This window comes from Devosia limi DSM 17137 (genome assembly GCF_900128975.1).
GTDB lineage: Bacteria > Pseudomonadota > Alphaproteobacteria > Rhizobiales > Devosiaceae > Devosia > Devosia limi.
This window is the reverse complement of sequence record NZ_FQVC01000004.1, coordinates 125,094-182,764: the sequence shown is the minus strand read 5'-3', so window position 1 is coordinate 182,764 and position 57,671 is coordinate 125,094. Positions and strand designations below refer to the sequence as shown.

The window sequence follows — 57,671 nt, the reverse complement described above, 5'->3', positions numbered from 1 at the left end:
GCGTCGGTGATCTCCGGCGCGTCCTTCTGGTGATAGGCGATATCGTGGCGGGCGATTTCCGCTGCCAGCCGCGCCAGTTCGGCCTGGGCCTCGTCCTCGGTCAGGTCATCGATAGGCTTGCTGGAAAGATCGGTCACGGCTTCACTCGAACTTGCGGTACGATTTTCACACGGAGGCATTCCGGGCGGAGGACTGCAGTAGGAGATTCCCATTGTCGCGGGAATGACCTGCTCCCCCCTACCCGACTTCGCTCAGCAACTTACTCGCGGCGGCGCGGGCTTCGTCGGTCACGCTGGCGCCGGCCAGCATGCGGGCAACTTCTTCCTGACGGGCGTCGTGATCGAGAGGTTTCACATGCGTGCGCACGAAGGCGCCCTCATTGACCGCCTGCTTCTCGATCAGCAGGTGCCGCTGCGCTCGCGCCGCAACCTGTGGCGCGTGCGTAACAGCCAACACCTGCACCTTGCCAGCCAGACGTGCCAGGCGACGGCCAATCGCATCGGCCACGGCGCCGCCAACCCCAGTGTCGATCTCGTCAAAGATCAGCACGGGCGCGGAGCCCCGATCGGCCAGCACAACCTTGAGCGCCAAAAGGAACCGGCTGAGTTCGCCGCCTGAAGCGACCTTGAGCAGCGGCCCGGCCGCGGTGCCCGGATTTGTCTGGACGTGAAAAGCAATCTGGTCGAAGCCTGCGGCGGCAATGCGCGACGGATCGACCTGGTGGTCGACGATGAACTTGGCAGCGCCAAGTTTGAGGTCGGGCAATTCGGCGCCAACGGCCTTGCTCAGCGCCGTGGCCGCCTTGGCGCGGGCGGCGCTCAGCGCCTCCGCCTGCTTTCGGTAATCAGCCAGAGCCTTTGCAGCTGTAGCCTCCAGTGCCTCCAGCCGGCTCTCGCCGCTCTGCAGGGTTTCGAGATCGGCACTGTACCGCGCCAGGATTTCTGGCAAGCCGTCGCAGCTGGTCTGGTGCTTGCGTGCCACAGCGCGTAGGGCAAACAGCCGCTCTTCAACCGATTCAAGTTCGGAAGGATCATAGGCCATTTCACGCTTGAGATCCTCGAGCGCTTCCGAAGTCCGGTCCAGCGTCAGCAACGAGGCATCCAGCGCTTCGACCAGCGGCAGGAACAGCGTCGCACCGCCATCAATCTTGCGCTGGAGGCGGCGCATCAGGCTGGACAGGGTCATGGCCGGCGCGGCAGGACCATTGAGCGCGTCATCGGTTTCCTTGACGTCGACCGCAGATCGCTCGACCTGCTGCAAGTGCTGGCGGCGCTCCGCCAGCTCGTCTTCCTCGCCAACAGCGACCTTGAGCTGTGACAATTCCTCGACCGTATGCCGGGCATATTCTTCCTGGGCGAGCGCCTCGGCCACCATGGCCTTCTGCGCTGCAACAGCCTCCTGGGCGGCGCTGACCTGCTGCCAGGCATCACGCACCACACCAGCCCTGGCCTCGAGTTCGCCAAAGGCATCGAGCGCCGCCCGGTGCGTCGCCACATCGACCAGCGCCCGGTCATCATGCTGGCCGTGGATTTCCACCACTTGCCCGCCGACGCGCTGCAGCAGCGCCGCCGAAACCGGCTGGTCGTTAATGAAGGCGCGTGTGCGACCATCGGCAAACTGCACACGGCGCAGGATTACGTCCTCATCGTCGGGGATGGCATTGTCACGCAACGCAGCCCGCGCCGGATGATCCGCGGCCAACTGCAGAACAGCGACCACCTGGCCGCTCTCGCAGCCATTGCGCACCAGGGACGCATCGCCCCGCCCGCCAAGGGCGAGCGTCAATGCATCCAGCAGGATGGATTTGCCCGCCCCCGTCTCGCCGGTTAGCACGGTCATGCCGCCATCGAGCGCCAGGTCGAGCTGGTCAATCAGAACGATATTACGAACCGAAAGCGCGTTCAGCATTCCCGGACTATTCCCAAGCTCGTGCACTGGCAGCGTGCAGCCGATGACAGTCTATTACCGCCACGTCATTCTACTATCACCGCGTCATTTCCGCGAAAGCGGGAATCCCCTTTTCGCACAAGAAGGCAATATCGGCTTCCGCCGGAATGACGCCGCAGGCAAGGCCAGTTCTAACGCAGTCCACAAACGAACCGGGGCGCATTGTAGCGCCCCGGAACAAACTAGCAACAAAAATACTTCAGCGTTTACCTGCGGAGCGGCGCCATCCAGCTGCCGCTGTTGACATTGGGCGCCAGGCCCTGCTTGCCCAGCAGTTCGAACGCCGACTTGTACCAGGTGCTGGTCGGGTAGTTGTGACCCAGCACGGCAGCAGCCGTCATGGCTTCGTTCGTCAGGCCAAGGAGCAGATAGCCTTCGGTCAGACGATACAGCGCCTCTTCGATATGTGTCGACGTCTGGAACTGTTCCACGACCGTCCGGAAACGGTTGATGGCAGCGGTGTACTGGCCATTGCCGAGATAGTAGCGGCCTACCGACATTTCCTTGCCAGCCAACTGGTCGACGGCCACCACGAGCTTTTCCTTGGCGTCGGCCGCGTATTCGGACTTCGGATAATTGTTGATCAGCAGCGTATAAACGTCGATCGCATCGCGCGACAATTGCTGGTCGCGCGTGATGTCCTTGATCTGGCCAAAATACGAATTGCCCTTGAGATAGAGCACATAGGGCACGTCCTTGCCGCTCGGATAGAGCGCCATGAAACGGTCCGCAGCCAAAATCGCCTCGGAGAACTTGCCGATGCGATAATAGGCATAGACCTGCATCAGCTTGGACTTTTCGGCGAGCGGCGAACGCGGATGCTGGCGCTCGAGCTTTTCGAGCTGCCCGATCGCAGTCTGATAACGCTGTGTGTCCATATTATCGAGCGCCTGCTGATACAGCGTCTCGGCTGGAATGATCGGCTCTTCCTTGATCTTGCTGGGTCCGAACAGGTTAAAACCCGAGCAACCGGCGAGAACGAGAACCACGAGGCCTACCGTGAGGAACCGGGTAGCCCGGTTGGTGAAACCACCAATAGCGTCAACTGTCACGAACTGCCCCGTCCTTTTAGATTCCGCCTATGAGATGCGGCGTAGATTTCAAATGGATCAAAACTGTGGCGCTACATGCTGCAGCGCCCCCGGTCTATCGTACTGAACGCAGATAGCCATTGACTGCCAGCCCTTCAGGCTGATCGTCAAAGGCCTCAACCTCCAGCGGCAAATCCTCTGCCGACACTATCTCATAGTTGGCATCGCTGGAAAAGAGACCGGCCAGAACATGCGCATTCAACGCATGACCGCCCTTGTAGGAGCGGAAGCGCCCCCAGATGGGCAGGCCACCGAGCGATAGATCGCCAATCGCGTCGAGCAGCTTGTGACGGACGAATTCGTCCTCATAGCGCAGCCCGCCTGGATTGAGGATGCGATCCTCATGTACGGTGATCGAATTATCGAGGCTTGAGCCCAGGGCGTAGCCGGCCTGGCGCAGGATCTTGGCATCGCGCACAAAGCCGAAGGTACGAGCATTGGACACGTCGTCGTAGTAACGGCGCGGGGTCCAGTCGAAAATCATCCGCTGACGGCCAATGACCTTGCTGTCAAAGTCGATCTCAAGGTCCAGCGCGCGCCCGTTATAGGGCTCAAGCGCCGCAAAACTGTCATTGTTACGCACGGTGACGGCGCGCATGATTTTGAGAAATTTGCGCTGCGCCGGCTGAATATCCAGACCAACCGACAGAATCGCATCGGCAAACGGACGGGCACTACCATCCAGAATCGGGCATTCAGCGCCATCCAGGGTAATCAGAACATTGTCGACCCCCATGCCCGACAGAGCCGAGGTCACATGCTCGATGGTCGCGACACTGACGCTGTCGCCGAGATCGAGTGTGGTGCACAGGGTCGTGCGGCTCACGCGCGAGAAATGCACCGGAACCGGCTCGGTCTTGCGGCCTTCGCCCAATTCCCGGCAGATCAGGAAACCGCTATCGGCGGCAGCAGGACTAAGGGTGAGGGTAACGGGTTGACCGCTATGGACGCCATATCCAGAGAAAGTCAGGACGCCCGCTAGGGTCCGCTGGCGCGTGGAAAGCTTATTCATGCGTAAAAAAACTCCGACCCCGAAGCGTATAGACGTCCGGGCACGTGTTTACAAAAAAAATACTCGGCGCGAAAGTCGCACCGAGTATTGCTTTATTCGCACTGCGAACCGCGATCAGCCGTGCTTGCGCAGGAAGGCTGGAATTTCCAGGTGCTCTTTCTGCGGCGCCGGCGCCGGCTGGCGACCATGCGCATCCAGATTTCCACGCGCACCTTCAACGGCCGGCGGAACGTGAGAACCCCTTGCCGGGCCTGCTTCAATCGCGCTGCGGGCTGCAGCGTCATCGGCAGCTGCGGAGCGAACCTCTGCCTTGTCGGCCGGCTGAGGCTGACCCAGATTCAGCCCAACATTGGAGGCCAGGCGTTTGAACAGGGCCCGGGCATTGCGCGGCTCATCAGTCGGACGATCCTGCGCTTCCTGTGACCTGCGCGCAACAACCGGAAGCTCCTCGGTGCGCGGCATGCGGCGCTGACCATCCGGGCGAGCGGCGTGCGACGGCACATAAACGCTTGGAACCGGCTGCTCATCGAGCGCCACTGAGTCTTCGGTTTCCTGGATCGAGTCGGCTTCAGGAATATAGGGCTCGACAAACACGCCATCGTCTTCATGGGCATAAGCCTGGGAAGGTGCGGACGGCGCGTCGAACGCGAAGGCTTCGGCAACGGCAGCTTCAACCTGATGCTCGATTTCGAGCGCGACGGCTTCTGGCTGCTGTGGCACGGCATTGCGGGTCGGTTCGACCGGAACGTGACGCTTGACCGACAGCGGCGTGCGCGAGGCATGCGGCTTTGCCGGCTCCAGCGCCTGCACCATGGTCGCGTCGGTCCCCGTGGCAACGACGGAGACGCGAATAGTGCCGGTCAGACTCGGATCGTAGGTTGCGCCAAGAATGATGTTGGCATCAGCGTCGACTTCTTCACGGATGCGGCTAGCCGCTTCGTCGACTTCATAGAGGGTCAGGTCCGGACCGCCGGTGATGGAGATCAGCAGGCCGCGAGCGCCCTGCATGGACACATCATCGAGCAGCGGGTTGGCGATCGCAGCTTCGGCAGCGTGGCGGGCACGATCTTCGCCCGATGCTTCGCCGGTACCCATCATCGCCTTGCCCATACCGCGCATCACGGCGCGCACGTCGGCGAAGTCGAGATTGATCAGGCCTTCCTTGACCATCAGATCGGTAATGCAGGCCACGCCGGAGAACAGCACCTGATCAGCCATCGCGAAAGCGTCGGCAAAGGTGGTCTTCTCGTTGGCAACCCGGAACAGGTTCTGGTTCGGAATGACGATCAGCGTGTCGACATGGCGATGCAATTCATCGATGCCATCATCGGCGAGGCGCGTACGACGATTGCCTTCAAAGCTGAACGGCTTGGTGACCACACCAACAGTCAGGATTCCCTGCTCGCGTGCCGCCCGAGCCACGACGGGCGCAGCGCCGGTACCCGTACCACCGCCCATGCCGCAGGTGATGAAGACCATGTGCGAACCGCTGAGGTGATCATTGATCTCGTCCCAACTCTCTTCGGCAGCCGCGCGACCCACTTCAGGGTGCGATCCGGCGCCAAGGCCTTCGGTGACACCGACGCCAAGCTGGATGATGCGCTGCGCCTTGCTGAGCGCCAGCGCCTGCGCATCGGTATTGGCAACGACGAAATCCACGCCATCAAGCCCGGACTCGATCATATTGTTGACGGCGTTGCCGCCACCACCGCCAACACCGAACACGGTGATGCGAGGCTTGAGTTCCTGGATATCCGGGATGGTGAGGTTGATGGTCATGATGGGCCTCATAGTGGCGTGGTTGGTAAAGATTTACCCCTCTATTCGTTAACCGGCCCCTAACAATTGGACCCAATTCGTTAACGTGAACGCATTTTGCGACAGTTCTGCCCCTTGAGTTTTACCGACGCTTAACCAAACCGTTACGCTTTCAGGGCGCAGGGGAAGCCGCTATGGTGGCGCCAGCCGCCGGAGTCTCCCCAAAATGTTCGAAGCCTTTTTCGTCGCCTGGATCGGTGTGGTCATCGCGCAGGTCTCCCCCGGCCCCAATATGATGGCCGTAGCCTCGGTGGCGCTGGGCCAGGGCCGGCGTGAGGCGCTGCTGGTCGCCCTCGGCGTCGGCAGCGGCACCCTGGTCTGGGCCGCTGCAGTGGCCTTTGGGCTGGGCGCTGTGTTCCAAGCCTTCCCCGTTTTGCTGACCGTGCTCAAATTTGTCGGTGGTTTTTATCTGCTGTTTATGGCCGTCAAGGCCTTCCGCTCGATCCTGGCCGGTGGCAACGCCTCGGTCGCCCCGACCCGCGTGCCGCTTTCGGGGCTTGGCGCCTGGCGGCGTGGCTTCTTTGTGGTGATGACCAATCCCAAGGCTGCCTTGATGTGGTCGGCGCTCGCGACCTTCCTGTTTGGCGCGGGATTGAACAATGCCCAGGTGTTGGCCTTCGGGCCGCTAGTCGCCGTTTCGGCCATCATTATCTATGGCGGCTATGGACTGGTGTTCTCGACCGGCGTAGCGACACGGGCCTATGGGCGCTTCTGGCGCGCGAGCGAAGCCCTGTTCGGCGCGGCCTTTGGCGCGCTCGGACTGACACTGCTGGTATCGGCAGTGCGGAGTTAAGAGCGAGCTAGGTGGAAGGCCTTATCTAGCCCTTCTCCGTCCCATTCAACTCACTCCACTCCCCCCTTACGTCCCACCCACCGCGCTGCCCACGGATCAAGTCCGTGGGCAGCGCGGTGTTTGTGGAGGGATGCGGTGTGCGTGGAGGCAGGGCCGGAGATTGGGATCAACGAAGACCCCAAACGCTCCCCCCCCCCTAAAAGCTCGTCTTCAGCCAATGGCCGACGCGGGCAATGTAGCCGTCGGTGCCGGTGAGTTTGCGGGCGCCGCGGGGCTCGGCATATTCCTGGACGCAAACCTGCGGGTACACCAACATGCCGGCGACGGTGGCGAAGGCAGCGCCCTTGGCCATTTCCGGCAGGCCGGCAATCCCCATCGGACGACCATTGCGAACGTTACGGGCAAGGATTCGACGCGCCACCTCCGGCAGGCCAGTCATCTCGCTGGCGCCGCCCGTCAGCACGAAACGGCGGCCACAGACATCCATCATGCCGGTCGCCTGCATGCGGTCGCGGATGGCAGTAAGGATTTCCTCGATACGCGGCCGCATGATGCGGGTGAGCACGGCACGAGCCACCTGCCCCGGCGCTTCGTCATGGCTCGCCCCAACCGGCTGGATCGCGATCATGTCGCGCTCGTCGGCCTGGCCGGGCAGCACTGAGCCATAGAAGGTCTTGAGGCGCTCGGCGTCGGCGACGCTGACCGACAGCTGGCGGGCGATATCGAGAGTCAGGTGATGACCGCCAATGGCGATCGCATCGGTGTAACAAAGGTGGCCGTCGTTAAAGACCGAGACGGTGGTGGTTGCGCCACCGAAATCGACGCACGCAACGCCGAGCTGGGATTCATCATCGACGAGCGTGGCGAGCCCCGACGCATAGGGCGTGGCCATCAAGGCCTCGATCTGCAGGTGGCAGCGATGCAGCACCAATTCGAGATTGCGCATGGCCAGGGTTTCGGAGCTGATCACGGCGACATCGACGCCGAGCTTGTCGCCGACCATGCCCTTGGGATCGCGAATACCCTTCTGCCCATCGAGCGAATAACCGATCGGCAGCGCATGGATGATGGAGCGCTCAGGACGCACCGAGCGTTCATTGACGGCGCGCAATACGCGGAAAATGTCTGCCTTCTCGACTTCCTGCCCGTCCAACGACACGGCAGCGGAGAAGGTCTCGGAGCCCAGACGGCCGGCGGTGACGTTGACGATCACCGATTCCAGTGTCAGCCCCGCGGCCCGCTCCGCCATGCCGACAACGGAGCGGATGGCCTGTTCGGCCTTCTCGATATCGGTCACGACGCCGCTCTTGACGCCGCCGGAGGGGCCATAGCCGAAGCCGATCACGTCGGCCTGGTGAGTGCGGCCGCGCAAGGCCTTGCCCTCGGGACGCGGGGTCAACCGGGCAATAACGCAGCAAATCTTGGTCGAACCGATATCCAGCACCGCAACCAGCGTGGTCTTGCCGGGCTGAACGGGGCGGAGCCGGGAGGTCATGGCATCGGTCATCATTGCGGGGACATCGGCTGGGCTAGAGTTTGGGAGGGGAGGTTACGCGGTGGCATGGGGTATGGCTTGCCCGACTTGGCCCGTTCGATAATTGCCTTGCGGCGCGCGGCTTCGGCCTCGGCAAGTTCTTCTGCGGTCTTGGTCGGACGGACAGCCACCAGCCCATCGACCCGCAGGTCAATCAGGTTGATATCGCGGTCCAGCAGCTGATACTCGCTCTGGTAGGTGGTCAGGTGCCTGAGCGCTTGCGCCGTGCCCAGCTCGGGCAATTGGACACGCAAACCGGTATCGTAAATCAGGTCCCAGCGCCGGTCGGCGATGCGCGACAACGCAATCAGCCCATCGGTCAGCGTCGGGTATTGTTCGATTGCGCGGATCATCACCAGCGCATCATCGGCAGCGCCATCGCCCACCACCAGAGGCAGGTCGCCATAGGCGCCAAAATCCTCGCCAATCTGCTCGCCCTGCGCGTCAACCACAAAGGTCACGCCATCGACGCGCCATCTGGCCACCGGTACCTTTTCGGTGACCGTAACCAGCACGTCGCCTGGGTACCCCTTGCGCACGCTGACGCTCGCTATAGCGGGCAGTTCGGAAATCCGCTGCCGGGCGGCTTCCACATCGAAGCTGACAGTCGACGTGCGCGGCTCGATACCCAGCGCGTCAAAAATGGCCTGTTCGCTTGTCAGCGTCTGGCCGGTAATCGAAATCTCGCCAATAGCAAAGCCGGCATCGGCGAACTCGCCTTGTGCAAGGCCTGACAAGGTCGTGGCACCAGCGCCGATATAGTCGCGCACCTGATAGACCAGGGCCAGAAGCACCACCACGGTGATCGCCACAACCGCGCGCACCATGGCGCGCCGATGCAGCACCCAGGTGCGGCTAAAATTATTGATCAACCGATGACGCCGCTTGGCGCGGACAGGAACAGGCAATGCACGCGGATCGATCATCCGGGCGCCAGCGAGAAATGCCTCGCTTTTTACCTGTTGCAACTCGCGTCCTCCACCATCCAGGCGACTAGCTCTTCGAAGGAATGCCCTGCATGCTTGGCCTGCTCGGGCACCAGTGACGTCTCGGTCATCCCCGGCTGGGTATTGATTTCGAGACAGACCAGCTCGCCATCCTCACCCGCCGCGTCGTTGTAGCGGAAGTCGGTCCGCGTCACGCCTCGGCAGCCAAAGGCCGCATGAGCGGCTAGGCTTAGCTTTTGCACTTTGTCGTAAATTTTCGGTTTCAGCTGCGCGGGAATAATGTGGACCGAGCCACCCTGGGCGTACTTGGCTTCATAATTGTAAAAGCTCAGGTCGGTGACGATCTCGGTCACCCCCAGAGCCACGTCTCCCATCACCGCGCAGGTCAGCTCGCGCCCGGGAATGTAGCGCTCGACCATCACCTCTTCACCCGAATTCCAGTCTTCGCGCAGGATTTCCTGCGGTGGCCGGTTGGCGCCCTTGGGCACGATATAGACACCAAAGCTCGATCCGTCGGAGATCGGCTTGACCACATAGGGCGTGGGCAGCACGTGATCGCGCGCCGCTTCGCCCCGAGGCACGATTACGTGATCGGTCACCGGCACGCCGGCGGCCTTGAGCACGATCTTGGCCTGATGTTTATCCATCGCCATGGCCGAGGCGAGCACGCCCGAATGGGTATAGGGCAGCTCGATCAGCTCGAGAAAACCCTGGATCATTCCGCTTTCGCCGAACGGGCCATGCAGCGCGTTGAAGGCCACATCCGGCTTCAGGTCGGCCAGGACCTTGGCAATGTCGCGGCCGACATCGACTTCAGTGACCCGATATCCTGCCCGGCGCAGTGCCGCGGCACATTCCGTGCCAGACTTCAGCGATACCGGGCGCTCATTCGACCATCCGCCCATCAGGACGGCGACGTGTTTACTCATGGTATGGTCCTTGCTGTCTGGCTGGCCGCAATCTCTCCAGGCCACCGGCGCTGCCCTCGGACTGGGTCCGGGGATCATTGGCCGCTTCTGCCGTATGGAGAGAGGCCCCCGAATCCAGTCCGAGGGCAGCGCTGTGAATGGAGTGGGCAGCGCGCAGGATCACTGCGTCACACCGCTCCGGTGAAGACATCGCCATCGAGGAATTCGCGCACCTCGCGGCCGGGCTCGAAATGGCCCATGCGGCGGATTTCCCATTTCAGTTCGATGCCGGAATGGGCGCGAACCTTGTTGCGCACCGTCTCGCCCAGCGTTTCGATATCATGGGCGCTGGCATTGTCGATATTGAGCAGGAAGTTGGCGTGCAATTCACTCATCTGCGCGCCGCCCACGGTGAGACCACGGCCACCGGCCGCGTCGATCAGCTTCCAGCTGGAATGACCTTCGGGGTTCTTGAAGGTGGAGCCGCCAGTCTTGGCCTTGGTCGGCTGGCTGCTTTCGCGCTTCTCGGTGATCTCGCGCATCCGGTTGAGAATATCGTCGCGATCCCCAGCAAAGCCCTGATAGACCGCCGAGGTGAACACGGCGCCGCGTGGCCCATTCGACTTGCGATAGAGATACCCCATATCCGCATTGGTCAGCGTGATGATCTCGCCCTGTCGGGTAACTGCGCGCAGTTCGACCATGCGGTCGCGCGTCTCAGTGCCATAGCAGCCGGCATTCATGTAGAGCGCGCCGCCGATACCACCGGGAATGCCGCGATAGAAGGTGAGCCCATCAATGCCCGCTTCGGCGGCTGCCGTGGCGACCTTGACGTCGGGCAGCGCCACGCCAACGCGCAGCTTGTGATCGTCGAGGATTTCGACCTGGCCGAAAGCCTTGCCACTGAGGCGAATGACGACGCCATCAAGCCCGCCGTCACGGATCAACAGGTTCGAGCCCAGCCCGATGACGGTGACACGAATGTCCTCCGGCAGGTGTTTGAGGAAGAAAGCGAGATCGGCCTCGTCCGCCGGGGTGAAGAACAGCTGCGCCGGCCCGCCAACGCGGAACCAGGTGATTTCACTCAGCAGCTGATTGGGGATCAGGCGGCCGCGAACCTCGGAGATCCAGGGGCCAAAGGTCGGGATCAGGTCGGGGTAGCTCATACTGGCTCCTCCCCCAGCAACCCGCCCAACTCGACCGGCAGGCTCGCCGCCCATTGGGTGATGTTGCCGGCGCCCAGGCACACGACATAATCGCCATCGGCGGCGCGGCTGGCGATCAACTCGGCCAGCTCTTCTGCGCTATTGAGAATGCGGGCATCGCGGTGACCGCGCGCGCGGATGCGGTTGACCAGCTCTTCATTGGTCACGCCGGCAATGGGCTGCTCGCCGGCGGCATAAACCGGCGCGACAATCACTGTATCGGCATCGTTGAAGCAGGCCGCAAATTCGTCGAACAGGTCCTGGAGGCGGCTGAAGCGGTGTGGCTGCACCACGGCGATCACATCGCGCTTGGTGGACTCGCGGGCAGCCCGCAGAACGGCGGCAATCTCGACCGGGTGGTGACCGTAGTCATCGATGACGGTGATGCCACCGACCACACCAGTCTTGGTGAAGCGGCGTTTGACCCCAGTAAAGCCCTTGAGACCCTTGCGGATCGCCTCTGCCGGCACATGCAACTGGTCTGCAACGGCAATCGCAGCAGTGGCGTTGAGCGCATTGTGAATACCAGGCATGGGCAGCTGCAGGCCATCGATGCGCAACTGGGTCTGACGGATGCGGTCGCGTATCTCGACGGCGAAATGGCTGACGCCATCAATGGTTTCGAGATCAACCAGCCGCACATCCGCCTGCGGGTTCTGGCCATAGGTGATAACCCGGCGATCCTTGATCTCGCCGACCAGCGACTGCACTTCGGGATGATCGAGGCACATAACGGCAAAGCCATAGAACGGCACATTCTCGACGAACTGGTGGAAGGCCTTCCGCACGCCTTCGAAGTCACCATAGTGATCGAGATGCTCGGGATCGATATTGGTGACTACGGCCACGTCAGCCGGGAGTTTGACGAAGGTGCCGTCGCTCTCATCGGCCTCCACCACCATCCATTCGCCGCCACCAAGGCGCGCATTGGTGCCATAGGCATTGATGATGCCGCCATTGATGACGGTGGGATCGAGATTGCCAGCATCGAGCAGCGTCGCCACCAGCGTCGTCGTGGTGGTCTTGCCATGGGTGCCACCGATGGCAATGGCGGTCTTGAAACGCATGATTTCGGCCAGCATTTCGGCGCGGCGCACCACGGGTAGCGCCCGGGCACGGGCCGCCATCAGCTCGGGATTGTCTTTCTTGATCGCCGAAGAAATAACCACGACTTCGGCGGCGCCGAGATTGTCGCCACTTTGGCCGATGGCGATCTTGATGCCCATGTCGCGCAGGCGCTGCACATTGGGATTGGCAGCGGCGTCGGAACCCTGCACCACGTAACCCTGATTGTGCAGGATTTCGGCAATGCCGCTCATGCCGATGCCGCCAATGCCGACGAAGTGGACGGGTCCGATATTGCGCGGCATTTTCATGGGGTGTGTTCCATCTCGGTGGTGCCCTTCCCGGCAAGCATCTCGGCGAGGTCCGCCAGCTTTTCGACTGCGCGCAGCTGCCCCAGTGAGCGGGCTGCGGCTGCGGCTTTGGGCAATGTTGCCGGGTTGGTAATGAGGTCAGTAAGGCGAGTGCCCAGCGATTGCGGCGACAGCGTGGCCTGCTCGGCGATCCAGCCGCCGCCGGCGGCTTCCAGGAAGAGCGCATTGTTCTTCTGGTCGGCATCGATGGAGCCGGGCAATGGCACCATTATGGCAGGTCGGCCAAGCACGCAGAGCTCGGCAATGGTGGAAGCGCCGGAGCGCCCGATCACCAGATGGCAGCGCGCCATCCGCTCGGGCAGATCATCAAAGAACGTCGCCAGTTCCACATTGACCTTGGCCTGGCGATAGACTTCGGCCACCTGATCCAGGTCCTCGGCACGGCACTGCTGGACGATATGGAGGCGATGGCGCAGCGCCTCTGGCACCAGCGCCACGGCGGCAGGCACGATCTCGGAGATCGCCCGCGCACCCTGGCTACCGCCAAATACCACCAGTCGGATCGGTCCCTGGCCATCGAGCGGCGGATAGGGCGTACCGGCGACGGCCCGCACCCGATCACGCACCGGATTGCCGGTCACAACTTTTTCCAGGTTGAGCGCATCGGCAAACTTGGTATCGGGGAAGCTCATCGCCAGGATATCTGCGAAGCGCCCCAGCGCCTTGTTGGCGCGGCCAAGCACGGCGTTCTGCTCATGCAGAATGCCCGGAATGCCGCGCAAGCTCGCTGCGACAAAGGGCGGGAAGGTCGGATAGCCGCCAAAGCCGATCACGGCATCGGGCTTGATCTTGCCCAGCATGCCGAACGCCACCCAGATACCGCCCACGATCTTGAATCCGGCGCTGACGAACTTGACCGGATTGCGGATCGAGGGCGTTGCGGCGGGCACGACATGGATGGCCTGGGCCGGGAAATCGGCGCCATAGCTTTCCACACGGTGGTCGGTCATCAATTCGATGGCGTGACCGCGGCGAGCAAGTTCCTGTGCCAAGGCCATGGCGGGGAAAAGGTGCCCACCCGTACCGCCTGCCATAAGGACGAATTTTTTCATTCGGCTGGCGCCAGTGCACTGCGATAGGCGGGCAGACCCGTGGTCAGCCGCTCTTCGGGTTTCGACCGGGTAAGCGCCAGCATCAAGCCCATGCCGAAGGCAACCGCGATCATCGAAGTACCACCATAGGAGACAAAGGGCAGCGTCATGCCCTTGGGCGGAATGAGGTTGAGATTGACGGCAAGGTTGATACCCGACTGCATGGCAAACTGAATGGCCAGTGTCGATGCGGCAAGGCGCGCAAAGAGGCTGGTCTGGCGCTGGGCACCAATCATGGCCCGCAGCACGATAAAAGCGATCAGGCCCACCAGCACCAGGCAGAACAGGATGCCGAACTCACCCGCCGCCGCTGAAAATACATAGTCGGCATGGGCGTCTGGAATGAGCTTCTTGGCGACGGACTCACCAGGACCGCGGCCGAACCATCCGCCTTCGAGCAGCGACTGCAGCGCGCGGTCGATCTGGTATGTGTTGCCGCCCCCTTCGGGGTTGAGAAAGGTATCGATACGCCGGGAAAAGTGCGGGAAGAACACATAGGCGCCGAACAAAAGCACCCCCGCCACGCCGGCCAGCCCAAAAATGATAAACCAGGAAATGCCGGAGAGAAACAGCAGCACCGCCCAGGTCGCCAGCACCAGTGCAGTCTGCCCGATATCGGGCTGCAGCAGCAGGCCGGCCACGATGGCGCCCATGACCAGAGTGGCCAATATCTTGCCGGGAACGTTCTTGTGAATCATCGATTCCGAGAACAGCCACGCAGCGATGACAGCAAAGCCGGGCTTGACGAATTCTGAGGGCTGGAGCGACTGCCCGGCAAAGGAAATCCAGCGCCGCGCGCCCTTGACCTCGGTGCCGAAGCGCAATGTCGCCCAGAGCAGCACCAGGCTGACCACCAAAGCGATCAGCGCACTGATACGGGCCTGGCGATGGTTCATGAACGAGGTGGCCACCAACACACCCAGGGCGGGGATCGTGAATAGGGCGTGGCGGATAATGAAGTGCCAGGGCGACAGTTCCAGCCGCTCAGCGACCGGCGGGCTGGCGGCAAAGCTCAGCACCATGCCACAGGTCATGAGCAGGATCAGTGCCCCGAGCAGTTCGCGATCTATCGACCACCACCACTCGGCCAGCGGAGTCTTTTCTGCCCGGGAAAACATCATGGCTGAGCCGGTTTGCCCGGCCTCCTGAGAGAAACAAAGTCTTCCCTCATTGTACGCCGGCGTTGGTTACTGATTTCCAACCGGAATTGCGTTTTGCGACTCGGCTCAAGCTTTCCTTGACCGACGTTCATCCCATACCGCTATGCCGAGCACCACAAGACCGAGGCTGGAAAGCCCTGCCCCGACCCAGGCGACGGAGGTAAAGCCGAATCCCGCGAGAATGGCCATACCGCCCAGCCAGGGACCGAGGGCGTTGGCAACATTGAACGCCCCATGATTAAGCGCCGCCGCCAGGGTCTGCGCGTCCTGCGCAACATCCATCAATCGGGTCTGCAGGACGGTGCCGAGGCTTGAGGTCACACCGACGAGGAAAACGCCGGCCGCGAGCGTATAGACATTGCCGGCAAGGAACGGGAAAGCGCCGAGAATGATGACGCTGGCGATGAGCAGGCCCGCCGCCGTCGGCATCAATGCCCGGTCAGCGGCCCAGGCAGAGCCCAGGGTGCCCAGCGTCATACCGACGCCAAAGATGGCCATGACGATTGGGATGACCGTGGGCGGGGCCATGGTGACCTCCAGCAGGATCGTGGACGTATAGGCGTAGACGGCGAAAATACCGCCAAAACCAACCGCGCCCACCGCCAGGGTCAGCCAGACCTGACGACGCCTGAGCGCCCCCAATTCGCGCAACGGGCTGGCCCCGGGCCGGGCCGGATCGCGCGGAGCCAGGGCGAACACCATGACGCAGGTCACCAGCGCCAGAAACCCGGTAATGGCAAAGCCAAAGCGCCATCCCAGCGCCTGCCCCAATGCAGTTGCTACCGGGACTCCGATAATGTTGGCCACGGTCAGACCCAGCATCACCTTGGCTACCGCCTGGGTGCGCTGGTGTTGTGGCACAAGGGACGCGGCGACCAATGCAGCGACACCGAAATAGGCGCCATGCGGCAAGCCGCTGATGAAGCGGAACAGCAGCAACCAGCCATAGCTGGGCGCCATGGCGCTGAGAATATTGGCCAACGCAAACGCCGCCATCAGCCAGATCAGGGTCAGACGGCGGGAAAAACGCGCGGCAAACACCGCGATCAGCGGCGCCCCAACCACCACACCCAACGCATAGGCGCTGACGGCATGGCTGGCAGTAGGCTCATCGACCTGTAGCCCGGCGGCTATATAGGGTAAAAGGCTCATGGCGGCGAATTCGGTGGTGCCGATGGCAAAGCCGCCCATGGCCAGCGCCAGCAGGACCGGAACCACTTTGATATGAGCAAGCGGGCCAGCGTCGAGGCCGATATCCTGCGAAATGGCTGTTGTCATGGCGCTGCCCCTGGATTTGCAACGCCGTTCCATCGTCGCCTGGTCAGGCTAAGTCTCTAGCAGTGTCACGCCGCGCCGCAACCAGAAAGCCGCGTCGACGCATGCGTACAGCACCCGGCAGCCATGCAGTCATGAGAGCACGATGGCGAACCACCGTGCCCTCATAACCGTTCGACATTGCTTACTGGAGGATAGCAATATCGCTCAACATGCCATCGACACCCTCGATCGCCCCGACCGACGTCGCAGCACCGGTTTCAAGGTTCACCGTGTAAAGCGTGTTGTCGATGCTGAGATAGGCGGTGTTGCTCAGGTCCTTGGTGGTAGCAATATCGAAGGCATAGCTGCCCCCGCCATCGACGCCGAGCTTACCGATAGCGGCGAGCGTGCCGTCATTGGGCTTGGTCTGCTGGATCAGCGCCACGATGGTCGCATCGATGTCGAACATCTTGGTCGCCTCGGGCTTGCCGAAGGAATTGATATAGGCGGCCGCGACGATGGCCGGCTTTTCACCAGCATGCATATCGCCGTCCTCATAGGCCAGCGAACCATCGACGGTGACCATGCCATCATCGACATTGACGCGGTGATTGGTGCCATCGGCGCCCATCAGGCGCAAGCGATCGGCCATCGGGTTGAAGTCAACGATCGCGCCGTCAAAGCTCGGCAGCTTCTCCGAAAGCGTGCTCTTGACCATTGCAGCGCCCGTGGCCGTGTCGATGGTGACGATCTCACCGGCATTGGACACACCATAGAGCAGCTTGTCGGCGGGGCGCACGTCAATGCCGGCCAGGCCATCGACGCCGGTCACGTCCATGGTGCCGCTGACGGCCAGGGTTTCGGTATCGAACATCACCAGCGTCTTGCCGCCGACAAGGCCAATGGCGGGAGCGGCCAGCGTGGCGCCGGCAGTGGCAGTCAGGGCAACAAGGGCAAGGGCGGTGCGCAGGGCAAGGGGGGAAAGGGCAGTCATCGGACGTCTCCTCTGTGTGGTGGCGCCTGAACTGCGCCGGTTACAGAGGGACTACCCGCCAGCTCACGGCTCTGGATGCAGCGGCCAGAAATTTTTCTTTGCCTGCATCCATATGGGACGCCGGCGGGTAATCGACATGAAGGACGAACTCCCCCATGTTGCATGTCATGCATGATCAGATCGACGCCGATGGATTGCTGCTGCGGATCGCCAAGGGCGAGCGCGCGGCTTTGTCGACCCTGTTCGAGAGTGAGGCCGGCCGGCTGGTGGGGATTGCCCAGCGCATCCTGCGCCGCCGCGATCTGGCCGAAGAGGCCGTGCAGGATACATTTGTCGCCGCCTGGCGCCGGGCCGGCCAGTTCGATCCCAGCCGGGGCAATGCCCGAGGCTGGCTGACCACCATCACCCGCAACCGGGCGCTCAACATGCTGCGCGATGGCGCGCGGCTGGAATTTCACGATAGCGAAGTACTCGCCGATATGGGTGACCGCAGTGTCGATGCCACGGCGGCCTTCAATGCGCTCTCTGACCGCGACGCGCTGCGCAATTGCCTGGGACAATTGGACGAGCCCAAGCGACGGGCGATCCTTCTGTGCTACGTCACTGGCCTAAATCACGGGGAAGCCGCCGCCACCATGAACGCCCCGCTTGGCACCGTCAAAGCCTGGATCCGCCGCGGCGTCGTCGCGCTGCAGGAGTGCCTGTCATGACCAGTGAACAGATGGAACTGGCAGGCCAATACGTGCTGGGACTGCTGGATGGCAGCGAACTGGCAGCGTTCGAGCGGGCGATGGCCGATGATGCCGAACTAGCAAAAGCAGTCGACCGGCTACAGGCGCATTTGCAGGCGCTGGATGACACAGCGACGCCACAAGCCGTCAGCCCCGGGCTCTGGGCTGGCATCGAGCAACGCCTCGATGCGCCACCCGCCTACGTCAATATTCGCCAGCAGCGCAAGCCTGGGCTCAGCAGGGTCGGGCGTGGCAACTGGATGGCAATGGCCGCCAGCGTGGTCGTGGCGCTTGGCGTCGGCTACCTTGCCGGGAGCTTTGGCACGGGTCAGCGCCAACCGGTGATGATAGCGGTACTGCTCAACCAGAGCGACGCCATGCCGGGCGCCATTGTCGAGGCTTTCGCCGACGATAGCGTGCGGCTGTTGCCGCTCGAACAGTTCAGCGTGCCCGAGGGCCAGGTGCTGCAGGTGTGGACTCTGCCCGATCCGGCGACTGGGCCGGTTTCGCTCGGCACATTCACCGATCCCCGCGCTATCCGGCTGGCTGGGCCTGACCTGCCCGCGCCGCAATCGGGCCAGCTCTACGAAATCACGCTCGAACCCGCCCCGGGCTCGCCCACCGGCAAGCCGACAGGGCCGATCCTGGTCAAGGGGTTTGCGAAGGCGCCGCTTTCCTAGCGCAGCTTGAGCGAACTCAGGCCGATCAGCGCCAACACGAAGGAGATGATCCAGAACCGGATCACCACCTGGCTCTCGGTCCAGCCCAGATGCTCGAAATGGTGGTGGATCGGCGCCATGCGGAACACCCGCTTGCCGGTCAGCTTGAACGAAGCCACCTGCACGATCACGGAGACCGCTTCGAGCACAAACAGACCGCCAACAATCGCCAGCACGATCTCATGCTTGGTAGCTACGGCGATGGCACCCAATGCGCCGCCCAGCGCGAGCGAACCCGTATCGCCCATGAAAATCTGGGCCGGCGGGGCATTGAACCACAAGAACCCGAGCCCTGCCCCAATCAACGCACCGCAAACCACTGACAGCTCGGCCGTACCGGGCACGTAGTTGATCAGCAGGTAATCCGAGAATGTGACGGAGCCGACGAGATAGGCGATGAGCCCGAAGACTGCCGCCGCGACCATCACAGGGACGATGGCCAGGCCATCCAGCCCGTCAGTAAGGTTCACCGAATTGCCAGCCGCCACGATGACGAAGCCACCGAACAGCAGGAAGAAATAGCCGAGATCAATCGCCAGCCCCTTCACGAAAGGGAAGAACAACGAGGTCGCGGTGGCGTCTTCGCCCAGCTGAGAAATCGCATAGCAGGCAATGACGCCGATCAGCGCTTCGAGCGCCAGGCGCTGGCGACCGCCAAAGCCCTTGTGGCTCATGCGCTTGACCTTGAGGTAATCGTCATAAAACCCGATGGCGCCAAACCCGATGGTGACGAACAGCACCACCCAGACATAGCCATTGGACAGGTTCGACCACAGCAGCGTCGAGGTCACGGCCCCGGTCAGGATCATCAGGCCGCCCATGGTGGGCGTGCCTTTCTTGGTCAGCAGATGTCCGGCCGGACCGTCCTCACGGATAGGCTGACCCCGGCCCTGCTTCAGCCGCAGCAGCGCGATCATCCCGGGCCCAAACATGAACACGAAGAACAGCGCCGTAATCGTCGCACCAGCCGTGCGGAAGGTCACATAGCGGAAAACGTTGAAGGCTGTGAGGCTGTCCCCAAGCTGGCCGAGAAAATACAACATGAATGGAGGTGTCCTCGAATGGGTGCTAGCCGGGATTCACGCGAACCGGTTGCGGATTTTGTCGACGATGCCCGCCAGCCCCACGCCTTTGGACCCTTTGACCATAACTGCGTCGCCATAGGCAAGGTCGTTGACGAGGATGTCCGCCATCTCCACAGCGGTCTGTGTGTGAGCGACCACACGTCCCCCACCGAGCGCCTCGGCCAGTGCAGCCATGTGCGTGCCCACCAGATAGACGCGGTCCGCGCCGCTTGCATTGACAGCTGCAGCAAGGCTGGCATGGAGCTTGCCGCTTTCGGTGCCAAGCTCGAGCATATCGCCCAGCACCAGCACCTTGCGTCCGTTCGACGCCTTCTGGCTGCCGAACACGTCCAGCGCCGCAGTCATCGATGCGGTATTGGCATTGTAGCTTTCATCGACCAGCAACAATGGCTTGTCACTGGGACCGAGCAAGAGCTTCTGCCCCCGCCCCGGTTGGGCTCCGAAACCGGCCAGCGCTGTCAGCGCCACATCTGGTTCTACGCCGGCAATCTTGGCAACCGCCATGGCCGCGACAGCATTGGCCACCATGTGGCGGCCGGGCACATTGAGCAAAAGGCTATGAATTGCGCCGTCATGGTGGATTTCCGCAACGCTGCCGTCGCCTGTGGTTTCCAGTCTGCCCACATGCCAGTCGGCACCGGGCGCAAAGCCATAGGTGACAATCCGGACACCGAAGGCATTGGCTGCTGCGGTTAACAAATGTGCCTGTTCGTGGTCGATATTCAGGACGGCCGTGCCGCCAGGTTCAACCCCGGCAAAAATCTCCGCTTTGGCCGCCGCAATGCCATCGATCGAGTCAAACGCCCCAAGATGCGCCGGGGCGATGGTGGTGATCACGGCTATATGCGGACGGACCAGCTGGGTCAGTGGCGTAATTTCGCCCGCAGCGCTCATGCCCATCTCGAAGACGCCGAAATCAGCATTTTCCGGCATGCCGGCCAGCATCAGTGGCACGCCCCAGTGATTATTGAAGCTCTTGATCGAAGCATGGGTGCGCCCGGCGGCCGATAGAACGACGCGAATGGCTTCCTTGGTGGTGGTCTTGCCGACGCTGCCAGTCACCCCGACAACGACACCGCGGCTGCGTTGCCGCGCCGCCCGCGCCAGATCGCGCAGGCCCTCAAGAGCGTCGGGAACCAGAATACGGCCATCGCCGGCCCCGCCTTTACAGACCAGCGCGGCCACGGCACCGTTCTTGAACGCGGCTTCGACAAAGTCATGACCATCGAAGCGGTCGCCCTTGATGGCAACGAACAAGGCGTCTTCGCCCAATTCGCGCGAGTCGATGGAGATCGAGCCGATGCTTTTCGCGGCTAGCGTTTCAGCCCGCCCGCCGGTGGCCGCCAAAAGCGCCTCAACCGTGAAAAGTTCTGGCATTATAGTCCCTTGAGTGCCTCGGCCACGGTTTCATGGTCGGAGAAATGGTGTTTTGTGGTCCCGATGATCTGGTAATCCTCGTGGCCCTTGCCCGCTATCAGCAAAATGTCCCCGGGGCGCAACGCCTTGACGGCCTCAAAGATCGCGGCCTTGCGGTCGCCGATTTCGCGAGCGCCCTTGGCCGCAGCCAGGATTGCCCGACGAATGGTCGCCGCATCCTCGGTGCGCGGATTGTCGTCGGTCACGATAACGTCGTCGGCCATGCGATGGGCAACCTCGCCCATTATCGGGCGCTTGCCCTTGTCGCGGTCTCCACCCGCGCCGAATACCAGCCGCAGTTTCCCTTTGACATAAGGCCGAAGCGAGGCGAGCGCCGATTCCAACGCCACCGGCTTGTGGGAATAATCGACAAAGATCGCCGCGCCTTTGTGCTCGGCTACCAGTTCCAGCCGCCCCTTCGCGCCAACCAGTTCCGACAGCGCCGGGAAGGCCTGGGCCTTGTCGACGCCACTGGACATGGCGAGCGCCGCCGCTACCAGTGCATTGCTGACCTGAAATTGCCCGGTCAGCGGCAGATGGAAGCTGAGCTTTTCACCGACATGGCGGACTTCGACCCGCTGTCCATAGCCTTCTGGCTTGATCGAAAGGGTTTCGATATAGGCGCCTTCACGGCCCACGGTCAAAAGCGTCGAACCATTGCCGAGTGCGGCGAACATGAAGGGCTCGTGCTCGGGGTCATCGACATTGACCACGGCCGGGCCGCCATCGACCAAGAGGTCGGTGAACAGGCGCAGCTTGGCGTTGCGGTATTCATCCATGTTGGGGTGATAGTCGAGATGGTCGCGGCTGAGATTGGTGAAGGCCACGGCCTCGAAATGCATGCCATCGAGCCGGCGTTGGTCGAGCCCATGGCTTGAAGCTTCCAGAGCTACGTGATCAATGCCCTGCGCCTTCAGCGCCCGCATGTTCTGGTGCAGCGTCCGAGAGTCGGGGGTGGTCAGGCTGCCATCGATATGACGCGTCGGGGTATCGACACCCAGTGTGCCAATGCTTGCACCGGGAATGCCAGCATAAGTCCAGATCTGGCGCACGAAAGAGGCGACCGAGGTTTTGCCATTGGTCCCGGTGACGGCCACTGTGATTTCCGGCTGCGGCTCGAAAATGCGCGAGGCGGCGCGGGCATAGGCCGCGCGCACGTCACTGACGATGATCACCGGCACACCAGGGTCGCCAACTGGCGCCTTGTCGCTGATAACAGCCAGCGCACCGCGCGCAACCGCCTCGGCCACGAAATCATTGCCGTGCACCTTGGCGCCGGGCAGCGCGAAGAAGATGTCGCCTGGCTCGATGGCGCGGCTGTCGGAATTTAGCCCAAAGACGGCGCCAAGACCCTTTTTGGGGCGGGCGCCGGAGCCTTCGAGCAGTTGGGTTACACTCAGTGACACGTCAGACTATCCTTCTGGATCAATCTATTAGCGAAGAATTTGGGGAACGATATTGCGGTCGAGTATCTCGCTGAAATCCGGGGCAATACCCAGCATCGGCGCGACACGCTGGACGATGCGGCCAGTAACATGGCCGGCATTCCAGCCCGCCGTGGTGCCCGTTTGCGGGTTCTCTGCCTTGGGCTCGTCTACCATGATAACCATCGCATAGCGCGGATTGTCCAGCGGGAAGGCCGAGGCAAAGAAGTTGGTCACCTTGCTGGACGAGTAGCGGCCATCGACCACCTTCTCGGCCGTGCCGGTCTTGCCGCCGACGCGATAGCCCAGCGCCGCCTTGTTCATCTGCGAGCCGGAGCCCTCAAGCGCATTGAGGCGCATCAGATAGCGGATGTTGGCGCTGGTCGATGGCTGCACTACACGGCGATACAGCGTCTCGGCCTCCGCGCGATCGCGTTTGTAGAGCGTTGGCGCTATGTAATTGCCGCCATTGGTCAATGCCCCATAGGCAGCCACCATATGCAGCGGGGAAACCGACAGTCCGTGACCAAAAGAGGCGGTTGCCGCGCCGATTTCCGAGAATTCTTTCGGAACGGTCGGCAGGCGCATCTCCGGCAGCTCGAAAGGAACGCGCTGATCGAAGCCCATCGTGGTCAGGAAGGCGCGGTAATTGTCCTTGCCCATCGCCTGCATGACGCGGATGGTGCCGATATTGGAAGAGTATTTATAGACTTCCGACAGGCTCAGAATGCGGTGCTTACCGTGGAAGTCGTCGATGGTGAAGCGACCGAATCTGACGCCGAAGCGGGCGTCGAATTGATCGTTGATCCGTACCGCGCCGCTATCCAGCGCGCCGGCAATGGAAATAGTCTTGAAGATCGAGCCGGGCTCGAAAATGCCGGCGGTGATGCGATTGAAGCTATCCTTGACCAGCGCGGTGCGCGGATCATTGGGATTGAAATCGGGCAATGAGGCCAGCGCCACCACTTCGCCGGTATAGATATCGACCATGACGCCGGCAGCGGCCACGGCCTGGTAGCGCTCGATGGCATCGACCAGCTGCTCATGCATGACATGCTGCACGCGCATGTCGATCGAAAGCTCCACCGGTGCCAGCGCGTTGCCGCGAGCCAGCCCGAGATCCTGCAGCAGCGCCACGTCTTCACCATCCATGTGGCGCTCGATGCCGGCAATGCCCTGATTGTCGATATTGACCGATCCCAGGATGTGACTGGCTTCGGTCATGCCGGGATAGAAGCGCTTGGATTCGGTGATGAAGTCGATGCCGGGAATGCCAAGGCGCATGATGCGCTCTTCGATGGCCGGGCTCAGTTCGCGCTGCAGCCAGACAAACCCCTTGTCGCCGGTCAGCCGGTCGCGCAGCCAGTTCTCACTGAGATTGGGCAGCACGGTGCGTAGCTTCTGCACGGCCTCTTCGATGTCGATGATGCGGCGCGGCTCCGCAAACAGGGAGGGCACGCGGATATCGACGGCCATTTCCATGCCGTTGCGATCCAGGATCGGCGGCCGCGTCGCGGTAATGATATCGCGCGCCTGCCCTTCGATAGTGGTGTCGGTCTCGACCATGCCCAGTTGCACCAGGCGGCCGCCAACCATGCTAAAGCCCAACACCAGCGCCAGGATCATCCAGCGGATGCGGTTTTGCGTCAGGTTTCCGCGCACCTTGCGCGCGCCATCCAGCGCGATGGTTGGGGCAAATTCGCCGATCACCGCCATTACTCGATCCCTTCCAGTTCGAGAATGGCGTCAATGGGGTCGATGCCCGCGTCGAGCGACAGGAACAGCGCATCCAGCCCGGCATTGTCGGGCTTGGCTGGACGCATCCTTAGCGCGGCGAACGAGCCGAACTGTTCCTGCTTCACCGGTCCGATTGCCAGCATCATTTCATGGCGACGTACTATTGGATCGATATGGCCGGGCTGGTTCAGCACCGCCCAATCGGCCTTGAGCAGAGACAGCTCCCCCTCCTGCGCACTGATCTGCGAGATCAGGGCCGTGCGTTCGCTGGCGGTATTCTCGATCGAGAATTTCAGCGCATAGACGCCAGACAGCATCAGTACGCTGGTGAAAATCAGGATGATGTTGAGGTTGCGGATCATTCGGCACCCCGGATCTTGGGCACGCCGAGACCATCGAGGCTCAGCGGCCGCGCCGGTGCGGCGGTGCGACGCCCTGCCCGAAGGATTGACGAGCGCGAGCGCGGATTACGCGCCAGCTCTTCGCTGCCGGGCTTGCGGGCCTTGGAGACTTCGTCCCAACGCCGCTTTTCGGTCTGCACCTGCGGCAGGTGGCGAGACTGGGTCGGACCGCCCTTTTCCGGATCGAAGAAGCGCTTGACGATGCGGTCTTCCAGCGAATGGAAGGTGATGACGGCCAGCTTGCCACCCTCGGGCAACAGGCGCTCGGCCGCAAACAGCCCTTCGACCAGCTGGTCGAACTCGCCATTCACCGCGATGCGCAGGGCCTGAAAGCTCCTTGTCGCCGGATGCGCGTCACCCGGCTTGCGGCCAATGGCCTTCTCGATGATCCTGGCCAGTTCCAGCGTCGTGGTAACAGGAGCGATGTCGCGCGCGGCGACGATGAACTGGGCAATGCGCCGCGACTTGCGCTCTTCGCCAAAGGCATAGAGCAGATTGGCCAGCGGCTCGGCATCGAGCGTGTTGACGAGGTCGGCAGCGCTTTCGCCTGCCCCGCTCATCCGCATATCCAACGGACCATCACGCATGAACGAGAAGCCGCGCTCGGCTTCGTCCAGCTGCATCGAGCTGACGCCGATATCAAGCACGACACCGTCAATCGCACCGTGCTCCGCGGCCAGGCTATCCAGCTGCGAGAACGTACCGGCGACAAAGGTGAAACTGTTCGGGAAATCAGCGCTCAGCGCTTCGGCATAGGGCAGAACGCTGGGGTCGCGATCAATGGCGACCACATTGGCACCCGCCTCGAGCAAAGCCCGCGAATAGCCGCCAGCGCCAAACGTGCCATCCACGATCCGCGCACCGGCGAGCGGAGACAGGGCCGCGATGACCTCGTTCAACAGAACGGGAACATGGGGCCCGGTATTCTGGCTGACTTCGGGCACAGGACGCTTGCCCATATCTCGCACTACTCCACTCCCGGCAGAGGGCCGGACGCATACAATCTCGGCACTTTGACCAAGACCGTTTAAGATTCTGTTTCCCAAACCCCGTTACCGACAAGTAATCTTTGCCATGACGCAAAACCCTGCCGCCAACTGGTTCATTCGCGACGCTATTCCGGCTGATAAGGCCGCGATCGGGCGGATGAATGACGCCATCCAGCAATATGAACTGGACCTTCTCGGCTACCCGATGCGGGAGCCGGCCGACATCTCAGCCAGCTACTTGGCTGGCATGGTAGAGCGGGTGGCCACACGGGACGGTGAGATGCTGGTCTGTGTCGCGGGGGGCCAACCGGTCGGTTTCGCCTGCGGCTATCGTGCGACGGATGACGACAATCTGGTGGACGCCGCGTTCAACCAGTTCGCGCTGCTGGCCGACCTGTTTGTCGATCCGGCCTATCGCGCACAAGGCATTGCCCAGGCGCTGCTGGACACCTTGGCCAATCGCATGCGCGACAAGGGCTGCACCTGGCTGAGAATATCCGCCAAGTCAAAGAACCGCGCTGCTATCTCTGCTTACCTGCGCTTCGGCTTTGACCCATACGAGATCACGTTCACCAAAGCTCTTTAGTGGGCACCGGCCTGTATCAGGCGACGACAAGTATTAACTTGTTCATCTCGCCGGGATGCTCCTATGCTCGATGTCACCGGGAGCAAGCTTAAAGCACCCGGTCCAGTGAACAGAGGAGGTGTACCGTGCCTGTTTCAAGAAGAGGCGGCCCTAGTCTTCTCGGCCGCACGGCCCAGACTGTCGCTCGCACTGCCGTAATCGCCGGAACTGCAACTGCCGTCTCGGGGGCCGTCGCCGGCCGCCAGGCTGGCGCAACGCAGCCGGCAGCTGAGCCCGCTCCCGTTGCTGCCGCTGCCCCAGCCGGCATCACTGAAGAGGCCATGACCCAGCTTCAGAAGCTGGCCGAACTGAAATCTGCAGGCATTCTGACCGAGGAAGAATTCGCTGCCCAGAAGGCCCGCATTCTCGGCTGATCTCGCCGGGATCAACACATCAGCCTTTCGCGAGATCCACTCCCGCGAAAGGGCCACCATTCCGAGGGTCAAAATGCCAGTTGACCTATAAGCCGGGTTCTGTAGGGCACGCACCCGAGAGTGCGTACGTGGTGGCCATTCATCTGCGGCGCCTGTTGCCAGGACGCCTGGTGCAACCAACCCGGATGATCTGGCCTCGAAACAGGCTGGGGCCGAAGCCCCGCGTCATCCCTATTTGGTCTTGCTCCCGGTGGGGTTTACCGTGCGGCTTCCATTGCTGGTCGCCCGGTGCGCTCTTACCGCACCCTTTCACCCTTGCCTGTCCGAAGACCGGCGGTTTGCTTTCTGTGGCACTTTCCCTAGGGTCGCCCCCGCCGGGCGTTACCCGGCACCGTGTTTCGATGGAGCCCGGACTTTCCTCCATCGGACAGTTACCCATCCGACAGCGGCCACCCGGTCAACTGGCAGGGTGATGTAGAGAGAGGATGCCAGCGCCGTCAAGCACGCAGACGATGCGGCAGCGGTTGCGCACCGGTTACGCGTGCAGTGTTTCCATTTGCACCCTCGATGGGTCTTATCCCCACCGGGCTGCAAATGTGCGCGAGGATGGGCCATGCTACGCCGAACAACAAGCCGTGGAGCCCTGCCCGCCTAACTCAGCAGCGGCTGCGGGCGCGGCTTGGTAATCGCCTGATAGGCCAGGTTGATTGCCGACATGCGGGCGGTGGCAACATCGATCAATTCGCTTGGCACGCCCTTGGCGATCAGCCGGTCGGGATGATGCTCGGCCACCAGCAGGCGGTAGACCCGGCGCACTTCCTCGGGCGGCGCATTGGGGGCGAGGCCCAGCACCACATAAGGATCGACGCCCTTTTCCAGCATCACATGCTGGGACGCCATCTGCTCGAAGCGTGCGTCATCGAAACCGAAAATGTCGCTGACCGATTTGAGGTAATCCAACTCGGCCTCATGCACCATGCCATCGGCAGTAGCGATGAAGAACAGGCTGTCGAGCACATGCTCCAGCGTATCGGGCGTATCGGCAAAAAACCGGGCGATCTTGCGGGCATAGGCGTCGTAGCCGGCAACATCCTGCTTGGCGAGATTGAACAGCCGTTCGACCTGCGGCTCCTGCCCGGCGGCAATCTCGACTGTAGCATTGAACGCCCGGACTTCGGAGGCTGTCACGGCGCCATCGGCGACCGCCATCTTGGCAGCCAGCGCAATCAGCGCCAGGGTGAAAGCAGCATCGCGACCGCCCGGCAACCAATTATCCGGGTCGAGCAAATTCGCCAGCGATCCGACTGCGCCGGTCCGCCTGGAAAATGAACCCAGAAACTCGGTCAGCTTTTGCCAGATGTCTCGGTTCTCCTCGGACTTGCGCACGCAGCACAGCATCAGGGCAGCCTTTCAGAAACGATTATCGGCGCGATGGGCGCCGCGCCTGATTTTTCCATAACCTATCGCGCGGCGGGCCCGTGGTCCACCGCCACCGCTGCATGGACGGTCTACGCCCTAGTTGACGAACGGCAGGAAGAACCCGTCATCGGCGGGGCCTACGAGCCGATCGCGCTGCGGGCGGCTGTTGTTGGGACCATCGCTGAGGAAGAAGCCATTGCGATCATAATTGCTGTCGTAATTGCGATCGGCACGCTGGGACGGCGGCGTGCGGCCGTTCTGGCGTTCGGCCAGGAAGTCCGACAGCGGGCCGGTTTCCCAGTCTTCCAGGTCATCCATGCCGATCGGCGGATAGGCCTGGGCATTCTGCGATGGCGCGACCACCGGGGCAACGCCGAGCGGATTGGTCGCATCGATCGAATTGGTCGGCCTGGCCGCAACCACCTGATTGACGGGGCGCATGGCAAGCGGCATTGGCACCGGCGCAATTTTCTGTGAGCCGAGCGAGGCGACCTCGATCGGATCGATCTCCGGCGCGTCGGGCGCCGGCTTCGCCGCCGCCTCGCTTGCCGGCAACACGGCAGCCGCGCTCGCAACCGGCGCAGCAGTGACCGGCACAACAGGCTCAGGTGCAGCGGCAATCTGGGTCGGCACCGTTTCTGCCGGCGCCGCCGGCGCAGCGGCATCGCCACCGGTAATGTAGGAGGGTAGCTTGCGGCCCGAAGCAAGAAAGCCGTCGACCGGATCGGCCGCTGCCGGCCTGGCTGCGGCTGGAGCGGCAGCGGGCTTGGCAGGGGGCACGAGGGCCACCTGCGTCGGCGCTGCAGGACGCTGGCTCAGCGGCGCGGGCATGGGCGCGCTGCGTTCACTCGGCACCGAGGCAACCGCAATGCCCTCTGTTTCGCCCATGAACTGGGCGGACAGGAGGTCTGCAGCAGGAATGCCGACGACAAGGAACAAGCCAGCCCAGGCGAGGCCATTGGTGATGCGGCGGTTGATCTGCATGCTCTCAGTCCCGAATTGATCCGCCCTTGCGGACGAAAGAGACGACTTTGATGGCCATTTTATGAAAGTGGCCCCTTGTCCCCTACCTGCCCCAGGCAACCTGAATGGGACCTGAACGATACTTATCGGGTCGCCCGGCGGCGCTGGCGGCTCTCATGGCACCACATTGTGGAGAACGCAGCCCAGCGACCGCGCGGAACTGTTATCCCGGCCGGCGGCCGAGAAACCGTGCCAGCGCCAGCGCCAGGTTGGACCGATTGAGCGTATAGATGTGGAATTCGGTGACACCCTCGTCCAGCAGTTCGGTGATCTGCTCGGCCGAAATGGCGGCGGCGACCAGCGCGTGGGTTTCAGGATCGTCTTCAAGACCGGCAAAACGCTCTGCCATCCAGTCCGGGATCGAGGCGCCGCAACGCGCGGCAAAGCCGGATATCTGTTTGAAACTATGGATCGGTTGGATCCCCGGCACGATCGGCGCGGTAATCCCGGCACTGCGGGCCCGGTCGAGATAGCGCAGGTAATCGGCGTTGTTGAAGAACATCTGGGTGATGGCGCGGGTGGCACCCGCATCCAGTTTGCGCTTCAGATTGTCGATATCCTCCTGCCAATTGGCACTCTGCGGGTGCTTTTCGGGGTAAGCTGCAACCGAGATATCGAAGTCGCCGATACGCCGAATGCCCGCCACGAGGTCCGCAGCGTTCTGATAGCCTTCGGGGTGCGGCGTGAATGGCCGGCCGATCCCCTCCGGCGGATCGCCGCGCAGCGCCACGATGCGGCCGATGCCCGCGGCCTGGAAACCGCGGATAACCGCATCGACTTCATCCTTGCTGGCGCCGACACAGGTCAGGTGCGCAGCCGCATCGACGCCCGTGTCGGTCTTGATCTTGGAGACCATGCGCAGGGTGCGCTCGCGTGTCGTGCCGCCAGCGCCATAGGTCACCGAAACGAAGCGCGGGTTGAGTGGCGCCAGCTTGTGGATCGAATCCCAGAACCGCTCCTCCATCGCGTCAGTCTTGGGCGGAAAGAATTCGAAGGAGAGTTGCAGTTCTGGCCGCGTGGCGGCGGTCTGGCGGCTGGCGCGCAGATTATCGTCGATCATAGTCATATTCCGTTCAAGACTTGTCGCTGAGGCGCCAGAGGCAGACCGTCAGCCCGTTTTCAGTATCGCTGGGAAACTCGCGCACGGCCTCCACGGCGAGGTCAGCGGCCGCGGCCCAGCCGCTCATCTGACTTTGCGACAGACCCAGACGCCTATGGGCGTGCTCGCTGCGCAGGAATTCCAGTTCGTGGGGCGCGAAATCGACGATGATCATTTTGCCGCCCGACTTCAGCAGGCGTCGCGCCTGCGCCAGCATACGGCCCGGATCATCGAAGTAATGCATCACCTGATGGACCACCACCACGTCGGCCGGGCCCACCGTGGCGTCGATATCGCCGATATCGCCCAAACGCACCTGGGCATGCCCAATGCCAGCCGAAGCCAACCGCGCGCGTGCCACCGCCAGCATTTCGCGACTGGAATCGAGCCCAATGCCGTGCTTGTAGCTGGGCGCCAGCACATCAAGCATGCGCCCGGTGCCGGTACCGAGATCAATCAGCAACTCGACAGTTTTGCCATCCAGCGCCTCGATGACTGCCGCTTCCACGGCCGATTCGGGTACGTGCAGGGTCTTGAGCAGATCCCAGCTGCTGGCGACCTTGGCAAAATACTCGGTGGCCTGCGCCTGCTGCGCCGACCGCACTGCCTGTTGGCGCTCGGCATCGCGCCGCCGTTCGGCGTCGGTCTCGTCCACCCGCGCGATCAGCCATTGCGCCAGTTCCGCGCCGTCGCCTTGCTGCGCCAATCCGTAATAAGCCCAGGCACCTTCGGCATTGCGCTGGACCAGTCCGGCATCGGCCAGGAGCTTAAGATGGCGGGACACGCGCGGCTGGCTCTGCTTGAGGATTTCGGTGAGGTCCTTGACCGAATGGTCGCCTTCCGCGAGCAACGCCAAGAGCCGCAGCCGGGTGCCCTCCCCCGCCGCCTTCAACACGCCCACCAATGTCGCCAGCTCAGCCATTAGCTCTCACTAGATATAAAGATGTCTTTATATCCGTTTTTGGGGCGGGGTCCAGAGGGTTTTGCGACGGCTAAGTTGCGGCCTGTGGATCAATGCCCAGTTCGGCACAAACCAAAGCCAGCGCACTATCGGCCTCGGGCAGCGGCATGCCGATACGACCGCGCTTGGTAATCTGGCTGCGCCAGATATGCACCGCGAGGGATCGCTCGGTCAGATAGGGCGCGATCCGGCTCCCGGCCTGCATCAGCGTAGGGATCTTCTCGTAGGGGACGGGGTAAAACACTTCAGGCGGCTGGATCGGCGCCACGCCGTGGCGTTTGGAGTAATGGGTCAGCGCAAATGGGCCGGTGGCGCCATACTGCATATATTCGGGTGGCACGGTCTGGCCGGCGAGGCGCTTGGCCGCCACTTCCAGCCTGCGGAAAATCGGCAGATGCGGCTCCAGCAGGGGCCGCTTGGCCTCGGTAAAGATCGCCAGCATGTCTTCGAGCAGCGGCGAATCCGCCGGCAGCCTGAGAATGGCGCCATTAACCGAACCGGGCCGCTCATAGCCCAGCACGTAATCCGGCAGATTGGCCAATGGCCGCACGCAATACATGTCGAGATCGGCCCAGATGCCAGCTTCGGCGCGCTGCAGGCTGGCGCGGAAATAGTCGGAGAACACGCCCGGCGTCCCCCGCCCCTTGTAGAATACCAGCTTGTCGTGCGGCAGGATGGTATTGGCGTCGATGACCGCTACCCCGTCCGGCACGCCTTCGATGGGCTCATAGCTATAAAGCTCGACGCGATGCCCCTGGCGCAGAAAGGAAATGGCCGAGAGCCGTTCAAGCCAGCTGATCGGGCCATGCCAGAAGGTAACGATGGTGGGAAGGGACATGACGGACGCTGCTCACTAAGGACGCGCACGTCATCCCATAGCAGCGCCTTTCGAGCAAGCCAGCCCCTGCCGAACCTTCCTCGCGTTTGGCTCAGACCATCGCAGCCGAACGTTCCTCGCTGGGCGTGCGCTTGCGGAAGGCATGTGCGCGCCACAGTTCGAAAATGCCGGTGGCATCTTCGCGGGTGATGACCTCGTAGCGGGCCAGAATTTGCGTCTTCTCCGCTTCGGTCGGCAGATCGCGCCACGGCAATGTGGCAACAATGGCTTCGAACAGGTCCGGTGCCAGACCCGCAGCCTTGAGCGCCACGGTCACGGCCACGTAATCCTGCGCCGCCAGCCATTTGACGAACACTTCCGGACCCACCTTGAGAATCACCGTCAGCGCCGCAGCGGCGTGGTGGCCGTAGCCAAAGCGCGCAAAGCGGGCCAGAGCGCGGTCATTGAGCTGCTTGCGGTCGCTAAGCGCCTTGACCTGATTATAAGCCAGCTTCCATTCGTTAGCCGAAAAGCCGGCACGATTTCGGATGCGGTTATAGACAACGGCGTTGACCTTGCCGGCGGCTACTGGATCAAAGCGGCGATCCACCTCGCCCAGCGTTTCCAGCACCCGGCCGGCCACCGTATCAATCTCGCCGCGCAGTGATTTCCAGTCGATTTCCGAGCGGCCGCGCAGATCGGCAGCGATCTCGGCATCGCGCGTGGCACGCACCACCAGCTTTTCCAGCGTCGCCTTGTCGAACTCGGCATTGTTGTTGCGCACCAGGGTCACGACCGAAGTGGTCTCGCCATGGTCGACAATGGCCTCCCCGACCCGCTCGGTCACACTGGACCGACCGGCGATAGCGACGCGATGCTGCTCGCTCTGGCGACCGATAATATCGATCAGATCGTCATCGGACAGGACATTGGAGAATGCGAGGAGCGGCTTGGCCACCTCTATGTCGTCATTGGCCAGTTTGACCACCACCGTACCCGGTGCGCGCTCCAGCGGCGCGAGCAGCTTGGCCACATGAGCCCGCGCCTCGACTTCCACCAGCTCGGCCAATTGGCACAGCACTTCGTCATATTGCGCGACCTGCTCGTCGTCGCAGCGATCAGACACATAAGAGAACAATTGCGCCATGTTCCGGAACAGCTGTTCGCGCTCGGAATGGTCGTCTTCACCATTGAGAACGCGAAAACTCGAAAATGCCCGCTGGCCCTCGTCAAGTTCGCTCATTGTCATATCCCCGGCTCCTGCCGTCACACTAGAGCCTGACAATGCACGGCCACCTGCTTGCACCGGTTGAAGGCCAAGGGCGGCATTTAATTCAAATTGTATCCAATTGCTCCGGGCAACAAAAAGCCCCGCCGCGCAAGCGACGGGGCTGGGTTGCCAGATCAGGGATGGATTACCGCAGATCGAAACGATCGGCGTTCATCACCTTGACCCATGCAGCAACGAAGTCGCGCGCAAAGCGCTCCGCATTGTCTTCCTGGGCATAGACCTCGGCCACCGCCCGCAGCTGCGAGTGCGAACCGAAGATCAGGTCGGCGCGGGTTGCGGTCCAGCGGACCTCGTCGGTGGCCCGGTCGCGCCCTTCATAGATGCCCTGTCCGGCCGGCTTCCACTGCGTCGCCATATCCAGCAGGTTGACGAAGAAGTCGTTGGTCAGCGTTTCCGGGCGATGGGTGAACACGCCATGTGCCGGCTGCCCGGCCTTGAGCACGCGCAGGCCACCGACCAATACCGTCATTTCCGGAGCGGTCAGGCCAAGCAGTTGTGCCTTGTCCACGAGAGCGGCTTCGGCCGACAGGCGCTGCGGGCCACCCGCATAATTCCGGAAGCCATCGGCAACCGGCTCCAGCGGAGCGAACGATTCGACATCGGTCTGCTCCTGCGACGCATCCATGCGGCCGGGTGTGAACGGCACATTCACGGCGAGGCCCGCATCCTTGATGGCCTTTTCAACTGCGACGCTGCCGGCCAGGACGATGAGATCGGCCAGCGACACCTGCTTGTCGCCAACCTGGCCGGCATTGAACTCGGCCTGGATCGCTTCCAGCGCCGCAAGCACACGCGCCAGTTGCTCTGGCTGATTGGCAGCCCAATCCTTCTGCGGCGCCAGCCGGATGCGCGCGCCATTGGCACCGCCCCGCATGTCCGATCCACGATAGGTCGAGGCCGAGGCCCAGGCCGTCGATACCAGCTCGGAGACCGACAGGCCCGTCGCCAGGATCTTGCCCTTGAGCGCGGCAATGTCGGCCTCGTCGACAACCGCGTGATTGACCTCGGGAATAGGGTCCTGCCAGATCAGGTCCTCGGCCGGCACTTCGGGCCCGAGATAGCGGACCTTGGGGCCCATGTCGCGGTGGGTCAACTTGAACCAGGCGCGAGCAAATGCCTCCGCGAACTGGTCGGGATTCTCGAAGAACCGGCGAGCAATCTTCTCGTAGGCCGGGTCAGCGCGCAGGGCGATGTCGGAGGTCAGCATGGCCGGGGCATGACGCTTTTCCGGATTGTGCGCGCTCGGGACGGTGTTGGCGCCCATGCCGTGCTTGGGAATCCACTGATGCGCGCCGGCCGGGCTCTTGGTCAGCTCCCACTCATAGCCAAACAGGTTCCAGAGGAAGTTGTTGCTCCATTTGGTCGGCGTGGTGGTCCAGGTGACCTCCAGGCCGCTGCCAATGGTGTCGTCGCCCTTGCCGGTGCCGAACGAGTTCGCCCAGCCCAGACCCTGCTGCTCGATACCGGCTGCCTCCGGCTCGGGACCAACCAGTGAGGCATCGCCGGCGCCATGGGTCTTTCCGAAGGTGTGGCCGCCGGCGATCAGCGCGACGGTCTCTTCGTCGTCCATGGCCATGCGGGCAAAGGTGTCGCGGATATCGCGGGCCGAAGCCAGCGGATCGGGATTGCCGGCCGGACCTTCCGGATTCACATAGATCAGGCCCATCTGCACGGCAGCCAGCGGATTTTCCAGCTCGCGATCGCCACTATAGCGCTCGTCGGCCAGCCACTCGCCTTCCTTGCCCCAATAGATGTCGAGCTCGGGTTCCCACGTATCGGCACGGCCGCCGCCAAAACCGAACGGCTTGAAACCCATGGTCTCCAGGGCGACGTTGCCGGTGAGGATGAACAGGTCAGCCCAGGAAATGCGGTTGCCATATTTGCGCTTCACCGGCCAGAGCAGGCGGCGCGCCTTGTCGAGGTTGACGTTATCGGGCCAGCTGTTGAGCGGCGCGAAGCGCTGCTGACCGGCCCCGCCACCGCCACGACCATCGGCAATCCGATAGGTACCGGCGCTGTGCCAGGCCATGCGGATGAAGAGCGGACCGTAATGACCAAAGTCGGCCGGCCACCAATCCTGCGAATCCGTCATCAGCGCTGCCAGGTCGGCCTTTAGCGCCGCCAGGTCCAGCTTCTTGAACTCTTCGGCATAGTCGAAGGCCGAACCCAGTGGGTTCGATAGCGCGCTGTGCTGGTGGAGCACCGACAGGTCCAGCTGGTTCGGCCACCAGTCGCGGTTGGATGGACCGCCGGACTGGCCATGGTTCACCGGGCACTTGCCAGCCGGTGCTGCGTCTTGCTGATCGGGGAAAATGTTCTCGTCCATGGCAGGCTCCTATAGCTGTTTGGGTACGTTATAGGCAGGTGACAACCATTAGGCCAATCGATAATTATTCCCCTTTCGATAGGAAAAAGTTATCGTGCCAATATCGCTCAAGCAGATGCGCTATGCCGTCGCCGTCGCTCGTACCGGCCATTTCGGCCGGGCCGCAGAGGCCTGCGCCGTTTCCCAGCCCGCCCTCTCCCAGCAAATCCTGACGCTGGAGAACCTCTGCGGCACGCCGCTGTTCGACCGGCTCAAATCCGGCGTCCGCCTCACCCCATTCGGTGTCGAGTTCATCACCCTCGCTCGGGAGGCGATCAAGAGCGCCGACGCCGTCAACGTCTTCGCGCTGGATCGCGACGGCAAGCCAGATCGGCCGCTACGCTTCGGGCTCATCCCGACCGTGGCACCATATCTGCTACCCGAGATTTTCCCGGCGCTGGCCAAGGCGATGCCTGAGCTGAAATTTACCATCAGCGAAAACCGTACCGACGCGCTGATCGCCGGCCTGATCGACGGCAGCCTCGATATCGCCCTGATCGGCACGGAGGCGCCGTCCAATGGGCCGCGTCTGGTCAGCGCAGAATTGTTCGATGATCCTTTTGTCCTCGCAACCTGCCGGAGCGAAGCCGTTGCCGCTCCGGTGAGCCTTGCCACGGTGGCCCCCGAGCGCATCCTGTTGCTCGATGAGGGCCACTGCTTCCGCGACCAGACCATCGCCGCCTGCCGGCTGGATGCCGACCCGGCCGGCCGCACCTTTGCCGCGACCTCCCTCTCGACCATTGTGGAATTCGTCGCCAATGGTCAGGGCGTGACCCTCCTGCCGCAGATCGCCCTGCGCAAGGAGGCCAATGACCCCCGCATCGCCATCCATTCTCTTGCCACCCCAGGTGCAGGACGGCGCCTGTCATTGGTCTGGCGCGAGGCGACCCCATTCGGCAAAACCTTCGCGGCAATCGCCGAGTTGATCCGACCAAGCAAAATTCCGACCCGCTAGAGCCGGTTCAGCGCCTCGATTGTATTGAAATGCGCCAGCCCCCTGTCCCCATAATAGCGCTGCAGGCGGTCATAGGCCTGGCTGCCAGGAACCAGCCCGAACAGGCGCAGGGCGTTGCGCGCGAAGACCTGGCCAATACGGCCCGCGTCGAGCCCGACGTCCCTCAGATAGCCCTCGATGAGCGTGGGATAGCGCTCGTTTTCGGGCTCCTGGGACAACATGTGCCAGTCGCTGCCAAACACGATGCGATCAGCAAAGCTGTCATCGTGCTGTAATATGGCCCTCAGCCCGGCGATCGCGATACCTCGGTTGGCGCCGTCCGCATGCAGGGGCATGATCCGCGTCAGATAGGACAGATCGACAAACACCTGCTGCTGATCGATACGTGCGATAGCGGCAATGGCCGCCTCCCAGGTATCGGCCGGTGCGGTTTCGGATGTGAATGCACCAAAATGCGCCATGCTGACCCGGAGCGTGGGAAAACCAGCGAGCACGGGCAGCCAACCGACGGGATGCGCCCGCCTGCCAAAATCGGCGCCTGCAGCATTGCCGTGACTGGTATGGGTCAGGATCGGCACATCAAGTTCGACGCACAGTTCATAGAGCCGCATCAACGATTCATCGAGCAGCGCCGGAAAATCGTCACCAAACTGATGGCCGGCGCGCTCGGGATATTCAAGGCCGGCACGCGCATTGCCCATCGGCAGGAAGCCCATGGGTGGGTAGAGCTTCACCCCGATAGCGCCGCGATCTGTCACAGCCTCGCGAACGAGAGAAAGCGGATCGGGCGCGCTCCACTGGTTTCGCTCGACCGCAAGCTGCCGCCACGGATTGAACGGCACGATCATCTGCATCACCTGACCGGCCGGTGTCGACGCCTGCAGGCTATCCATAAGCCGGACTTGATCGGCAATGGGCGACCGCGGCTGCTCGTTCAGCCAGCCTGAAAAATCGACCAACGCCGCGGCAACCAGCGCAGGTGTCTGCCCATCCGTGTACTGTCCGAAGAGCATCTCCAGATTGTCCGCGCGCTCACCTGACATCCTGCGGCCGAACTCAAGCGCACGGCCTACGGGGCCGTCACTGGCCCATAGGCCACTGGCCCATTCATACCAGGGGGCGTCCTCTTGCGCTGGCATATCCTCCTGTGCCGCCATCGCATTGTCGATTTCACGGTTGATGGCTGCCTTGATCGCATCTGTGGCAGCGGCCCTGTCGATCTCGATATCGCCCAGGGCCTGACCGACAGTCTCGCCCAGCCCGCCAGAGAACGGCGGAAAATACCTGGCCTGAAACTCACCCGCATCGCGATAGAGCAGCTCCAAAGTCGCGGCCAGCGCCTCCCTGAATCGACTGTCCGTGCGTTCGCGCTGAAACCGCTCTGCCAATGGCTGCCCATCCAGATTCAGCTCGGACTCTGCAACCGGCGGCTGCATACGTTCGAAAATCGACGTGAGCACCGCCAGCATTCCATTGGCGAGGTCTTGCTGCCTCTCGGGATGAACGGCGAAATGCCGTGTCTCCTCGAAAAACCTCCCCCTCACGCGCCAAAGGAAGCTCGCCCAGGGAATATCCGTTATGTTGAATATATGCGTATGTGCGTCGATACCGATTACCCGGACATGCTGGCCCAGCACAGGTACAGGCAGCAGCGAAACGGCAGCTGTCGCCGACATCAGTCCCAAGGCGTCGCGTCTCTTCATCGGAAGACCCCACCATGGCAGCCATTTCGGTCATCTTGATCGCGGCCGCGTTGGCGGGCAAGTGGTATTCGGCCCTTCCGTTATTGCGCGAAGTCGTTATGCCGCTGCCAACTGCCCACGACGGCGGAAGCTGTCATAGGTAAACACCATCAGCGACAGCCAGATGAGGCTGAAACTGAAGAGCCGCTCTCCATTGAGCTCTTCGCCGAGCGCAAAAATCGCCACCAGGAATTGCAGCGAAGGCGAGATGTACTGGAACATGCCGATAGTAGTCAGCCGCAGCCGCTGCACGCCATAGGCAAACAGCAGCAACGGCACCGCCGTCGCCGGCCCGGTCAGGACCAGCAGCGCCATGGTGCCGGGATCGGCGTGCACGCCCCAACCAGTGGTGGCAAGGCTGAACCCGATATAGCCCAGCGCCAGTGGCGAGATCATCAGCGTTTCCGCAAACAGACCGGTCGCTGGCCCCAACATCGCCGTCTTGCGGAAAAAGCCATAGAATCCAAAACTCAGCGCCAGGCCCAGCGCAATGAACGGCACATTCCCCAGGCCAATCGCCTGCATGGCAATGGCCACCGCCGCGATGCCGATCGACACCGTCTGCAGAAAATTCTGGCGCTCGCGCAACAGCACCATGCCCATGACGATATTGACCAGCGGATTGATGAAATAGCCGAAACTGGCTTCCAGCAATTGTCCGGTTTCGATGGCCCAGATGTAGAGCAGCCAATTGCCCGCCAGCAAACCTGCCGACACCGCCATCACCCGCACCTTTCGTCCATCCGACAGCAAGGCCCGCACCTCACCGAACTTGCGCATGAACACCATCATGATGGCCAGGAACACCAGCGACCAGATGGTGCGTTCCGCCACCACCAGCACCGAGCCGACATGGTTGAGCAGATGGAACAACAGAGGCAGCAACCCCCAGAGCGCGTAGGACGTCACCGCCGCAATCACGCCACTGCGTATAGTGCTGGCATCGGTGACGGACGGGGCCACAATGGTTGGGGGCGCTATAGCCTCAGGCGCGGACTCTGGCAGGGACATCGGATGCTCCGCGCCCCAACGGGCGCCTGCCCCTTGATATCAGCGTGCTCCCGAGCCGACCAATCAGAGTTTGTGATCATGCCCTCTTGCATTCGTGATGAGTTCGGCCAACCTTTCACCTTAACAGGCGTTTGGCTTTAAGGCCGCGCTCAGGCGCCGGCCCAGTTCGTTCGACCACGACCAACAGGAGCATCGTCATGAAGAAGACCGTCACTTGGGTATTGATCGCCGACGGCACCCAGGCCCGCGTGCTGGAAAACACCGGTCCCGGCAAAGGCCTCAAGCAGGTGGATGGGCTAGATTTCGCCATCGATGCGCTGCAGGCTCGCGAAATCGTCAGTGATCGCCCGGGCCGCGGTCATTCCTCTGTTGGTCCCGGCCGCAGCGCCATGGAGCCCAAGACGGATCCGGTCGAGTACCGGGAGGCAGCGTTTGCCAAATCGGTCGCCGCCATGCTCGATGTCCAGCAGCAGAAGGGCGCCTTTGATCGCCTGATCATCGCCGCCGCGCCCGACGCACTCGGCGACATCCGCCGCTCGATGTCCGCCGGGGTCAAGAAGACCGTGCTGGCCGAACTGGACAAGGACCTGACCAACCTGCCGACGGCGCAATTGAGCCGCCACCTCGACGGCATCATCGCCGTCTGACGGACAGGAATGGGGCGAGCCTCAAGCTCGCCCCATTACCATCACTTCAAGCGACGAAATCGACTCATTTTCAATGACTTGCAGCGCATTGCGGATTCAGATGCGCAAGCTTTTGAATCAGCGCGGCAGTCGCTTGATTCAGTACACGAACGTCATCAGAACCGCAGTGACTGCCTAGGGCAAGCCCTTGACTGGTCAGTCTAAATCCTCGTTATCCTCATCATCGCTGTCGCCACCAACCACTGCATCGAGGAATTCGAGCAGCAGCGGGTTTACAAGGTCCGGACGCTCGATGCTGGGGATGTGCGCCACCCCTTCCAGCACCACGGCGAAGGCATTGGGCATCTCTTCGGAGAGGTGCTCATGGCGCTGGATCAGATAGTTGAAATCCTGATCGCCGACGATCAGCAGGGTCGGTGAACCAACCTCGCCCACCCGCTGCCATGCGTCGGGACGGGCCTCTTCCAGTGTCAGTTCCGGCTGGTTGAGGGCAATGGAATTCATGTCCAGAAACAGTTCGCGTGCTGCACCGGCAACGCGGCCGCTGGGACCGCGCGGACCATCCAGCCAGGCATGCGCCTGCACCTTGTTGAGCATGTCGCGATCACCACGATCCTCGGCATCCTCCTCGGCCATCACCACCGCCTGCTCGCTATCGAGCAGCTCATAGGGACCGCCTGTCACCGAGGTGCCGACCAGCACCAGGCCGATCACCCGGCCCGGATTCTTCAGCGCGAAATCAATCGCCAGCCCACCGCCCATCGAGCAGCCAACCAGTACCGCTGCATGGATGTCGCGCGCGTCCAGCAGCGCTTCCAGGTCGTCGAGATGGTTGAAGACCTCATCGGGGCTGGTGGTCTGCCCATAGCCGCGCCGGTCATAGGCGATGGCCTGCCAACCCTCTTCGGCGACGGCCTCGATCTGGCTGGCCCACATGCGCTTGTCGGCAACGCCGGCATGCAGGAACACCACCGGCAGGCCTTCGCCCGCTTCGATACCGGCCAGTTTCGCCCGGCCGATGCCGAGCGAGAATGTCTTGTTCAACACGTAACGTCTCCGTATCGGCCGCGTCGCGGTCCCGAACGCCTATGTCCTGAAATGGCAAGGGCGGGCCACTGGCCCGCCCCGTTCGTTTAGCGCGTCAACGGCTTGTAGGTTGCCCGCTTCGGATTGACCGCATCGGCGCCCAGGCGCCGGATCTTGTCGGCCTCATAGTCGGCGAAGTTGCCTTCGAACCATTCCACATGGCTATCGCCTTCAAAGGCCAGCATATGGGTCGCCAGGCGATCGAGGAACATACGATCGTGGCTGATGATCACTGCGCAGCCGGCGAACTCCTCGAGCGCCTCTTCCAGCGCGGCGAGGGTTTCGGTGTCGAGGTCGTTGGTCGGTTCGTCAAGGAGCAGCACGTTGCTGCCGCTCTTGAGCATCTTGGCGAGATGGACGCGGTTACGCTGGCCACCCGAGAGGTTGCCGACCTTCTGCTGCTGGTCGCCACCCTTGAAGTTGAACGAGGACGTATAGGCGCGCGAGTTCACTTCGCGCTTGCCCAGCATCAGCACTTCGTCGCCTTCCGAGATTTCTTCCCAGACGGTCTTGTTCGGGTTCAGGCTATCGCGGCTTTGGTCGACATAGCCAAGCTTGACGCTCTCGGCCACGGTGACAGTACCGGCGTCGGGCTGTTCCTGCCCGGTCAGCATCTTGAACAGCGTGGTCTTGCCGGCGCCGTTCGGCCCGATAATGCCCACAATGCCACCTGGCGGCAGCTTGAAGCTGAGATTGTCGATCAGCAGGCGATCGCCAAAGGACTTGGACAGCCCTTCCACGTCGATAACGTTGTTGCCCAGCCGTTCGCCAGCCGGAATGATGATCTGCGCGGTGCCCGACATGGTGCGGGCCTCGTTGATCTTGACCAGTTCGTCATAGGCCTTGAGACGGGCCTTGGACTTGGTCTGGCGCGCCTGCGGGCTCTGGCCCATCCATTCCTTTTCGCGCTCGAGAACCTTGGCGCGCGCTGCGTCTTCGCTCTTTTCCTGGGCAAAGCGCTTGGCCTTGGCACCGAGATAGGCCGAGTAATTGCCTTCATAAGCAACGCCGCGGCCACGATCCAGCTCGAGAATCCAGCCGGTCACGTTGTCGAGGAAGTAGCGATCGTGGGTGATGATCAGCACGGCGCCCTGGAACTCACGCAAATGGCGTTCCAGCCACGCGGTGGTTTCAGCATCGAGATGGTTGGTGGGTTCGTCGAGCAGCAGCAGGTCTGGCTTGCTGAGCAGCAGCGCGCAGAGCGCCACGCGGCGGCGTTCACCACCCGACAGCTTGGTCACATCGGCATCGCCCGGAGGGCAGCCAAGGGCTTCCATCGCCACTTCAACCTGGGATTCCAGATCCCAAAGGTTTTCCGCGTCGATCTGGTCCTGCAACTTGCTGGCTTCGTCGGCGGTCTCATCGGAATAGTTCATCATCAGCTCGTTGTAGCGATCGATGACGGCCTTCTTCTCCTTGACGCCGGTCATGACGTTGCCGAGCACGTTCAGCGCCGGATCCAGCTCTGGTTCCTGCGACAGGTAGCCAACGCGGGCACCCTTGTCGGCCCAGGCTTCGCCCTGGAATTCGGTGTCGATGCCGGCCATGATCTTGAGCAGCGTGGACTTACCCGAGCCGTTCGGCCCGAGCACGCCGATCTTGGCATCGGGGTAGAAGGACAGATGGATATTATCCAGAACCTTCTTGCCGCCGGCATAGGCCTTGGACATTCCGTGCATGTGGTAGATGAACTGGCGGGCCATAGGCCTGAAACCTCTTCAGAAGACAAATGAATTGGAGATTGGCCCCTCATGTAGGCCAAGCCTACCGTCTAGGCAATGCAGCAGGTCGATCAGCCGCACCTGTCACCAGAAACTGCGGTGAACCGATTTAGGCACGAATGTGGGCCACCACCAGCCTTCACCTCCCCCTTGATGGGGAGGCCGGGAGGGGTGATGGAACCACCATATCCGAGCCAGCCCTCCCCCACCCTTGATCCCTCCCCGCAAGGGGGAGAGTGTCGACCGGGACTACGCTGACAGAGCCGCGACTTCATCCACCAGCCGATACAGCTCGGCGAACCGCGCCCGCCATGCCGCCGAAGTACCCTCCCCGCCCAGCACCGCCTCAACCCGCGCCATGAAATTCTCCGGCACATCGGCCAGCTTGCCAACATGCGTGCTCAGCTTCTTGTCGCCGGGGAAATGCGCCCGATTGATCGCAAACAATGCCTGGATCAGGTCAGTTACAATCTGCTGGGCGATCGACCGCAGGTAGTAGTTATCCGCGCGGGCGAGCGCGGTTTCGAGGTGGAAATTGTTGCGCCAGAAACCGGCGCTGACCAGCCCATGCCGCATCAGTGTCGTCCGCAGCGCCGGAGGATAGAAAGCAATGCGCTCCAGCAGTGGCGTCAGCACCGCACGGGGATCGGCGAGCACCCGGAGCGAAGTCAGGTCGGCCAGCGCGCAGTGCTCGTAATAGCCGTTCGGGGTCCAGGTCACGTAGCGGCGCACCGCCTCGCCAGCCACGCTGCGTGCGACTATCCCGGCAATCGGCGCGAGCTGTCGAAACCAGATTTCGATCTCCTGTCCATCAAGCGCAAAATCGGTACCAGCCTGTTCGGGCGGGGCCGACCAGCTGCGGGCGGCGGCCGCATTGGGCAGTAGCTGCAGCAACAGCGCAACGCGCTCGGCATCGGGCAGCCAGCTCTCGGCAAACACGTAAATGTCGATATCGGACTGCGCATCGGCGACGCCCTTGGCATGCGAACCACCCAGCGCGATTGCGCATGGCCCCACAGCCAATTCACCCGCGACCGCTCCAAGATCTCGAATCAATTCGTCCAGCGTTTTCATGGAATTATTTGGCATGCACCCGACGCCGACGAACAGCCCCTGTCTGCCTGCGGCGTGGCGACTCCTGCCCGCTGGCGGCGCGCCAATTCCTGCGCTAGGCTGCCAGAGTCTTCCCGCCCCAGGTGTCCATCTTGAGCTTCACCTTTCCCCGCCGCGGCCGTTTGCTCGCCGCCGGCCAGCGCGCCGAATTGACCATTATCGACCTTGCGGGCAACGCCCGCTTGGTCCTCACCGCGCATGACGTCATCGAGGCGCCGAACTGGTCGCCGGATGGCGGCTTTCTGGTGTTCAATGCCGGTGGGCTGATCTACCGCATCGCGGCCGATGGCAGCGGCGAGCCGCAGCGGATCGATACCGGATCATTGGCCGATCTCAACAATGACCATGTGCTCTCGCCCGATGGGAACGCCATTTATGTCAGTTCCGACGATGGCCATCTCTATGCCGTGCCATTTGCAGGCGGGACGCCGCGCCGTATCTCCAATACCCACGCCATTCCGCATCATTATTACCTGCACGGCATTTCGCCCGATGGTGCGACGCTGTCCTATGTCGCCATCGAAGGCAGCGGCCATGAGCGCCGGGTCAATGTCTTCACCATCCCCACCAATGGCGGTCCGGATACGCGGCTGACGGACGTATCGGTGCCCAATGACGGCCCGGAATATTCGCCCGATGGCCGCTGGATCTATTTCAACTCCGAGCTGGCCGCCAGCCGCCCCGGCCACGCCCAGATCTTCCGTATGGCTGCCGACGATGGCACCAATCTCGAACAGCTGACCTTTGACAGCCTGGTCAACTGGTTCCCGCATCTGTCGCCCGATGGCAGGCAGGTGGTGTTCCTCAGCTATCCGCAGGGCACGATGGGCCACCCCGCCGACAAGGACGTGCTGCTGCGCCTGATGAACCCCGATGGCTCCAACCAGCGCACACTGGTCAGCTTCTTCGGGGGCCAGGGCAGTATCAATGTGAATTCCTGGGCACCCGACAGCCAGCAGCTGGCTTATGTCAGTTACCCGAAGGGGTAGACCTCACCGCACGGCCCACTCAGGCATTCGGTCTGTGTGCTGCCCAGTCCCTTGCGACACCCACCGGGTCATTCCCGCGCAGGCGGGAATCCATTCGTAATTCCTGCCCTTACCACCAAAGAATGGATTCCCGCCTGCGCGGGAATGACTCCGTGGAGTGGGGCGCGGTGGAGGTGGATGGTGCAGACGCCCCACACGTGCGGATGGTCGGAGCGCAGCCGCCTAAGCCTCGATCCAGACCGGCACCGACTTGAACGCCGGCGTCTTGCTGCGTGGATCGACTGCCGTGCCGACCAGCACGTTGGCCTCGGGATAATAGGCCATGGCACTCCCCCGCGGCAGATCGAACGGCGTCGCCACCGCGCGCATCCGACCGGTATCGGACGCCAGCGTCACCGATTGGCCCTCACTCACCCCAAACGCCACCATGTCGTCGCGATTGAGGAACACCGCATGGCGCCCGGCATGACCGCGATAGCTGTCGGTATCTTCATAGATGATGGTGTTGAACTGGCCTTCGCTGCGCACCGTCGCAAGGTTCAAGCGCTCCCGCTGCATTGCCGGCAGCGGCACCACCACGAAATGCGCCTTGCCGTCTGGCGTACCGAATTCAGGTGTATGCATGACGCGGTGCTTGATGTGGAATTCCTGCTTCGCCACATCGATATCGGCCAACTGCTCCAGCCCCGGCACGATGGCGGCAATCGCCCCGCGCACCTTGGAATGCTGGCTGAAGGCCCTGAAATCAATCGGCGAATCCGGCAATATCCGGCTACCGAGATCGCACAGGATATGGCTCTCCGGCCGCACCCCCTCCAGCCGGAGAATGCCGCCATCGCTGAGGCGGACATAGTTGAACATCGATTCCTGCGTCGTCGGCTGCCATTCCTCGTCGCGCGCCGTCACCGGCAGGATCAGCACTTCGCCATCGCCCAAACCATGCACATGGCCCATATTCAGCGTCGTGGTCAGGAACAGCTTGAAGCCGATGGCTCCCATCGCCCGGCTGGCAAAGGCCGTATCCGGGGTGGCGCCCCACAGATTGCCGCCCATGATCACGGCGCTGTCAATCGCCCCCGCTTCGGCCGCCTTGAGGCATGCCATGGTGTCAAAGCCCTTTTCCTCGGGGAATTTCATCCCGAAGGCGGCCTCCATCTTCTCCAGCACATCCTTGGCCAGGACCGGCTTGACCCCGATCGTGCCGATGCCCTGCACATTGGAATGCCCGCGCAAAGGCAACAGACCGGCAAAGCGCTTGCCCACCATGCCGCGCAGCATCGCCAGATTGGCGATAGCCTCGACATTGGCGACGCCATGGATGTGATGGGTCATGCCCATCCCCCAGGCGAACACCACATGCTCCGCCTGCCCATAGCGCTCGGCAATATGGGTGATTTCGTCCCGCCCAACGCCGCATTCGGCTGAAATCTCGTCCCAGCCCAGTGCATCGAGATCCGCCGCGAAGGCCTCGAAGCCGCTGGCGTGATTGGCGATGAAGGCCCGATCCTCGCGCCCCATCTCCAGCACGGCCTTGGCAATGCCCTTGAGCAGCGCAATGTCGCCGCCGATGCGCGGCTGCACATAGTCCGTGGCGATGTCGCTGCCGCCCTTGAGCATGGAGCCAGGCGATTTCGGCACCGCGAACTTGACCAGCCCCGGCTCCTTGGCCGGGTTGATGACGATGACCTCCCCGCCCCGCTCACGGCAGTTTTTGAGCATGTGAATGAAGCGCGGGTGATTGGACGAGGGATTGGCGCCGATGACAAAGATCAGGTCGGCCCCGGTCAGGTCTTCCAGCTCGACGCTGGCCGTGCCCTTGCCAATCGTGGTGCCCAGCCCTTCGCTGGTCGCCTGATGGCAGTAATACGAGCAGTTATTGACATTGTTGGTGCCGAAAGCGCGCGCCAGCAACTGGAAGATAAAGCCCGCTTCGTTGGAGCTGCGGCCCGAAGAGTAGAAGAAACTCCGATGTGGCGCCGTATCGCGCAAGCGTTCGGCCGCATGCGCAATGGCAAAATCCCAGTCCACCGGGGCAAAGCGCTGCGCCCCGGCGGCCTTGAACAGTGGCGTGCCCAGCCGGCCGAGCTTTTCCATCTCGCGGCCGGTCAGCTCCTGCAGATCGGCCAATTCATGCTCGAAAATCTCCAGCGGAATCGCCGCTTGGACATCGCTCGATTGCGCCTGTACCGATTTGTTGCAGACCGAGGGAAACTCATCGAGTTCATTGGTCATGCCGCCGCGCTGTCCGCCCATGCCATAGGCACAGGCCTTGCAGGCATTCTTGGAGGTAAGCGCCTTGGCTGCTTTCACCACACCCATCCTGCGGATGGTCTCCAGCGTGTAGAGGACCTTTTTGGGCCCGCCGCCAACGATCTGCTTGTGTTCCAACATCGGCACTCCACCCACCTCAACCGGGGCTATTACCCTGCCATTGTCCGTGCCCGCGCCGCGCGAGGCAAGCCGGAATGCCGCCCGGTCAACAAAAAGGCCCGGACGCTGCCCGGGCCCCGTAAAGTCCATCCTGCTAGCGCTACAGCACGTAGAGGATCACCGTGCCATCGCGGCGCAGATCGACGGCGATCGCGCGCTCGATATCGGAGCGATTGATTGCCTGACGACTACCGCAACGCGCCAACAGGCTGCGCAGATTGCCGATATCGCTGGAATAGCCGGCCAGCAATGCATTGACGCGACCGTAATCGCGCTGCGACACCACATTAGCCACATTGGCCACCCCGCTGGCGGGCAGACAGACCGAATTGCCTTTGGCAAAGCGCAACCAGGCCCGGTTTTCCAGCAGCTTGGCGAGATAGCTCAGGCGCGACGACGAATTGCCCGGCAGGGTAAAGCCGGAGCCACTGCCACCGGTCACGCCCCTGACGCCCGGCTGTCCAGGCTGGCCAGGCTGACCGGGTTGTCCGGGTTGACCCGGCTGGCCCGGCTGGCCTGATTGACCGCCACCACCACCGCCAATCGCGACATCGACATCGACAAGGCCAGAGCCTCCGCCAACACCGACCCCGACGTCAACGAGGCCGCCACCATTGCTAGCCGGCCCGGTACCAATATTGGCCGAAGCCAGCGGCTCACTGCCCGCCCCGATATTCGCGTCGACAATGTTGCCGGAGCCCCCGCCCAGACCGACATTGACTAGTCCACTGTCGCCAGCAGACCCCGATCCAATCGTCACCAGGGCACCGCTATCGGAGTCCCCGATGATACCAAGCAGGCTATCCGCAGAGGATGGCATTGCACTACCGGCAAGAAGGAAGCCGGCAAAAACAGCTACAAAAGCACGTTTCATGACGTTTCTCCTATATTACTGAATAGATAAGTCAGCTAAGGAGATACGATCAGAAGCAAAATTTGGTTTCGGACTATACGAAACCAAGCAACCCTATAGCAATCAAAGCGACAACCTCTTCTTCGTTATTTAAATCAATACTTTAAAATATTGATTTTATTGGGCAAAAAAGAAGACGCGAGGCCGAAACCTCGCGTCCCATCGGGGATGCCATAAGGGAGCGTCAGCCCTTACAGCGCTCGCCCGAACCATGCACGGCGTGGCCGCGTATTTGGCTGACCGACGGCTAGGTCTGTACCGTCGCATATCCAAACAACGACCGGGATGGCGATCGGTTCCGAGCCAACTGAGCGGACGGACAGGTTCGTGGCCGCACGCGACAGCCATGATTTCAGGCGCCTACCGCCACGCCGGTGCGGCGAAAATGCCTCGACGCCCCAAGCAAAAGGCGACAAAATCGCCGCAATCACCTGCGCATGCATTCACTCCCAATCGCGTCAAGGAAACAGGATTCCCAGCCATGCAGTTTCAGCCGAAATCGACACTCGCAGCCCTTGCCCTTGCTACCGCCATGTTAACGCTTCCCTCCTATGCCGACGGCATTTCAATCAGTGGTGAAGCCAGCTACCGCGAGCGCATTGCCCTGCCGCCGACTGCCGAATTGCAGGTCCAGCTCGTTGACGTCTCGCTCGCCGACGCCCCCTCCAAGGTGATCGCCTCCACGCTTGTATCTCCGGCCGGTCAAGTGCCGATCCCTTTCACGCTCGATTTCGACGCCAGCGCCATTTCCGACAGGGCCACCTATGCCCTGCAGGCGCGAATCGAAAACGACGGCGAGCTCCTGTTGATCACCGATACCCGCCACACCATCGATCCGCTGGCAGCAGCCATCCCCGAACAATTGGCGCTGGTCAGCGTCGCCGCAACGCCGCCGGCCGCAGAGCCAGCCGTTCCAGAAGCCGACGCCGCCTTGTTCGGCGACTGGACGCTGGTCGAACTCGACGGCAAGCCCACAGCCGAAGGTGTTGATAGCTCCCTGACCATCAGCAAGGATCTGAGCATTGGTGGCGGCGGCGGCTGCAACCGCTTCGGCGGCAATCTCAGCCTGGCGGACAAGTTCGATATCAGCAATGTGTTCTCGACCATGATGGCCTGCGAAGAGCCAGCAATGGCCCAGGAACAGGCATTCTTCGCCGCGCTCGAAGCCGCCACCGGCTACCAGATCGTCGATGGCGACCTGAATCTTGAAGCCGATGGCAAGGTCGTCGCCCGCCTGACTCCAGCCAGCTAAGCCCAGATCAAAAGCCCCGCACCATGTTTCAGGTGCGGGGCCGAGGTGGTCGGTGCAAACAACCTCTGCCGAAGCAAAACTTCGGTAGGACGAGGCCAGCCCATTGGTGGCCCGCGGTCACGCCTAGCCCCAGCCGCACAATTCTACGGCATTTCCAGAAACTGCCTAATCAGTAATCAAAACCTCCCGCCCCTGCCTGTTTATACATCACCCAACGGTGAGTCGAGGCGACGCGCGTACTGATGCCGAACCCCACCGGCTTCCCCAGTTTCAATTGAATCAAAGTCATAGCCCGCCTCATCGGGGCGTGGCACGGGCTTTGCAATTCATCCGACGGTGCAAACACACAACTGTCGGAGGACAATATGACACTGGTAAACCGCACACTTGCGGGACTGGGACTAGGCGTCGCGATGACTATCGGAGCGATTGCTGTTCCAGCATTCGCCCAGGACGAGACCATCAAGGTCGGTGTCCTGCACTCGCTGTCGGGCACGATGGCGATTTCCGAGACGACACTGAAAGACACCATGCTCTTTCTGATCGACGAGCAGAACAAGAAGGGCGGTCTTCTGGGCAAGCAGCTTGAAGCCGCTGTCGTCGATCCCGCCTCCGACTGGCCGCTGTTTGCTGAAAAGGCCCGTGAACTGATCGAGGTCAACGATGTCGTCGCCGTGTTCGGCGGCTGGACCTCGTCCTCGCGCAAGGCCGTGCTGCCGGTGTTCGAGGAACTGAACTCGATCCTGTTCTACCCCGTGCAATACGAGGGTGAAGAAAGCCAGCGCAACGTCTTCTACACCGGCGCCGCCCCCAACCAGCAGGCCATTCCCGCCGTCGATTACCTGATGGAAAACGAAGGCGTCGAGCGCTGGGTCCTGGCCGGCACCGACTATGTCTATCCGCAGACCACCAACAAGATCCTCGAGCAATACCTCAAGGACAAGGGCGTCGCCGCCGAAGACATCATGATCAACTACACGCCCTTCGGTCATTCCGATTGGCAGACCATCGTTACCGACATCAAGAATTTCGGCTCGGCCGGCAAGAAGACCGCCGTGGTCTCCACCATCAATGGCGACGCCAACGTGCCGTTCTACAAGGAACTCGCCAATCAGGGCATCAAGGCCGAGGATATCCCGGTCGTCGCCTTCTCCGTCGGTGAAGAAGAACTCGCCGGCTTCGACACCACCCCGCTGGTTGGGCACCTTGCCGCCTGGAACTACTTCCAGTCCGTCGATACCCCGGAAAACGCTGCCTTCATCGCCGCCTGGCAAGCCTTCATGAACAACCCGGACAAGGTCACCAATGACCCGATGGAAGCCCATGTCATCGGCTTCAATCTCTGGGTACAGGCTGTCGAAAAGGCCGGGACGACCGATACCGACGCCGTGCTCGACGCCATCATTGGGCTCGAAACCCCCAACCTGACCGGTGGCATCGCTACCATGCTGCCCAACCACCACATCACCAAGCCGGTGCTGATCGGTGAAATCCAGGCCGATGGCCAGTTCGAAGTCGTCTCCGAGAGCGACCTCGTCCCCGGCGATGCCTGGTCCGACTTCCTGCCCGAGTCCAAGGTGATCGAGGCCGATTGGACCGCCCCAATTTCCTGCGGCAATTACAACACCGAAACCAAATCCTGCGGCGGCAGCACCGCCGTCGCCGCTCAATAGCTTCCTCCTCCGCAAACCGGCCGAAGGCGGTTCGCTGCCTTCGTTCACTCTCTTCCAAAACCCACCGGGTCATTCCGGCGCAGGCCGGAATCCATGCGGTGAACCATCCACACGCTGGATGTTGCCGTTGCCACGGACATGGATTCCGGCCTGCGCCGGAATGACACGGAGTTTCTGCTTTGATTGGGGCCGCCATGACCTTCTCTAGATTGTTGGCAACGCTGGTTGTACTGCTCGGGGCGCTGCTGGTTCCGGCCCATGCGCAGACCGCGGACACCACCCTGTCCCCTCTCGTCGACGCCCTTGCCCCCGGCAGCTTCAAAGACCGCGAAACCGCCATTGCCGCCCTCGTCGCCACCGAGGATCTCCGGGTCGTGCCGCTGCTGCAAACCCTGGCCGACGGCGACCTCTATGTCGGCAAAACCGATGCCAAGGTAGTGTTCATCACCGGATCCGGCGCCACGCTGGGACGGATCGACCCCGTCACCGCCGCCGAACTGGGCGAAGTGCCCAAGGCCGACCTCGAAAAGGTCAAGGTGAACAACGGACTGCGCCGCGTCATCCGCACCGCCATCGGGCAATTGACCCTGCTCAGCGACGATCCCGCCACCCGCCGCTCCGCCGCCCAGTCGATCCTGCGCGATGCCGATCCCGCCAATCTCGAACTGCTCGATAGCGGCATATCGGCCGAAGCTGATCCGGCGATCCTGCAGGTCATGCAAACCGCCCGCGCCGTCCTCACTCTCAAGACCGACGCGACGCTGGAAGACAAGACCGCCGCCCTGCCCCTCGTTTCAGCCATTGGCGGCCGCGATGCCCTGACCCTGCTCACCGCCGCCCTCGCCAATGCCCCCGATGAACTCAAGCCCGCTATCCAGGCCAGCATTGACGGGCTGGCACGCGACCGCGCCGTCTGGGATGCGGCGCAAAATGTCTGGTACGGCATTTCGCTGGGCTCGGTCCTACTGCTCGCCGCAATCGGCCTGGCCATCACCTTCGGCGTCATGGGCGTCATCAACATGGCCCACGGCGAAATGGTCATGCTCGGCGCCTACACCACCTTCGTGGTGCAGGAGACCATCCGGCGCTACTCACCCGAGCTGTTCGACTATTCCCTGGCCATCGCCCTGCCGCTGGCCTTCCTGATCACCGCGCTGATCGGCATCGCCATCGAGCGCGGCATCATCCGCTGGCTCTATGGCCGGGCGCTGGAAACCCTCCTCGCCACCTGGGGCATTTCGCTGATCCTGCAGCAATCGGTGCGCTCCATCTTCGGCCCCACCAATCGCCTGGTCGGCAATCCCAGCTGGATGAGCGGCTCCTTCGATCTCGGCGGCCTCTCCATCACCTGGAGCCGGCTGTGGATCGTCATCTTCGCGCTGGTGGTGTTCGTCACCCTGCTGCTGGTGCTCAAGCGCACCGCCCTGGGCCTGCAGATGCGCGCCGTCACCCAGAACCGCCGCATGGCCTCGGCCATGGGCATCCGCACCCCCTTTGTTGACGCGATGACCTTCGGCCTCGGTTCCGGCGTTGCGGGCCTCGCCGGCGTGGCCCTCAGCCAGATCGACAACGTCTCGCCCAATCTGGGCCAGGGCTACATCATCGACAGCTTCATGGTCGTGGTCTTTGGTGGCGTCGGCAATCTCTGGGGCACCTTTGTCGGCGCCCTGACGCTGGGCATCGCCAACAAGTTCCTCGAGCCCTATGTCGGCGCCGTGCTCGGCAAGATCCTCATCCTGGTGCTGATCATCCTCTTCATCCAGCGCCGGCCGCGCGGCCTCTTCGCACTCAAGGGAAGGTCGGTGGAAGCATGATTTCCGTGGCAACTGAATTGGCAGTCGTCTCCCTCCCCCTTGAGGGGAGGGATCAAGGGTGGGGGTGCTGCGCTCACCACCCCTTCGATGTTCGCGGCCGCCGCAGCACCCCCACCCTAGCCCTCCCCTCAAGGGGGAGGGAACAGATCGGGGCTCCCCGGGGTACGGAGGTGCAACCATGCTGACCCAGGCCCTGTTCCGCGCGCTCGACAAAAAAGCCATCTGGCTCGTCGCCATCCTGATCGCCGTAGCGGTCCTGGTGCCCGCCTCAAACCTGCTGCTGCCCAACGGCCATCCGCTGCGCCTGCCCAATTATGCCGTGCCGCTGTTCGGCAAATACCTGACCTTCGCCATGCTCGCCTTGGCGCTCGATCTGGTGTGGGGCTATTGCGGCATTCTCTCGCTTGGCCACGGCGCGTTCTTTGCCATCGGCGGCTATGCCATGGGCATGTATCTGATGCGCCAGATCGGCAATCGCGGCGTCTATGCCAATCCGATCCTGCCCGACTTCATGGTGTTCCTGAACTGGAAGGAACTGCCCTGGTACTGGTACGGCTTCGACAATTTCTGGTTCGCCATGCTGATGGTGATGCTGGTGCCGGCGCTGCTCGCCTTCGTCTTCGGCTTCCTCGCCTTTCGCAGCCGCGTCACCGGCGTCTATCTCTCCATCATCACCCAGGCGATGACCTATGCGCTGCTGCTGGCCTTCTTCCGCAATGACATGGGCTTTGGCGGCAATAATGGCCTGACCGATTTCAAGGAAATCCTCGGCGCGCCGATCTCGGCCGATACCACCCGTGCCGCCCTGTTTGCCGCCTCGGCCATTGCACTGGCGCTGGCCATTCTCGTCTGCTCGATGGTGGTCAATTCCAAGCTCGGCAAGGTGATGATCGCCGTGCGCGACGCCGAAAGCCGCACCCGCTTCCTCGGCTACCGCGTTGAATATGTAAAACTCTTCGCCTTCGTCGTCTCGGCTGTCATCGCGGGCATTGCCGGAGCGCTCTATGTGCCCCAGGTCGGCATCATCAATCCCGGTGAGTTCGAGCCGTCCAATTCCATCGAAGTGGTGATATGGACCGCCGTAGGTGGCCGCGGCACCATTATCGGCCCGATCATCGGCGCCATCCTGGTCAATGTCGGCAAGTCCTACTTCACCGGCGCCTTCCCCGAATTCTGGCTGTTCGCCCTCGGCGCGCTGTTCGTGGTGACCACGCTGTTCCTGCCCAAGGGCATTGTCGGCCTGATCGGCCAATATCGCAGCCTGACCACGCGGCGCGAGCAGCATGACCGCAGCGCGCCCGCGGCCCCCAGCCCGGCCGAAGTCGAATCATCGGCCGATCCCCAACCCAAGCCCGCGGAGTAGGCCATGACCGACCGAACCGGCACCATGCTCTATCTCGACGGCGTCTCGGTGGCCTTTGATGGCTTCAAGGCCCTCAACAAGCTGTCGATCATCGTCTACCCCGCCGAAATGCTGGCCATTATCGGCCCCAATGGCGCCGGCAAGACCACGATGATGGACATCATCACCGGCAAGACCCGTCCCGATGATGGCGAAGTGTTCTTCGATGGCCGCACCGACCTGACCCGACTGGACGAAGCCGCTATCGCCAATCTCGGCATTGGTCGCAAGTTCCAGAAGCCGACGGTGTTCGAGAGCCAGACCGTCTGGGACAATCTGGAAATGGCGCTGCGCAAGCCGCGCGGCATCTTCGCAACGCTATTCTATACGGCGAGCGACACCGACACTGCCCGCATCACTGAAATCCTCGACACCGTGCGCCTGCTCGGCCGCAAGGATCACCTCGCCGCCGATCTCAGCCACGGCCAGAAACAATGGCTCGAAATCGGCATGCTGCTGGCGCAGGACCCCAAGCTACTGCTGGTCGACGAACCCGTCGCCGGGATGACCGATAGCGAAACTGTCGAAACCGCCAAGCTGCTGAAGGAGATCGCCAAGACGCGCTCGGTGGTCGTGGTCGAACACGACATGAGCTTCGTCCGCGACCTCGGCTCGCGCGTCACCTGCCTCGCCGAAGGCTCGGTTTTGGCCGAAGGCAGCCTCGATCAGGTCAGCGCCAATCCAGTTGTCATCGAGAGGTATCTGGGGAGATGAGTACGCATTTGCTGCAGTCGACACCCTCGCCCTTGCGGGGAAGGATCAAGAATGGGGGTGGATTGGCCCGGACATCGGGGCTCTCGCACCCCCTCCCAACCTCCCCCGTCGAGGGGGAGGTGCGGGCCGGTGGCTTGGCATGTCTCGGCGCCAGCCAGAAGGAAGCATCATGACCACCGCCCTCTTGGTCAACGCCATCGACCTGCATTACGGCGCCGCGCAGGCGCTGAAATCGGTGTCGCTGGAGTGCAAGCCCAATCGCATTACCGCGGTGCTGGGCCGCAATGGCGTCGGCAAGTCATCGACGCTGCGCGCCATTACCGGCGTCAACCAGATCAGCGCCGGCGAGATCATCCTCAATGGCGAAGTGCTGCGGAAATCGCCGCCCTACAAGCGCGCGCGCATGGGGCTTGGCTACGTGCCGCAGGGACGCGAGATCTTCCCGCTACTCACGGTTCGGGAAAATCTCGAAACTGGTTATGCCGGGCTCAAGCGCGCCGACAGGAACATCCCCGCCTACATCTTCGAGCTATTCCCCGTGCTGAAGTCCATGCTGGGCCGGCGCGGCGGTGACCTCTCGGGTGGCCAGCAACAGCAATTGGCCATCGGCCGTGCGCTGGTCACCCGACCCAAGGTCCTGGTGCTCGACGAACCCACCGAGGGCATTCAGCCCTCGATCATCAAGGACATTGGCCGGGCCCTGCAATTCCTGCGCGACGAGAAGGGCATGACCATCCTGCTGGTCGAACAATTCCTGGATTTTTGCCGCGAGATTGCCGACGATATCTATGTGATGGATCGCGGCGAGGTCCAGCATGCCGGGCCAGCGAGCGATCTCGATCTGCCGGACGTCCGCCGCCACCTGATGGTATGATGTGAACCAGCACTTGCCGATCGCCGATCCCATTATGCAACGCGCGCGCGGTGTCGGCCGCATTGCGGTCAAGCTGCGGGGCGAAACCAGCGTTATCGACACGCTTTATCAGGAAGGCTGCGCCAAGATCCGGCTGCCCAATACCCACAGCCATGCCCTGGAAGCCGTGCTGATCAATACCGCCGGCGGCCTGACCGGCGGTGACCACCTGCAATGGCAGGGCAGCATCGCCGCGGGTGGCACCATGGCGCTGACGACCCAGGCTTGCGAGCGGATCTACCGCTCCACTGGTACCAATGCCAAAGTCGAAACGCGACTCTTCGTCGGTGCAGGCGGCCATCTCGACTGGCTGCCGCAGGAGACCATTCTGTTTGCCGCCAGCAAACTTGATCGGCGCATCGATATCGACCTGGCCGAGGGCGCGTCCCTCACCGCCGTCGAGGCCGTACTGCTCGGGCGCGACGCCATGGGCGAAGATGCGCGCGACGCCTATCTCCGCGACATTTGGCGGGTGCGCCGCAATGGCAGGCTGATCCATGCCGAGGCGACGCTGCTGACCGGCACGGGTGATGAAGGAGACGGCCTGCCCCTGCTGGCCGGGGCCCGCGCCTTTGCCTCCATCCTGCATATCCATCCCGACGCAGGTCGTCGTCTGGATAGTGTGCGCGCCCTGCTTCCTGCCGATGGCCGCATTGCTGCCAGCGTTATCGGTGAACGGCTGGTGGTGCGGGCACTGGCCGATAGCGGGCTTGCACTGCGCCGCATGATCGTCCCAATACTTGCCGAACTCTCCGGCGCCGGGCATCTCCCGCGCCTCTGGCATCTCTAGGAAATCGCCATGAACCTGACCCCGCGTGAAAAAGACAAACTGCTGATCTCCATGGCTGCCGTCGTCGCCCGCAAGCGGCTGGAGCGCGGCGTCAAGCTCAACCACCCCGAAGCCATCGCGCTGATCACCGATTTCGTCGTCGAAGGCGCCAGGGATGGCCGCCCGGTGGCCGAACTGATGGAAGCCGGCGCCCATGTCATCAACCGCGGCCAGGTCATGGATGGTATTGCCGAGATGATCCATGACGTGCAGGTCGAAGCCACGTTCCCCGACGGCACCAAGCTGGTGACCGTGCACCAGCCGATCCGGTAATCGCCATGCTCGAACTGCGCCTCTCCTGCGAATGCTGCGTCAAGCCCTTGACGGTGCGCGTGCTCAATCCGGCGGGTTGCACCGCCATCAATGCTGAATGAGGTCGCCATGATCCCCGGACAAATCTTCCCCAGAGCCGGCGACATCGAGCTCAATGTTGGCGCTGAGGTCACGGTCATCGAAGTCGCCAACACCGGCGACCGGCCAATCCAGGTCGGCTCACACTACCATTTCTACGAAGCCAATGCCGGTCTGCGCTTTGATCGCGAACAGGCGCGCGGCATGCGGCTCGATATTGCCGCCGGTACCGCGGTCCGGTTTGAGCCCGGCCAGGCGCGCGAAGTCCGGCTGGTGCCGATTGGTGGCGAACGCATCATCTATGGCTTCCGCCAGCAGATCATGGGGCCGCTGTGATGGCGCCTTGCGTCGTGACATGCTTTAAGAGCCCCGATTTGCATTATCGGGAACTGGCCGCATGACCACGCAATCTCAATTCAAGGACCGTTTCAACCAGGTGCTCAAGGA

At 62.4% G+C, this 57,671-nt stretch carries 52 protein-coding genes and 1 other RNA gene (2 of these 53 cut by a window edge); 18 read left to right on the top strand and 35 right to left on the bottom strand.

Annotation, left to right across the window (positions count from 1 at the left end; genetic code table 11):
- From ligA to ftsZ, 5 genes are all read right to left on the bottom strand, one after another.
- Positions 1-179 carry the start of an NAD-dependent DNA ligase LigA gene (gene ligA, locus BUA69_RS08375; protein WP_046134930.1) on the bottom strand. 2,023 nt of this gene lie to the left of the window's left edge, so the window shows 179 of its 2,202 coding nt (coding positions 1-179); its start codon is at positions 177-179; its stop codon lies off the left edge, out of view.
- A gap of 58 nt (positions 180-237) precedes the next feature.
- Positions 238-1,908 carry a DNA repair protein RecN gene (gene recN / locus BUA69_RS08370; RefSeq protein ID WP_046134931.1) on the bottom strand — a complete coding sequence of 557 codons (1,671 nt, stop codon included), beginning with the start codon at positions 1,906-1,908 and terminating at the stop codon, positions 238-240.
- Between the two features lie 245 nt (positions 1,909-2,153).
- Positions 2,154-2,999: an outer membrane protein assembly factor BamD gene (locus BUA69_RS08365; protein WP_143154473.1), complete on the bottom strand. Its 846-nt coding sequence runs from the start codon at positions 2,997-2,999 to the stop codon at positions 2,154-2,156.
- A gap of 94 nt (positions 3,000-3,093) precedes the next feature.
- The gene (gene lpxC, locus BUA69_RS08360) at positions 3,094-4,050 is read right to left on the bottom strand and encodes a UDP-3-O-acyl-N-acetylglucosamine deacetylase (protein WP_072866509.1); all 957 of its coding nucleotides are present in this window, start codon (positions 4,048-4,050) and stop codon (positions 3,094-3,096) included.
- Between the two features lie 114 nt (positions 4,051-4,164).
- A complete protein-coding gene (gene ftsZ / locus BUA69_RS08355) occupies positions 4,165-5,829 on the bottom strand; it encodes a cell division protein FtsZ (protein ID WP_046134932.1) in 1,665 nt (554 codons plus the stop codon).
- A gap of 205 nt (positions 5,830-6,034) precedes the next feature.
- Here ftsZ and BUA69_RS08350 point away from each other — a divergent pair, with 205 nt between their 5' ends.
- Positions 6,035-6,661, top strand: coding sequence for a LysE family translocator (locus BUA69_RS08350; RefSeq protein WP_046134933.1), 627 nt, complete (start codon positions 6,035-6,037; stop codon positions 6,659-6,661).
- 196 nt (positions 6,662-6,857) lie between these two features.
- On the opposite strand, the gene ftsA is transcribed toward BUA69_RS08350, so the two are convergent.
- From ftsA to BUA69_RS08305, 9 genes are all read right to left on the bottom strand, one after another.
- A complete protein-coding gene (ftsA, locus tag BUA69_RS08345; protein WP_244468730.1) occupies positions 6,858-8,156 on the bottom strand; it encodes a cell division protein FtsA in 1,299 nt (432 codons plus the stop codon).
- A gap of 11 nt (positions 8,157-8,167) precedes the next feature.
- Positions 8,168-9,163 (bottom strand): cell division protein FtsQ/DivIB, encoded by a 996-nt coding sequence (locus BUA69_RS08340; RefSeq protein WP_143154471.1) that lies wholly within the window; start codon positions 9,161-9,163, stop codon positions 8,168-8,170.
- Positions 9,151-10,071, bottom strand: coding sequence for a D-alanine--D-alanine ligase (locus tag BUA69_RS08335; protein ID WP_046134934.1), 921 nt, complete (start codon positions 10,069-10,071; stop codon positions 9,151-9,153). Before BUA69_RS08335 ends, BUA69_RS08340 begins: the two co-directional genes overlap by 13 nt.
- 167 nt (positions 10,072-10,238) lie before the next feature.
- Complete coding sequence (gene murB / locus BUA69_RS08330; RefSeq protein WP_046134935.1) at positions 10,239-11,216, bottom strand: UDP-N-acetylmuramate dehydrogenase; 978 nt, start codon at positions 11,214-11,216, stop codon at positions 10,239-10,241.
- Positions 11,213-12,631, bottom strand: coding sequence for a UDP-N-acetylmuramate--L-alanine ligase (murC, locus tag BUA69_RS08325; RefSeq protein ID WP_046134936.1), 1,419 nt, complete (start codon positions 12,629-12,631; stop codon positions 11,213-11,215). Before murC ends, murB begins: the two co-directional genes overlap by 4 nt.
- Positions 12,628-13,743, bottom strand: coding sequence for an undecaprenyldiphospho-muramoylpentapeptide beta-N-acetylglucosaminyltransferase (gene murG, locus BUA69_RS08320; RefSeq protein ID WP_046134937.1), 1,116 nt, complete (start codon positions 13,741-13,743; stop codon positions 12,628-12,630). The genes murC and murG overlap by 4 nt, the downstream gene beginning before the upstream one ends.
- Positions 13,740-14,900 carry an FtsW/RodA/SpoVE family cell cycle protein gene (locus tag BUA69_RS08315; RefSeq protein ID WP_046135043.1) on the bottom strand — a complete coding sequence of 387 codons (1,161 nt, stop codon included), beginning with the start codon at positions 14,898-14,900 and terminating at the stop codon, positions 13,740-13,742. The genes murG and BUA69_RS08315 overlap by 4 nt, the downstream gene beginning before the upstream one ends.
- A gap of 108 nt (positions 14,901-15,008) precedes the next feature.
- Positions 15,009-16,220: an MFS transporter gene (locus BUA69_RS08310; RefSeq protein WP_082093794.1), complete on the bottom strand. Its 1,212-nt coding sequence runs from the start codon at positions 16,218-16,220 to the stop codon at positions 15,009-15,011.
- Between the two features lie 181 nt (positions 16,221-16,401).
- The gene (locus BUA69_RS08305) at positions 16,402-17,193 is read right to left on the bottom strand and encodes a DUF4394 domain-containing protein (protein ID WP_046134938.1); all 792 of its coding nucleotides are present in this window, start codon (positions 17,191-17,193) and stop codon (positions 16,402-16,404) included.
- A 155-nt stretch (positions 17,194-17,348) separates the two neighbouring features.
- Here BUA69_RS08305 and BUA69_RS08300 point away from each other — a divergent pair, with 155 nt between their 5' ends.
- Positions 17,349-17,903, top strand: a complete 555-nt coding sequence (locus BUA69_RS08300; RefSeq protein WP_082093795.1) for a sigma-70 family RNA polymerase sigma factor — start codon at positions 17,349-17,351, stop codon at positions 17,901-17,903.
- Positions 17,900-18,604 (top strand): anti-sigma factor, encoded by a 705-nt coding sequence (locus BUA69_RS08295; protein WP_046134939.1) that lies wholly within the window; start codon positions 17,900-17,902, stop codon positions 18,602-18,604. The genes BUA69_RS08300 and BUA69_RS08295 overlap by 4 nt, the downstream gene beginning before the upstream one ends.
- Here BUA69_RS08295 and mraY read toward each other — a convergent pair.
- From mraY to rsmH, 6 genes are read right to left on the bottom strand one after another with little or no spacing between them, the layout of a single operon-like run.
- Positions 18,601-19,686: a phospho-N-acetylmuramoyl-pentapeptide-transferase gene (mraY, locus tag BUA69_RS08290; RefSeq protein WP_046134940.1), complete on the bottom strand. Its 1,086-nt coding sequence runs from the start codon at positions 19,684-19,686 to the stop codon at positions 18,601-18,603. The two genes, BUA69_RS08295 and mraY, sit on opposite strands and share 4 nt — an antisense overlap.
- Positions 19,687-19,722: 36 nt before the next feature.
- Entirely contained in the window at positions 19,723-21,105 is a 1,383-nt protein-coding gene (locus BUA69_RS08285; RefSeq protein WP_046134941.1) for a UDP-N-acetylmuramoyl-tripeptide--D-alanyl-D-alanine ligase, read from the bottom strand.
- On the bottom strand, positions 21,105-22,544 hold the full coding sequence (locus BUA69_RS08280) for a UDP-N-acetylmuramoyl-L-alanyl-D-glutamate--2,6-diaminopimelate ligase (RefSeq protein ID WP_046135046.1): 1,440 nt from the start codon (positions 22,542-22,544) through the stop codon (positions 21,105-21,107). The genes BUA69_RS08285 and BUA69_RS08280 overlap by 1 nt, the downstream gene beginning before the upstream one ends.
- Before the next feature lie 33 nt (positions 22,545-22,577).
- A complete protein-coding gene (locus BUA69_RS08275; RefSeq protein ID WP_046134942.1) occupies positions 22,578-24,284 on the bottom strand; it encodes a peptidoglycan D,D-transpeptidase FtsI family protein in 1,707 nt (568 codons plus the stop codon).
- Positions 24,284-24,667, bottom strand: a complete 384-nt coding sequence (gene ftsL, locus BUA69_RS08270) for a cell division protein FtsL (RefSeq protein WP_052950500.1) — start codon at positions 24,665-24,667, stop codon at positions 24,284-24,286. The genes BUA69_RS08275 and ftsL overlap by 1 nt, the downstream gene beginning before the upstream one ends.
- A complete protein-coding gene (gene rsmH, locus BUA69_RS08265) occupies positions 24,664-25,665 on the bottom strand; it encodes a 16S rRNA (cytosine(1402)-N(4))-methyltransferase RsmH (protein ID WP_046134943.1) in 1,002 nt (333 codons plus the stop codon). Before rsmH ends, ftsL begins: the two co-directional genes overlap by 4 nt.
- Before the next feature lie 187 nt (positions 25,666-25,852).
- Between rsmH and BUA69_RS08260 the strand changes: the two genes are divergently transcribed.
- Both BUA69_RS08260 and BUA69_RS21155 read left to right on the top strand, forming a co-directional pair.
- A complete protein-coding gene (locus BUA69_RS08260) occupies positions 25,853-26,281 on the top strand; it encodes a GNAT family N-acetyltransferase (RefSeq protein WP_072866508.1) in 429 nt (142 codons plus the stop codon).
- Positions 26,282-26,601: 320 nt separating this feature from the next.
- Positions 26,602-26,694 carry an SHOCT domain-containing protein gene (locus tag BUA69_RS21155; RefSeq protein WP_201777448.1) on the top strand — a complete coding sequence of 31 codons (93 nt, stop codon included), beginning with the start codon at positions 26,602-26,604 and terminating at the stop codon, positions 26,692-26,694.
- A gap of 72 nt (positions 26,695-26,766) precedes the next feature.
- Here the strand turns inward: BUA69_RS21155 and rnpB are convergent.
- The 8 genes from rnpB to katG all read right to left on the bottom strand — a co-directional run bounded on the left by rnpB (position 26,767) and on the right by katG (position 35,630).
- An RNA gene (gene rnpB, locus BUA69_RS08250) (RNase P RNA component class A) lies at positions 26,767-27,159 on the bottom strand.
- A 186-nt stretch (positions 27,160-27,345) separates the two neighbouring features.
- Complete coding sequence (locus tag BUA69_RS08245; RefSeq protein WP_046134945.1) at positions 27,346-28,092, bottom strand: J domain-containing protein; 747 nt, start codon at positions 28,090-28,092, stop codon at positions 27,346-27,348.
- A 117-nt stretch (positions 28,093-28,209) separates the two neighbouring features.
- A complete protein-coding gene (locus BUA69_RS08240; RefSeq protein WP_046134946.1) occupies positions 28,210-29,097 on the bottom strand; it encodes a hypothetical protein in 888 nt (295 codons plus the stop codon).
- Positions 29,098-29,299: 202 nt separating this feature from the next.
- On the bottom strand, positions 29,300-30,196 hold the full coding sequence (gene metF / locus BUA69_RS08235) for a methylenetetrahydrofolate reductase [NAD(P)H] (protein ID WP_046134947.1): 897 nt from the start codon (positions 30,194-30,196) through the stop codon (positions 29,300-29,302).
- Positions 30,197-30,209: 13 nt separating this feature from the next.
- Complete coding sequence (locus BUA69_RS08230) at positions 30,210-31,157, bottom strand: ArsR/SmtB family transcription factor (RefSeq protein WP_046134948.1); 948 nt, start codon at positions 31,155-31,157, stop codon at positions 30,210-30,212.
- Positions 31,158-31,227: 70 nt separating this feature from the next.
- Positions 31,228-32,034 (bottom strand): hypothetical protein, encoded by an 807-nt coding sequence (locus tag BUA69_RS08225; protein WP_046134949.1) that lies wholly within the window; start codon positions 32,032-32,034, stop codon positions 31,228-31,230.
- 91 nt (positions 32,035-32,125) lie between these two features.
- On the bottom strand, positions 32,126-33,256 hold the full coding sequence (locus BUA69_RS08220) for a DUF2336 domain-containing protein (RefSeq protein ID WP_160300121.1): 1,131 nt from the start codon (positions 33,254-33,256) through the stop codon (positions 32,126-32,128).
- A gap of 172 nt (positions 33,257-33,428) precedes the next feature.
- A complete protein-coding gene (gene katG, locus BUA69_RS08215) occupies positions 33,429-35,630 on the bottom strand; it encodes a catalase/peroxidase HPI (RefSeq protein ID WP_046134950.1) in 2,202 nt (733 codons plus the stop codon).
- A 94-nt stretch (positions 35,631-35,724) separates the two neighbouring features.
- Here katG and BUA69_RS08210 point away from each other — a divergent pair, with 94 nt between their 5' ends.
- A complete protein-coding gene (locus tag BUA69_RS08210) occupies positions 35,725-36,624 on the top strand; it encodes a hydrogen peroxide-inducible genes activator (RefSeq protein ID WP_143154469.1) in 900 nt (299 codons plus the stop codon).
- Here BUA69_RS08210 and BUA69_RS08205 read toward each other — a convergent pair.
- Together BUA69_RS08205 and rarD are read right to left on the bottom strand one after the other, a co-directional pair.
- Positions 36,621-38,327: an amidohydrolase family protein gene (locus BUA69_RS08205; RefSeq protein ID WP_082093796.1), complete on the bottom strand. Its 1,707-nt coding sequence runs from the start codon at positions 38,325-38,327 to the stop codon at positions 36,621-36,623. The genes BUA69_RS08210 and BUA69_RS08205 overlap by 4 nt on opposite strands.
- Before the next feature lie 96 nt (positions 38,328-38,423).
- Entirely contained in the window at positions 38,424-39,377 is a 954-nt protein-coding gene (gene rarD, locus BUA69_RS08200; protein WP_052950504.1) for an EamA family transporter RarD, read from the bottom strand.
- 197 nt (positions 39,378-39,574) lie between these two features.
- Between rarD and BUA69_RS08195 the strand changes: the two genes are divergently transcribed.
- Positions 39,575-40,024, top strand: coding sequence for a host attachment protein (locus BUA69_RS08195; RefSeq protein WP_046134953.1), 450 nt, complete (start codon positions 39,575-39,577; stop codon positions 40,022-40,024).
- Between the two features lie 195 nt (positions 40,025-40,219).
- On the opposite strand, the gene BUA69_RS08190 is transcribed toward BUA69_RS08195, so the two are convergent.
- From BUA69_RS08190 to BUA69_RS08180, 3 genes are all read right to left on the bottom strand, one after another.
- Positions 40,220-41,071, bottom strand: a complete 852-nt coding sequence (locus BUA69_RS08190; RefSeq protein WP_143154468.1) for an alpha/beta fold hydrolase — start codon at positions 41,069-41,071, stop codon at positions 40,220-40,222.
- Between the two features lie 86 nt (positions 41,072-41,157).
- Complete coding sequence (gene ettA, locus BUA69_RS08185) at positions 41,158-42,813, bottom strand: energy-dependent translational throttle protein EttA (RefSeq protein WP_046134955.1); 1,656 nt, start codon at positions 42,811-42,813, stop codon at positions 41,158-41,160.
- 267 nt (positions 42,814-43,080) lie between these two features.
- Complete coding sequence (locus BUA69_RS08180; RefSeq protein WP_160300122.1) at positions 43,081-43,848, bottom strand: nucleotidyltransferase domain-containing protein; 768 nt, start codon at positions 43,846-43,848, stop codon at positions 43,081-43,083.
- Positions 43,849-44,036: 188 nt separating this feature from the next.
- Here BUA69_RS08180 and BUA69_RS08175 point away from each other — a divergent pair, with 188 nt between their 5' ends.
- Positions 44,037-44,933: a TolB family protein gene (locus BUA69_RS08175; RefSeq protein WP_046135051.1), complete on the top strand. Its 897-nt coding sequence runs from the start codon at positions 44,037-44,039 to the stop codon at positions 44,931-44,933.
- A gap of 222 nt (positions 44,934-45,155) precedes the next feature.
- Here BUA69_RS08175 and BUA69_RS08170 read toward each other — a convergent pair whose 3' ends face one another.
- Both BUA69_RS08170 and BUA69_RS20740 read right to left on the bottom strand, forming a co-directional pair.
- The gene (locus tag BUA69_RS08170; protein WP_046134957.1) at positions 45,156-47,324 is read right to left on the bottom strand and encodes an FdhF/YdeP family oxidoreductase; all 2,169 of its coding nucleotides are present in this window, start codon (positions 47,322-47,324) and stop codon (positions 45,156-45,158) included.
- Between the two features lie 139 nt (positions 47,325-47,463).
- Positions 47,464-48,237: a hypothetical protein gene (locus tag BUA69_RS20740; RefSeq protein WP_143154467.1), complete on the bottom strand. Its 774-nt coding sequence runs from the start codon at positions 48,235-48,237 to the stop codon at positions 47,464-47,466.
- Positions 48,238-48,757: 520 nt separating this feature from the next.
- Between BUA69_RS20740 and BUA69_RS08155 the strand changes: the two genes are divergently transcribed.
- The 10 genes from BUA69_RS08155 to BUA69_RS08110 form a co-directional block, all read left to right on the top strand.
- A complete protein-coding gene (locus BUA69_RS08155) occupies positions 48,758-49,528 on the top strand; it encodes a YbaY family lipoprotein (RefSeq protein ID WP_046134960.1) in 771 nt (256 codons plus the stop codon).
- A 413-nt stretch (positions 49,529-49,941) separates the two neighbouring features.
- Entirely contained in the window at positions 49,942-51,201 is a 1,260-nt protein-coding gene (gene urtA, locus BUA69_RS08150) for an urea ABC transporter substrate-binding protein (protein ID WP_143154479.1), read from the top strand.
- A gap of 194 nt (positions 51,202-51,395) precedes the next feature.
- Positions 51,396-53,015: an urea ABC transporter permease subunit UrtB gene (gene urtB, locus BUA69_RS08145; protein WP_046135052.1), complete on the top strand. Its 1,620-nt coding sequence runs from the start codon at positions 51,396-51,398 to the stop codon at positions 53,013-53,015.
- Between the two features lie 178 nt (positions 53,016-53,193).
- Entirely contained in the window at positions 53,194-54,378 is a 1,185-nt protein-coding gene (gene urtC, locus BUA69_RS08140) for an urea ABC transporter permease subunit UrtC (RefSeq protein ID WP_046134962.1), read from the top strand.
- 3 nt (positions 54,379-54,381) lie between these two features.
- A complete protein-coding gene (urtD, locus tag BUA69_RS08135) occupies positions 54,382-55,131 on the top strand; it encodes an urea ABC transporter ATP-binding protein UrtD (protein ID WP_046134963.1) in 750 nt (249 codons plus the stop codon).
- Positions 55,132-55,300: 169 nt separating this feature from the next.
- Positions 55,301-56,005 (top strand): urea ABC transporter ATP-binding subunit UrtE, encoded by a 705-nt coding sequence (gene urtE / locus BUA69_RS08130; RefSeq protein ID WP_046134964.1) that lies wholly within the window; start codon positions 55,301-55,303, stop codon positions 56,003-56,005.
- A 34-nt stretch (positions 56,006-56,039) separates the two neighbouring features.
- Entirely contained in the window at positions 56,040-56,834 is a 795-nt protein-coding gene (locus BUA69_RS08125; RefSeq protein WP_046135053.1) for an urease accessory protein UreD, read from the top strand.
- Between the two features lie 9 nt (positions 56,835-56,843).
- The gene (locus BUA69_RS08120) at positions 56,844-57,146 is read left to right on the top strand and encodes an urease subunit gamma (protein ID WP_046134965.1); all 303 of its coding nucleotides are present in this window, start codon (positions 56,844-56,846) and stop codon (positions 57,144-57,146) included.
- A 108-nt stretch (positions 57,147-57,254) separates the two neighbouring features.
- Positions 57,255-57,560: an urease subunit beta gene (locus BUA69_RS08115; RefSeq protein WP_046135054.1), complete on the top strand. Its 306-nt coding sequence runs from the start codon at positions 57,255-57,257 to the stop codon at positions 57,558-57,560.
- A gap of 61 nt (positions 57,561-57,621) precedes the next feature.
- A protein-coding gene (locus BUA69_RS08110) for a hypothetical protein (protein ID WP_046134966.1) crosses the window boundary here: on the top strand, positions 57,622-57,671 show its 5' end (the start). 346 nt of this gene lie beyond the right edge of the window; 50 of the gene's 396 nt are visible here — the first part of the coding sequence; its start codon is at positions 57,622-57,624; its stop codon lies beyond the right edge, outside the window.

Bases quoted from the DNA above. Each gene is read 5' to 3' on its own strand.
- recN (WP_046134931.1), bottom strand. From the start codon at position 1,908: ATGCTGAACGCGCTTTCGGTTCGTAATATCGTTCTGATTGACCAGCTC.
- lpxC (WP_072866509.1), bottom strand. From the start codon at position 4,050: ATGAATAAGCTTTCCACGCGCCAGCGGACCCTAGCGGGCGTCCTGACT.
- ftsZ (WP_046134932.1), bottom strand. From the start codon at position 5,829: ATGACCATCAACCTCACCATCCCGGATATCCAGGAACTCAAGCCTCGC.
- BUA69_RS08350 (WP_046134933.1), top strand. From the start codon at position 6,035: ATGTTCGAAGCCTTTTTCGTCGCCTGGATCGGTGTGGTCATCGCGCAG.
- ftsA (WP_244468730.1), bottom strand. From the start codon at position 8,156: ATGACCTCCCGGCTCCGCCCCGTTCAGCCCGGCAAGACCACGCTGGTT.
- BUA69_RS08335 (WP_046134934.1), bottom strand. From the start codon at position 10,071: ATGAGTAAACACGTCGCCGTCCTGATGGGCGGATGGTCGAATGAGCGC.
- murB (WP_046134935.1), bottom strand. From the start codon at position 11,216: ATGAGCTACCCCGACCTGATCCCGACCTTTGGCCCCTGGATCTCCGAG.
- murC (WP_046134936.1), bottom strand. From the start codon at position 12,631: ATGAAAATGCCGCGCAATATCGGACCCGTCCACTTCGTCGGCATTGGC.
- murG (WP_046134937.1), bottom strand. From the start codon at position 13,743: ATGAAAAAATTCGTCCTTATGGCAGGCGGTACGGGTGGGCACCTTTTC.
- BUA69_RS08315 (WP_046135043.1), bottom strand. From the start codon at position 14,900: ATGTTTTCCCGGGCAGAAAAGACTCCGCTGGCCGAGTGGTGGTGGTCG.
- BUA69_RS08310 (WP_082093794.1), bottom strand. From the start codon at position 16,220: ATGACAACAGCCATTTCGCAGGATATCGGCCTCGACGCTGGCCCGCTT.
- BUA69_RS08305 (WP_046134938.1), bottom strand. From the start codon at position 17,193: ATGACTGCCCTTTCCCCCCTTGCCCTGCGCACCGCCCTTGCCCTTGTT.
- BUA69_RS08300 (WP_082093795.1), top strand. From the start codon at position 17,349: ATGTTGCATGTCATGCATGATCAGATCGACGCCGATGGATTGCTGCTG.
- BUA69_RS08295 (WP_046134939.1), top strand. From the start codon at position 17,900: ATGACCAGTGAACAGATGGAACTGGCAGGCCAATACGTGCTGGGACTG.
- mraY (WP_046134940.1), bottom strand. From the start codon at position 19,686: ATGTTGTATTTTCTCGGCCAGCTTGGGGACAGCCTCACAGCCTTCAAC.
- BUA69_RS08285 (WP_046134941.1), bottom strand. From the start codon at position 21,105: ATGCCAGAACTTTTCACGGTTGAGGCGCTTTTGGCGGCCACCGGCGGG.
- BUA69_RS08275 (WP_046134942.1), bottom strand. From the start codon at position 24,284: ATGGCGGTGATCGGCGAATTTGCCCCAACCATCGCGCTGGATGGCGCG.
- ftsL (WP_052950500.1), bottom strand. From the start codon at position 24,667: ATGATCCGCAACCTCAACATCATCCTGATTTTCACCAGCGTACTGATG.
- rsmH (WP_046134943.1), bottom strand. From the start codon at position 25,665: ATGGGCAAGCGTCCTGTGCCCGAAGTCAGCCAGAATACCGGGCCCCAT.
- BUA69_RS08260 (WP_072866508.1), top strand. From the start codon at position 25,853: ATGAATGACGCCATCCAGCAATATGAACTGGACCTTCTCGGCTACCCG.
- BUA69_RS21155 (WP_201777448.1), top strand. From the start codon at position 26,602: ATGACCCAGCTTCAGAAGCTGGCCGAACTGAAATCTGCAGGCATTCTG.
- BUA69_RS08245 (WP_046134945.1), bottom strand. From the start codon at position 28,092: ATGCTGTGCTGCGTGCGCAAGTCCGAGGAGAACCGAGACATCTGGCAA.
- BUA69_RS08240 (WP_046134946.1), bottom strand. From the start codon at position 29,097: ATGCAGATCAACCGCCGCATCACCAATGGCCTCGCCTGGGCTGGCTTG.
- metF (WP_046134947.1), bottom strand. From the start codon at position 30,196: ATGATCGACGATAATCTGCGCGCCAGCCGCCAGACCGCCGCCACGCGG.
- BUA69_RS08230 (WP_046134948.1), bottom strand. From the start codon at position 31,157: ATGGCTGAGCTGGCGACATTGGTGGGCGTGTTGAAGGCGGCGGGGGAG.
- BUA69_RS08225 (WP_046134949.1), bottom strand. From the start codon at position 32,034: ATGTCCCTTCCCACCATCGTTACCTTCTGGCATGGCCCGATCAGCTGG.
- BUA69_RS08220 (WP_160300121.1), bottom strand. From the start codon at position 33,256: ATGAGCGAACTTGACGAGGGCCAGCGGGCATTTTCGAGTTTTCGCGTT.
- katG (WP_046134950.1), bottom strand. From the start codon at position 35,630: ATGGACGAGAACATTTTCCCCGATCAGCAAGACGCAGCACCGGCTGGC.
- BUA69_RS08205 (WP_082093796.1), bottom strand. From the start codon at position 38,327: ATGAAGAGACGCGACGCCTTGGGACTGATGTCGGCGACAGCTGCCGTT.
- rarD (WP_052950504.1), bottom strand. From the start codon at position 39,377: ATGTCCCTGCCAGAGTCCGCGCCTGAGGCTATAGCGCCCCCAACCATT.
- BUA69_RS08195 (WP_046134953.1), top strand. From the start codon at position 39,575: ATGAAGAAGACCGTCACTTGGGTATTGATCGCCGACGGCACCCAGGCC.
- ettA (WP_046134955.1), bottom strand. From the start codon at position 42,813: ATGGCCCGCCAGTTCATCTACCACATGCACGGAATGTCCAAGGCCTAT.
- BUA69_RS08170 (WP_046134957.1), bottom strand. From the start codon at position 47,324: ATGTTGGAACACAAGCAGATCGTTGGCGGCGGGCCCAAAAAGGTCCTC.
- BUA69_RS20740 (WP_143154467.1), bottom strand. From the start codon at position 48,237: ATGAAACGTGCTTTTGTAGCTGTTTTTGCCGGCTTCCTTCTTGCCGGT.
- BUA69_RS08155 (WP_046134960.1), top strand. From the start codon at position 48,758: ATGCAGTTTCAGCCGAAATCGACACTCGCAGCCCTTGCCCTTGCTACC.
- urtA (WP_143154479.1), top strand. From the start codon at position 49,942: ATGACTATCGGAGCGATTGCTGTTCCAGCATTCGCCCAGGACGAGACC.
- urtB (WP_046135052.1), top strand. From the start codon at position 51,396: ATGACCTTCTCTAGATTGTTGGCAACGCTGGTTGTACTGCTCGGGGCG.
- urtC (WP_046134962.1), top strand. From the start codon at position 53,194: ATGCTGACCCAGGCCCTGTTCCGCGCGCTCGACAAAAAAGCCATCTGG.
- urtD (WP_046134963.1), top strand. From the start codon at position 54,382: ATGACCGACCGAACCGGCACCATGCTCTATCTCGACGGCGTCTCGGTG.
- urtE (WP_046134964.1), top strand. From the start codon at position 55,301: ATGACCACCGCCCTCTTGGTCAACGCCATCGACCTGCATTACGGCGCC.
- BUA69_RS08125 (WP_046135053.1), top strand. From the start codon at position 56,040: ATGCAACGCGCGCGCGGTGTCGGCCGCATTGCGGTCAAGCTGCGGGGC.
- BUA69_RS08120 (WP_046134965.1), top strand. From the start codon at position 56,844: ATGAACCTGACCCCGCGTGAAAAAGACAAACTGCTGATCTCCATGGCT.
- BUA69_RS08115 (WP_046135054.1), top strand. From the start codon at position 57,255: ATGATCCCCGGACAAATCTTCCCCAGAGCCGGCGACATCGAGCTCAAT.